This is a genomic window from Actinocrispum sp. NPDC049592, from assembly GCF_040675465.1.
Lineage (GTDB): Bacteria > Actinomycetota > Actinomycetes > Mycobacteriales > Pseudonocardiaceae > Kibdelosporangium.
In genome coordinates this window covers 56,438-113,837 of the sequence record NZ_JBFAPA010000021.1, presented here as the reverse complement: position 1 = coordinate 113,837, position 57,400 = coordinate 56,438, and the positions used below count along the sequence as shown (strand labels likewise).

50 protein-coding genes (2 of these 50 cut by a window edge) are annotated in these 57,400 nt (G+C 69.6%); 32 read left to right on the top strand and 18 right to left on the bottom strand.

From position 1 onward, the window contains the following. Nucleotides 1-322, bottom strand: partial view of a YciI family protein gene (locus AB0J95_RS40750; RefSeq protein WP_364770398.1) — the 5' portion only. Its footprint begins 2 nt before the window's first position; 322 of the gene's 324 nt are visible here — the first part of the coding sequence; it begins with the start codon at nucleotides 320-322; only part of the stop codon is in view: it crosses the left edge, with 1 base visible at nucleotide 1. 150 nt (nucleotides 323-472) lie between these two features. Between AB0J95_RS40750 and AB0J95_RS40745 the strand changes: the two genes are divergently transcribed. From AB0J95_RS40745 to AB0J95_RS40730, 4 genes are all read left to right on the top strand, one after another. Further along, nucleotides 473-1,171, top strand: a complete 699-nt coding sequence (locus AB0J95_RS40745) for a DUF998 domain-containing protein (RefSeq protein WP_364770396.1) — start codon at nucleotides 473-475, stop codon at nucleotides 1,169-1,171. 67 nt (nucleotides 1,172-1,238) lie between these two features. Next, entirely contained in the window at nucleotides 1,239-1,838 is a 600-nt protein-coding gene (locus tag AB0J95_RS40740) for a MarC family protein (protein ID WP_364770694.1), read from the top strand. Nucleotides 1,839-1,848: 10 nt separating this feature from the next. Then, nucleotides 1,849-2,682 (top strand): PD-(D/E)XK nuclease family protein, encoded by an 834-nt coding sequence (locus AB0J95_RS40735; RefSeq protein WP_364770395.1) that lies wholly within the window; start codon nucleotides 1,849-1,851, stop codon nucleotides 2,680-2,682. Nucleotides 2,683-3,740: 1,058 nt separating this feature from the next. After that, entirely contained in the window at nucleotides 3,741-4,130 is a 390-nt protein-coding gene (locus AB0J95_RS40730) for a hypothetical protein (RefSeq protein ID WP_364770393.1), read from the top strand. Here AB0J95_RS40730 and AB0J95_RS40725 read toward each other — a convergent pair. The 3 genes from AB0J95_RS40725 to AB0J95_RS40715 are packed head-to-tail and all read right to left on the bottom strand — an operon-like array spanning nucleotide 4,127 to nucleotide 8,062. Then, nucleotides 4,127-4,993, bottom strand: a complete 867-nt coding sequence (locus AB0J95_RS40725; protein WP_364770391.1) for an alpha/beta hydrolase — start codon at nucleotides 4,991-4,993, stop codon at nucleotides 4,127-4,129. The two genes, AB0J95_RS40730 and AB0J95_RS40725, sit on opposite strands and share 4 nt — an antisense overlap. Beyond that, complete coding sequence (locus tag AB0J95_RS40720; RefSeq protein ID WP_364770389.1) at nucleotides 4,990-6,378, bottom strand: hypothetical protein; 1,389 nt, start codon at nucleotides 6,376-6,378, stop codon at nucleotides 4,990-4,992. The genes AB0J95_RS40725 and AB0J95_RS40720 overlap by 4 nt, the downstream gene beginning before the upstream one ends. A gap of 43 nt (nucleotides 6,379-6,421) precedes the next feature. Then, nucleotides 6,422-8,062, bottom strand: coding sequence for a DEAD/DEAH box helicase (locus AB0J95_RS40715; protein ID WP_364770387.1), 1,641 nt, complete (start codon nucleotides 8,060-8,062; stop codon nucleotides 6,422-6,424). Nucleotides 8,063-8,323: 261 nt separating this feature from the next. Here AB0J95_RS40715 and AB0J95_RS40710 point away from each other — a divergent pair, with 261 nt between their 5' ends. Next, nucleotides 8,324-8,995, top strand: a complete 672-nt coding sequence (locus AB0J95_RS40710) for a ferritin-like fold-containing protein (protein WP_364770385.1) — start codon at nucleotides 8,324-8,326, stop codon at nucleotides 8,993-8,995. Between the two features lie 41 nt (nucleotides 8,996-9,036). After that, nucleotides 9,037-9,267, top strand: coding sequence for a DUF3107 domain-containing protein (locus tag AB0J95_RS40705; RefSeq protein ID WP_364770384.1), 231 nt, complete (start codon nucleotides 9,037-9,039; stop codon nucleotides 9,265-9,267). A 58-nt stretch (nucleotides 9,268-9,325) separates the two neighbouring features. On the opposite strand, the gene AB0J95_RS40700 is transcribed toward AB0J95_RS40705, so the two are convergent. Next, the gene (locus AB0J95_RS40700) at nucleotides 9,326-9,625 is read right to left on the bottom strand and encodes a DUF4873 domain-containing protein (protein ID WP_364770693.1); all 300 of its coding nucleotides are present in this window, start codon (nucleotides 9,623-9,625) and stop codon (nucleotides 9,326-9,328) included. Between the two features lie 2 nt (nucleotides 9,626-9,627). Continuing rightward, the gene (locus tag AB0J95_RS40695) at nucleotides 9,628-10,320 is read right to left on the bottom strand and encodes a TetR/AcrR family transcriptional regulator (RefSeq protein ID WP_364770382.1); all 693 of its coding nucleotides are present in this window, start codon (nucleotides 10,318-10,320) and stop codon (nucleotides 9,628-9,630) included. 59 nt (nucleotides 10,321-10,379) lie between these two features. On the opposite strand from AB0J95_RS40695, the gene AB0J95_RS40690 reads away from it, so the two are divergent. From AB0J95_RS40690 to AB0J95_RS40680, 3 genes are read left to right on the top strand one after another with little or no spacing between them, the layout of a single operon-like run. Then, nucleotides 10,380-11,276 (top strand): diiron oxygenase, encoded by an 897-nt coding sequence (locus tag AB0J95_RS40690; RefSeq protein WP_364770380.1) that lies wholly within the window; start codon nucleotides 10,380-10,382, stop codon nucleotides 11,274-11,276. Between the two features lie 53 nt (nucleotides 11,277-11,329). Then, complete coding sequence (locus AB0J95_RS40685; protein WP_364770378.1) at nucleotides 11,330-12,121, top strand: hypothetical protein; 792 nt, start codon at nucleotides 11,330-11,332, stop codon at nucleotides 12,119-12,121. Beyond that, nucleotides 12,121-13,305, top strand: a complete 1,185-nt coding sequence (locus AB0J95_RS40680; RefSeq protein WP_364770376.1) for a hypothetical protein — start codon at nucleotides 12,121-12,123, stop codon at nucleotides 13,303-13,305. The genes AB0J95_RS40685 and AB0J95_RS40680 overlap by 1 nt, the downstream gene beginning before the upstream one ends. A gap of 42 nt (nucleotides 13,306-13,347) precedes the next feature. Here the strand turns inward: AB0J95_RS40680 and AB0J95_RS40675 are convergent, their stop codons facing one another. After that, entirely contained in the window at nucleotides 13,348-13,974 is a 627-nt protein-coding gene (locus AB0J95_RS40675; RefSeq protein WP_364770374.1) for a TetR/AcrR family transcriptional regulator, read from the bottom strand. Nucleotides 13,975-14,094: 120 nt separating this feature from the next. Here AB0J95_RS40675 and AB0J95_RS40670 point away from each other — a divergent pair, with 120 nt between their 5' ends. From AB0J95_RS40670 to AB0J95_RS40615, 12 genes are all read left to right on the top strand, one after another. Continuing rightward, nucleotides 14,095-15,069, top strand: coding sequence for an alpha/beta hydrolase (locus AB0J95_RS40670; protein WP_364770372.1), 975 nt, complete (start codon nucleotides 14,095-14,097; stop codon nucleotides 15,067-15,069). An 84-nt stretch (nucleotides 15,070-15,153) separates the two neighbouring features. Then, the gene (locus AB0J95_RS40665) at nucleotides 15,154-16,233 is read left to right on the top strand and encodes a DUF3152 domain-containing protein (protein ID WP_364770370.1); all 1,080 of its coding nucleotides are present in this window, start codon (nucleotides 15,154-15,156) and stop codon (nucleotides 16,231-16,233) included. A gap of 83 nt (nucleotides 16,234-16,316) precedes the next feature. Next, nucleotides 16,317-17,498, top strand: a complete 1,182-nt coding sequence (gene moeZ, locus AB0J95_RS40660) for an adenylyltransferase/sulfurtransferase MoeZ (RefSeq protein ID WP_364770368.1) — start codon at nucleotides 16,317-16,319, stop codon at nucleotides 17,496-17,498. 177 nt (nucleotides 17,499-17,675) lie between these two features. Continuing rightward, complete coding sequence (locus AB0J95_RS40655; protein WP_364770367.1) at nucleotides 17,676-18,470, top strand: TIGR02569 family protein; 795 nt, start codon at nucleotides 17,676-17,678, stop codon at nucleotides 18,468-18,470. Nucleotides 18,471-18,614: 144 nt separating this feature from the next. Then, nucleotides 18,615-20,588: a molybdopterin oxidoreductase family protein gene (locus tag AB0J95_RS40650; protein WP_364770691.1), complete on the top strand. Its 1,974-nt coding sequence runs from the start codon at nucleotides 18,615-18,617 to the stop codon at nucleotides 20,586-20,588. Continuing rightward, entirely contained in the window at nucleotides 20,582-21,997 is a 1,416-nt protein-coding gene (locus AB0J95_RS40645; RefSeq protein ID WP_364770689.1) for an FAD-dependent oxidoreductase, read from the top strand. Before AB0J95_RS40650 ends, AB0J95_RS40645 begins: the two co-directional genes overlap by 7 nt. Before the next feature lie 17 nt (nucleotides 21,998-22,014). Next, nucleotides 22,015-23,370 carry a nitrate/nitrite transporter gene (locus tag AB0J95_RS40640; protein WP_364770365.1) on the top strand — a complete coding sequence of 452 codons (1,356 nt, stop codon included), beginning with the start codon at nucleotides 22,015-22,017 and terminating at the stop codon, nucleotides 23,368-23,370. 95 nt (nucleotides 23,371-23,465) lie between these two features. Beyond that, nucleotides 23,466-25,952 (top strand): nitrite reductase large subunit NirB, encoded by a 2,487-nt coding sequence (gene nirB, locus AB0J95_RS40635; RefSeq protein ID WP_364770363.1) that lies wholly within the window; start codon nucleotides 23,466-23,468, stop codon nucleotides 25,950-25,952. Continuing rightward, nucleotides 25,949-26,269 carry a nitrite reductase small subunit NirD gene (gene nirD, locus AB0J95_RS40630; protein WP_364770361.1) on the top strand — a complete coding sequence of 107 codons (321 nt, stop codon included), beginning with the start codon at nucleotides 25,949-25,951 and terminating at the stop codon, nucleotides 26,267-26,269. Before nirB ends, nirD begins: the two co-directional genes overlap by 4 nt. Beyond that, nucleotides 26,266-27,402, top strand: a complete 1,137-nt coding sequence (locus tag AB0J95_RS40625; RefSeq protein WP_364770359.1) for a uroporphyrinogen-III synthase — start codon at nucleotides 26,266-26,268, stop codon at nucleotides 27,400-27,402. The genes nirD and AB0J95_RS40625 overlap by 4 nt, the downstream gene beginning before the upstream one ends. Next, nucleotides 27,399-28,043: a CbiX/SirB N-terminal domain-containing protein gene (locus AB0J95_RS40620; protein ID WP_364770357.1), complete on the top strand. Its 645-nt coding sequence runs from the start codon at nucleotides 27,399-27,401 to the stop codon at nucleotides 28,041-28,043. The genes AB0J95_RS40625 and AB0J95_RS40620 overlap by 4 nt, the downstream gene beginning before the upstream one ends. A gap of 72 nt (nucleotides 28,044-28,115) precedes the next feature. Then, nucleotides 28,116-29,084 carry a hypothetical protein gene (locus tag AB0J95_RS40615; RefSeq protein ID WP_364770355.1) on the top strand — a complete coding sequence of 323 codons (969 nt, stop codon included), beginning with the start codon at nucleotides 28,116-28,118 and terminating at the stop codon, nucleotides 29,082-29,084. On the opposite strand, the gene AB0J95_RS40610 is transcribed toward AB0J95_RS40615, so the two are convergent. Genes AB0J95_RS40610 through AB0J95_RS40600 form a run of 3 tightly spaced genes read right to left on the bottom strand, consistent with a single transcriptional unit; the run spans nucleotide 29,081 to nucleotide 30,838 of the window. Beyond that, nucleotides 29,081-29,410 carry an MGMT family protein gene (locus AB0J95_RS40610; RefSeq protein WP_364770353.1) on the bottom strand — a complete coding sequence of 110 codons (330 nt, stop codon included), beginning with the start codon at nucleotides 29,408-29,410 and terminating at the stop codon, nucleotides 29,081-29,083. The two genes, AB0J95_RS40615 and AB0J95_RS40610, sit on opposite strands and share 4 nt — an antisense overlap. Beyond that, nucleotides 29,410-30,060: a response regulator transcription factor gene (locus AB0J95_RS40605; protein WP_364770351.1), complete on the bottom strand. Its 651-nt coding sequence runs from the start codon at nucleotides 30,058-30,060 to the stop codon at nucleotides 29,410-29,412. The genes AB0J95_RS40610 and AB0J95_RS40605 overlap by 1 nt, the downstream gene beginning before the upstream one ends. Before the next feature lie 10 nt (nucleotides 30,061-30,070). Next, a complete protein-coding gene (locus tag AB0J95_RS40600; protein WP_364770350.1) occupies nucleotides 30,071-30,838 on the bottom strand; it encodes an alpha/beta hydrolase in 768 nt (255 codons plus the stop codon). A gap of 574 nt (nucleotides 30,839-31,412) precedes the next feature. On the opposite strand from AB0J95_RS40600, the gene AB0J95_RS40595 reads away from it, so the two are divergent. The 3 genes from AB0J95_RS40595 (at nucleotide 31,413) to AB0J95_RS40585 (ending at nucleotide 40,185) form a co-directional block, all read left to right on the top strand. Then, nucleotides 31,413-32,228, top strand: a complete 816-nt coding sequence (locus tag AB0J95_RS40595) for an alpha/beta hydrolase (protein WP_364770348.1) — start codon at nucleotides 31,413-31,415, stop codon at nucleotides 32,226-32,228. Between the two features lie 332 nt (nucleotides 32,229-32,560). Continuing rightward, a complete protein-coding gene (locus AB0J95_RS40590; protein WP_364770687.1) occupies nucleotides 32,561-35,689 on the top strand; it encodes an ATP-dependent DNA helicase in 3,129 nt (1,042 codons plus the stop codon). Nucleotides 35,690-36,951: 1,262 nt separating this feature from the next. Next, nucleotides 36,952-40,185: an ATP-dependent DNA helicase gene (locus tag AB0J95_RS40585; RefSeq protein WP_364770346.1), complete on the top strand. Its 3,234-nt coding sequence runs from the start codon at nucleotides 36,952-36,954 to the stop codon at nucleotides 40,183-40,185. Here AB0J95_RS40585 and AB0J95_RS40580 read toward each other — a convergent pair. After that, nucleotides 40,182-40,547: a hypothetical protein gene (locus AB0J95_RS40580; RefSeq protein WP_364770344.1), complete on the bottom strand. Its 366-nt coding sequence runs from the start codon at nucleotides 40,545-40,547 to the stop codon at nucleotides 40,182-40,184. The two genes, AB0J95_RS40585 and AB0J95_RS40580, sit on opposite strands and share 4 nt — an antisense overlap. A gap of 95 nt (nucleotides 40,548-40,642) precedes the next feature. Here AB0J95_RS40580 and AB0J95_RS40575 point away from each other — a divergent pair, with 95 nt between their 5' ends. The 3 genes from AB0J95_RS40575 to AB0J95_RS40565 are packed head-to-tail and all read left to right on the top strand — an operon-like array spanning nucleotide 40,643 to nucleotide 43,795. After that, nucleotides 40,643-41,710 (top strand): potassium channel family protein, encoded by a 1,068-nt coding sequence (locus tag AB0J95_RS40575; protein ID WP_364770342.1) that lies wholly within the window; start codon nucleotides 40,643-40,645, stop codon nucleotides 41,708-41,710. Nucleotides 41,711-41,742: 32 nt separating this feature from the next. Beyond that, entirely contained in the window at nucleotides 41,743-42,960 is a 1,218-nt protein-coding gene (locus tag AB0J95_RS40570) for a hypothetical protein (RefSeq protein WP_364770341.1), read from the top strand. Between the two features lie 25 nt (nucleotides 42,961-42,985). Then, entirely contained in the window at nucleotides 42,986-43,795 is an 810-nt protein-coding gene (locus AB0J95_RS40565) for an alpha/beta hydrolase (RefSeq protein ID WP_364770340.1), read from the top strand. Here the strand turns inward: AB0J95_RS40565 and AB0J95_RS40560 are convergent. Further along, nucleotides 43,792-44,511, bottom strand: a complete 720-nt coding sequence (locus AB0J95_RS40560) for a neutral zinc metallopeptidase (protein ID WP_364770339.1) — start codon at nucleotides 44,509-44,511, stop codon at nucleotides 43,792-43,794. The genes AB0J95_RS40565 and AB0J95_RS40560 overlap by 4 nt on opposite strands. Further along, nucleotides 44,495-45,004: a hypothetical protein gene (locus AB0J95_RS40555; RefSeq protein WP_364770337.1), complete on the bottom strand. Its 510-nt coding sequence runs from the start codon at nucleotides 45,002-45,004 to the stop codon at nucleotides 44,495-44,497. The genes AB0J95_RS40560 and AB0J95_RS40555 overlap by 17 nt, the downstream gene beginning before the upstream one ends. Before the next feature lie 27 nt (nucleotides 45,005-45,031). On the opposite strand from AB0J95_RS40555, the gene AB0J95_RS40550 reads away from it, so the two are divergent. From AB0J95_RS40550 to nudC, 4 genes are read left to right on the top strand one after another with little or no spacing between them, the layout of a single operon-like run. Further along, complete coding sequence (locus tag AB0J95_RS40550; RefSeq protein WP_364770335.1) at nucleotides 45,032-46,627, top strand: DUF2207 domain-containing protein; 1,596 nt, start codon at nucleotides 45,032-45,034, stop codon at nucleotides 46,625-46,627. 9 nt (nucleotides 46,628-46,636) lie between these two features. Continuing rightward, complete coding sequence (locus tag AB0J95_RS40545) at nucleotides 46,637-47,920, top strand: pitrilysin family protein (RefSeq protein ID WP_364770333.1); 1,284 nt, start codon at nucleotides 46,637-46,639, stop codon at nucleotides 47,918-47,920. Beyond that, nucleotides 47,917-49,284 (top strand): pitrilysin family protein, encoded by a 1,368-nt coding sequence (locus AB0J95_RS40540; protein ID WP_364770331.1) that lies wholly within the window; start codon nucleotides 47,917-47,919, stop codon nucleotides 49,282-49,284. Before AB0J95_RS40545 ends, AB0J95_RS40540 begins: the two co-directional genes overlap by 4 nt. After that, nucleotides 49,281-50,240, top strand: coding sequence for an NAD(+) diphosphatase (nudC, locus tag AB0J95_RS40535; RefSeq protein WP_364770329.1), 960 nt, complete (start codon nucleotides 49,281-49,283; stop codon nucleotides 50,238-50,240). Before AB0J95_RS40540 ends, nudC begins: the two co-directional genes overlap by 4 nt. Before the next feature lie 43 nt (nucleotides 50,241-50,283). Here nudC and AB0J95_RS40530 read toward each other — a convergent pair whose 3' ends face one another. After that, on the bottom strand, nucleotides 50,284-50,670 hold the full coding sequence (locus AB0J95_RS40530; protein WP_364770327.1) for a TIGR03668 family PPOX class F420-dependent oxidoreductase: 387 nt from the start codon (nucleotides 50,668-50,670) through the stop codon (nucleotides 50,284-50,286). Then, complete coding sequence (locus tag AB0J95_RS40525; protein ID WP_364770685.1) at nucleotides 50,651-51,121, bottom strand: gluconokinase; 471 nt, start codon at nucleotides 51,119-51,121, stop codon at nucleotides 50,651-50,653. Before AB0J95_RS40525 ends, AB0J95_RS40530 begins: the two co-directional genes overlap by 20 nt. Nucleotides 51,122-51,170: 49 nt before the next feature. Here AB0J95_RS40525 and AB0J95_RS40520 point away from each other — a divergent pair, with 49 nt between their 5' ends. After that, nucleotides 51,171-51,365, top strand: coding sequence for a hypothetical protein (locus AB0J95_RS40520; protein WP_364770325.1), 195 nt, complete (start codon nucleotides 51,171-51,173; stop codon nucleotides 51,363-51,365). Nucleotides 51,366-51,419: 54 nt separating this feature from the next. Here the strand turns inward: AB0J95_RS40520 and AB0J95_RS40515 are convergent, their stop codons facing one another. The 3 genes in view from AB0J95_RS40515 to AB0J95_RS40505 are tightly spaced (each overlapping or abutting the next) and all read right to left on the bottom strand, a layout consistent with a single transcriptional unit that may run on beyond the window. Continuing rightward, nucleotides 51,420-55,514 carry a TIGR02680 family protein gene (locus AB0J95_RS40515; protein WP_364770323.1) on the bottom strand — a complete coding sequence of 1,365 codons (4,095 nt, stop codon included), beginning with the start codon at nucleotides 55,512-55,514 and terminating at the stop codon, nucleotides 51,420-51,422. Beyond that, nucleotides 55,511-56,746, bottom strand: coding sequence for a TIGR02678 family protein (locus tag AB0J95_RS40510; protein WP_364770321.1), 1,236 nt, complete (start codon nucleotides 56,744-56,746; stop codon nucleotides 55,511-55,513). The genes AB0J95_RS40515 and AB0J95_RS40510 overlap by 4 nt, the downstream gene beginning before the upstream one ends. Continuing rightward, nucleotides 56,743-57,400, bottom strand: the 3' portion of a protein-coding gene (locus AB0J95_RS40505) for a DUF2397 domain-containing protein (protein ID WP_364770319.1). Its footprint extends 899 nt past the window's final position; 658 of the gene's 1,557 nt are visible here — the last part of the coding sequence; its start codon lies off the right edge, out of view; the stop codon is at nucleotides 56,743-56,745. Before AB0J95_RS40505 ends, AB0J95_RS40510 begins: the two co-directional genes overlap by 4 nt.

The window sequence follows — 57,400 nt, the reverse complement described above, 5'->3', positions numbered from 1 at the left end:
AGGGCCCGAACACCTGCTGGATCACGCTCTTGCCGTCACCGACGATCCGCCGGAACCGCCGGCCCAGCTCGATCGCCTCCTCCTTCGAGCGGACCTCGACCAGGGCGAACCCGGCCACGGCCTCCTTGGCCTCGGCGAACGGGCCGTCCGTGACGGTGATCTCGTCGCCCGAAGAGGTGATCTCGATGCCGTTCGGGTCGAGACCGCCGGTGGCCAGCAGCACCCCCGCGGTGGTCATCTCCTCGATGAACTTGCCCATCTCGACGTACAGGTTGTCGTCCGGCGCGTAGTCGCTGGCCATCGACATCATCAGGTAGCGCATCGCTGTCTCCTCTGGTTCCCGGTCTGGGTGGTTGCGCCAACGCGTCGAACAAGCCGATGTGACAGGGAACGCATCCATTCCCTGTCAGATTACCCGGACGACGTGATGGCGAGAACCGAATCCACGCAGAACCCCAGAAGGGCAGAGACCATGACCGCCATCGCCAACACCCCCAGCACCGCTCCCACCAGCACCTCCCGCTCCGCTGCCCCGGCCGCCACCGACAGCGCCGCTGCTCCCACCACCACCCGCCCGGCGGCTTCCGGCGCGGCGGGGCGCACCTGGCCCGCGACCCGTGCCCTCCTTGCCTGCGGCGCGGTCGCTTCGCCGCTGTGGGCGGCTGTTTCCCTTGCCCAGGCCGCCGTCCGGCCCGGGTTCGACCTCACCCAGCAGCCGCTGAGCGCGTTGAGCATCGGCCCGTCCGGGTGGATCCAGGTCCTGAACTTCGTGGTCGCCGGGGTGCTCACGATCCTCGGTTCCGTGGGGTTGCGGCGGGCGATCGGCGGGTGGGCGCCGCGGCTGCTGGCGGTCAACGGCGCCGGGATGGTCGCGGCCGGGTTCTTCGTGATGGACCCGTTCGGCGCGCCGCTGACGTGGCACAGCTACGGCCACATGGCCGCCGGGACGATCTCGTTCGGCACCCTGATCGCCGCCTGCTACGTGCTGGGCCGCCGGTACCGCAAGGCCGGTGACCGGCGGAAGGCCGTCGCCTCGCGGGTGGCCGGGACGGCGTTGCTGGTGGGCGACCTCTATGCGATGAGCGGCAGCCCCGCGGGTTCGCTGGCGCTGGCCGCCGGCGCGATCGCCGCGATGCTGTGGGTGTCGTTTGTCGCAGCTGAGCACCGCTGAAGTGCGTCCCACGGGTCTGTCCTGTTTGGATGGGCCCGTGGCGCTCACCGACTTGTTCGACCCGCGGATGTTCACCGCGACGACCATCACCCTGGTGGTGATCATGGACCCGCCGGGCACCATCCCGGTGTTCCTCAGCCTGGTCGGGCGCAAACCGAGACTGGCACGGGCGAGGGCGGCACGACAGGCCGTCCTCGTCTCGCTCGCTGTCATCACCCTGTTCGCCGTTGGCGGGCAAGCGATCTTGGCCTACCTGCACATCGGAATCCCGGCGCTGCAAGGCGCGGGCGGGTTGTTGTTGCTGCTCATCGCGTTGGACCTGCTGACCGGGCGGGGGACGACCGAGCCCGAGGTGGTCGAGGACGTCAACGTCGCCTTGGTGCCGCTGGGAACCCCGTTGCTGGCCGGACCTGGTGCGATCGCGGCCACCATCGTGTTCGTCCGTCAGGCGGACGGCCGTACTGGAGCCTATGTGGCTTTGGGTGCGGCCATTCTGGCTGTGCACTTCCTGTTGTGGATCTGCCTGCGGTTCAGTGGTGTGGTCATCCGCTTGATCAAGGAGTCCGGGATCGTCCTGCTCGCCAAGATCGCTGGTCTGTTGCTCGCGGCGATAGCCGTGCAGCTGCTGGCGGACTCGGTGCGCGGCTTTGTCGGTGGGTCCGGGTAACTTGGTGTTCGTGCAAGGGCAGCTTGGCTTCGACAGCATGCCGAAGAAGCTTGTGCGGGTGACCCCGTCCAAGCTCGCGACGTGGGCGGACTGCCCGCGCCGCTATCGGATGACGTACGTGGACCGCCCGACGCTCCCGCGTGGCGGCGCGTATGCCCACAGCACCCTGGGTGCCGTGGTGCACAACGCGTTGCGCGCGTTCTTCGACTTACCGCTGGCGAAGCGCACCCCCGAGGCGGGGGCGGCGCTCGTGACCACGCACTGGAAGGACGACGGGTTCGCCGACGCCGAGCAGGCCGCCGTCTTCCGTTCGCGCGCCCAGGGCTGGGTCTCGGACTACCTCGCGTCCACCGACGTGTCCATCGACCCGGTCGGCCTGGAGCGCTGGGTGTCCGCGCCCGCGGGCACGATCGTGGCCGAGGGCCGGGTCGACCGCATCGACGACCGCGACGGCGAGCTGGTCATCGTCGACTACAAGACCGGCCGCTCGGTGCTGACCACCGACGACGCGCGCGGTTCGCAGGCGCTGGCGATGTACTGCATCGCGACCACCCGCACGTTGCGCCGCGCGTGCCGCAAGGTCGAGCTGCACCACCTGCCGTCCGGCACCGTCGCGGAGTGGGAGCACACCGACGAGTCCCTCGCCCGCCACCAGGCGCGTGCCGAGGAGGCCGCCGACGAGCTCCAGCTGGCCACCGACACGTTCCAGGCCGGCGGGGACCCCGAGGTGCTGTTCCCACCCCAGGTCGGCCGGCAGTGCGCGTGGTGCGACTTCCGCCGTCACTGCCCCGAAGGCCAGGCCGCCGGCCCACCCATCACCCCCTGGGGGTTGCTTCCGCAGTGAGGCCACCCCACGACCCCCACCACCACCCCGACGAGTTCGCCACCACCGAACTCCCACCCACCCCCGCGCCCACACCCCCGGAAACCACCCCGCTCGCCAAGGCCGCCGGTGAGCCACCTGTTGCGCCGCAAGCAAAAGGCGGCTGGCCTTCGGCTGAAGCCGCTGAAGGCGGCGGGCGCTCGAGTGCGGGGCGGGAGCGGCCGGAATCGAGGGCTGCCCGGCCCGCAGCTGATGGCGACAAGCGGTGGGGTGCTGGGCGGGAGGCGAGAGCTGCCCGGCCCTCAGTCGAGCGTGCCGGTGCCGACGGGGGAGACCGCTCGGATGCCGGACGAGAGCCAATGGCTGCCCGGCCTTCGGCGGCGCGGATCTCTGCTGAGGGCAGGACCGTGGACCTGCCTGGCCGGGGTTCCGGGGGCGCGGCGGGTGCTGGTGAGGCGGCGACTATAGGTCTGCCGGGGCAGGCAGGTGGTCGTGGGCGCGCGGCTGCTGACGCTGGCCGGACGGATCGGGACACTGCCGAGGGGCCTGAGCGGCGAGGTGCTGAGACGGAAGCCAGGGGCGCCTGGCCTTCGGCGGAGCCGGTCGCTGCTGATGAGGGCGAGCGGTCAAGTGCTGAGCGGAGGGCGAGAGGTGCCCGGCCTTCGGCAGCCCGTGCCTCCGCTGAGGGCAGGACGGTGGGTCTCCCTGGCCGGGTTGCTGGGGGTGCGGATCGGGGTGCGGCGGGTTCTGGTGAGGCGGCGACCGTAGGTCTGCCGGGGCAGGCGGGTGGTGGGCGCGCGGCTGCTGAGGCTGGCGGGGTGGATCGCGACGGCTCGGAGCGGCGAGATGCCGAAAGGGGCGCTCGGCGGTCGGCGGCGCGGATCTCTGCTGAGGGCAAGACTGTGAGCCTGCCTGGGCGCGGTTCCAGCGGCAGCGATCGGGACGCGGCGGGTTCCGCTCAGGGGACGACCGTGAGTCTGCCTGGACAGGCGGGTGGGCGTGCGGCGGCGGAGGCTGATCGGGCTGCGGGAGGCGCTGCGGAGGGTGCAACGGTGAATTTGCCTGAGGGTGGGCAGAGGGTGGCCTGGCCCGCGGCGGACAAGCAGCCTTTTGCCGGTGCGCAGCCGGGCGCCGACAACTCGGCGACCGTTCCCTTCCCCGAGCACAAGTCGGCGAGCGCTGCTCCGGAACCTCCCAAGCGGTCAGGGTTCTGGCGTGAGCTGGCCGGGGCGATGGCCGCGGGGGTGGTGATCCTCGCGGCGGTTGTGCTTGTGCTGGAAGTGATTTCGTGGTCGCGCGGGGTGCCCGGGCTGGGCGTTGTGGTGCTTGTCGGGCATGTGGTGGGGGCGGGGCTGGCTGTTTTCGCCCAGCGGCAGGTCGACCGGCGCACGGGGAGGGGTGCGTTGGTGGCTGGGCTGGGCGTCGGGGCTGTGGTTGTTGGGCTGCTGGTGTTGTTCTGGTGGACCTAAAGCCAGCTTCGCCAGGTGGGCAACAGGACGCTGAGCAGCGCCTGGGGGTTCTCGGTCGGGGGTGAGTGGCGGGCGTCGGGGATGACCGCGAAGTCGGCGTCGAGGCGTTCGGCCATGTCGCGTTGCGTGGAAACCGGCCAGGCGTCGTCCTCGGCACCGCACGCGACCAGGCAAGGCGCGCCAAGCGTCTCCAACCGGCGGCCCAGCGGCTCGACGAGATCCGGTTCGGACCGCAACCCCATCGCCATCCCCACCAAGGACTCCTGGCTGGTCAACCGGAACCGGTCCCGGTAGAAGTCCTTCAACGCGTCGGGCTGCGCCGCCCACACCGGGTTCTGCCGCTCCATCAGGTCCCGCATCTGCACCAACGCGGGCAGCCCGTGGGTCTGCAGCACCTGCTCGGCCAGGTCGAGCATCTGCCGCCGAGGCCCGGCCGGCAGCTCACTCGGCCCGGAACTCAACAAAGTCAGCCCCCGAACCGGAGCACCGGCGAGCACAGCAGCCCGCGAAACCAAGCCACCGTAAGAATGCCCAAGCAGCACAACAGGTCGGCCATCCGCGGCCAGCTTGCCGATCAGCTCGGACACCACAGCACCCAGCGGCGTCGGCAGATACGCGTCGGGATCCGGCGGCCCGCCCGCCCCGAACTGGCCGGGCAGGTCAATGGCGATCGGCTCCAGACCGGCGTCCGCGATGGGGTCCAGCAGTGGCGCGAAGTCCTCTTTGGACCCCGTGTAACCCGGTACCAGCAGGATGATCGGAGCATCAGCCGACGCCGGGCACCGCAACGCGGGCACCGAGCCGTACCGGCCGGTCAGCTCGACGCGCGTCGCCCGGCAGGGGGTGAGCTGGTACAGGTTCATCGCAGTGCCACCAAGGTCGAGCCGCGCTGTTCCAGGAGGATCGGGCCGACCACCGCGGACTGCACCGGCCCGGTGTAACCCTGGCGGTTCACCGGCGCGGTCGCCACCCGGGCACCGGTGTTCTGGTCGATCACCGCGATCGCGTCCTTGACCGGCACCAGCAGGTACCCGGCCATCACCGCGCCCGGCCCGAGCGTGTCGTCGACCGTCCACATCGGATGCAGATCCGTCAGTGACAGCGCGATCGTCTTGCTGCCGGTGAACCAGAACAGCGCGGCGGTGCCCTTGGTGGACCACACCGCCTCGCCCGGCGGGTCGCCCTTGAAGTCCGTGTCCGGTACCGAGACCGGGTAGGAGGCGACCGGTTTGCCGGTGGCGTCGAACACCTCGATCCGCGACGGGTTCGGCTCGGCGACCGCGACGTACTTCGGGCAGGTGTCCCCGCAGTCCGTGCGCGGCTCGGTGACCGCGAGAATGCGGGAACCGGTGGTGCCCAACGGAATGCTGAAGTCGACCTGTGGGCTGTCGCTGTCCTTCGCGGTCGGCTTGTAGACCGACAGCCGGTCGTTGTCGAACACCGTCGGGTCCGTCTTGGACGGGCACCGCTCGATCACACCGATCCGCCCGGACGCCACCGCGACGGACCCGTAGTTGCAGTCCGGCCGCGGCTGCTTGCCGGGGTTCACCGGGTCCGGGACGCTGCCGTACTCCATGGTGAGCACCATGTCGCTGCGCCACGTGTTGATCAGCCGCTTGCCGGTCGCGGTCATGTGCGTGCCGTCGAACAACAGCCGCGTGCCCAGCTCGGCGTCGCCGTTGCGCTGGCGGTCGCGCTCGCCGCTGCCGCTCTTCAGCGTGGTGACCTCGCTGCAGTTCCCGTCCTTGTAGCGAGCGCCGTCCGGAAGGTCCGTCTCGGTCCGCCGGTACACGGCGACGGCATCCTGCCACCCGGTCGAAACCGTGCACAACGGGATGTTCCGGGCATAACGCCACCGCTGCTCACCGGTCAGCGCGTCGCGGCCGATGACCTCGTTGCCGTTGCCGGTCACGACCGTCCCACCGGCGACGACGGGCACTGGCGTGGCCCCGCTCTCCGCCCGCCAAGTCTCACCGAACGTCGGCGGCAGCGTGGCCGGTTCCGCGGGCACCTCGACGATGCCGTCGGGTGCGGTCTGCGAGGTGGTCGCCGCGATGTCGCTGGACGTGCCGATCAGCACGCCCCCGGCCACGACGACCACGACCAGCACGACGACCGCGATGAAGTCCCGAGGCCGGTGGAACGACGTCCTCGGGCCCCGGCGGGGCTCCTCGGGCACCGGTCCGTCGAGAACGTCCTCCGACGGCGACGGTGGCGCGTCCGGCTCGTGCCCGTCCGACTCCGGCACGCCGTTCCTCCTAGCTCGCGGTACCTCAGTGCCTCAAACGTACTCAGGAGCCGTCGGCGGTGTCCGGCGATACCTCGACCCCACTGCGGCGCCGACGGCGGCGACGCGGCCCATCGGCCGTGTCGGACGCCTTGTCCTCGGCGGGTGCCGCGGCGGCGGTAGCAGTGGCCGGAGCCTCCTCGGGAGCCGTGCCGGTCACCTCGACGCCCGCACGACGGCGGCGCCGCGCGCGAGTCCGGCGGGGCCGCTCCTCGTCGTCCGACGGCGGCGCCTCGACGGTCGCGGGCTTGGACGACCCCGACGACGTGCGCTTGCGCGCCCCGCCAGCGCGGCGGCGGCGCTTGTTGCGCCCGCCGGACAGGTCCTCCTCCGGCTCGGCGTCCAGGCCGGCGCGGGTGCGCTGCTCCTCCGGCAGCCCGCCGGTCGAGTCCGCCGGGATGCCCAGGTCGGCGAACAGGTGATCGGACGTCGAGTACGTCTCCACCGGCTCGGGTTTGCCCAGGTTGAGGGCATCGCTGATGGACTTCCAGCGGTACTCCTCGTCCCAGTCGACGAGCGTGATCGCGACGCCTTCACGGCCCGCGCGGCCGGTGCGGCCGATCCGGTGCACGTAGGTCTTCTCGTCCTCCGGGCACTGGAAGTTGATCACGTGCGTGACGTCGTCGATGTCGATGCCACGGGCCGCCACGTCGGTGGCCACCAGCACGTCCACCTTGCCGGAGCGGAACGCGCGCAGCGCCTGCTCACGGGCGCCCTGACCCAGATCGCCGTGCACCGCGGCGGCGGCGAACCCGCGCTCGGTCAGCTCGTCGGAGATCTTCTGCGCGGTGCGCTTGGTCCGGGCGAAGATCATCGACAGGCCACGGCCCTCGGACTGCAACGCGCGGGCGATGATCTCGATCTTGTCCAGCGAGTGCGCCCGGTAGACGAACTGCTTGGTGCGCTCGTGGATGGCGCCGACGTCGTTCTCCTCGGCGCGGATGTGCGTCGGCTGGCGCAGGAACGTGCGGGCCAGGGTGATGATCGGGCCCGGCATGGTCGCCGAGAACAGCATGGTCTGCCGCTGCTCGGGCACCATGCCGAGGATCCGCTCGATGTCGGGCAGGAAGCCCAGGTCGAGCATCTCGTCGGCCTCGTCCAGCACCAGGCCGCGGACCTTGCCGAGCACCAGGTGGCGCTGCTCGGCCAGGTCGAGCAGGCGGCCCGGGGTGCCCACGACGATGTCCACGCCCTTGCGCAACGCGGAGATCTGCTGCTCGTACGGGCGGCCGCCGTAGATCGCCAGGATCCGCACGCCAAGGTGCTTGCCCGCGTCGGTGAGGTCGTGGGTGACCTGGAGACAAAGCTCACGTGTGGGCACCACCACGAGGACCTGCGGGGTGCCGTCACCCGGGGTCTGCACGCGGTGCAGCAGCGGCACGCCGAACCCGAGGGTCTTGCCGGTGCCGGTGCGCGCCTGGCCGATGATGTCCTCGCCGGCCATGGCCAGTGGCAACGTGAGTTCCTGGATCGCGAAGGTGCGCTCGATGCCGGCCGCCGTCAGCGCCCTGACGATCTCCTCCTTGACGCCGAACTCGGCGAAGGTGGGGGAGTCGCCGCGGACCGGCGCGCCGGCCTTCAGCGGGTGGGACGTGTCCAGATCGGGGACCCCGGCCTCGCTGTGCTCCAGCGCTACTGGGTCCAAAGTGTTCGGTTGATTGTGGTCGCTTTCCGTCAAGCTCAGGGTGATCGCCTCTCTCTAGACCAGTGCGCACTGCCCCTGGTACAGGGCCGCTCGACCGCTGCCTTGGTGGGCGCGGGAGGGCCGCGAGCGTGCACACACCCTCCACGTGACCGGCCGTTTCGGACGTGCCGTCACGTCTCTTGCAGTGTCGCCTCACAGCGCTAGGTACGCCGGGCGTCACGCCGAGTCTACCTGGGGTGTAGTACAGATACGCTCACCGCCATGAGCGAGGCTGAATCGGTGGCGGAGCCGGTCGTGCTGAGGGACGGGGTCGTCGACCTGCTGGGCGTGCTGGCCTACGGCGAGCTGTCGGCGTTCGACCGGCTGGCGGAGGACGCGCGCGGGGCCCCCACGCTGGCCGGGCGCGCCGCACTGTCGGAGATGGCCGCGGCGGAGATCGGGCATTTCGCCAAGATCGAGCGGTACCTGCTCGCGCACGGGATCGCGCCGCAGGACGCGATGGACCCGTTCGTCCGGCACTTCGAGGCGTTCCACGCCTCCACCCCGCCGCGCAGCTGGCACGAGTCGATCGTGAAGGCCTACGTGTTCGACGGGCTCGCGGCGGACCTCTACAGCCAGCTCGCTCACTGGCTGGACGAGTCGACCAAGCAGCTGGTGCTCGATGTGCTCGCCGACACGGGGCACTCGGCGTTCGCTGAGCGCGAAGTCAAGACCGCCTGCGAGGCCGACCGCGTGCTGCGCGACCGGCTCACGCTGTGGGCACGCAGGCTGCTCGGCGAAGGATTGACGCAGGCCCAGTACATCGTGGCCGAACGCGACGGCCTCACCGAGCTGATCCTGACCGGCTCGGGCGACCTCGCCGGAATCGCGGCGCTGTTCCGGCGGTTGCAACAGGCGCACGGCAAACGGATGACAGCCCTCGGACTCGGATAGTGTTCAACCGGTAACGAGCGCATTTTCGTGTGGAGGTCAGCGTGGAGGTCAAGATCGGCGTGGTGGACAGCCCCAGGGAGCTGACCATCACGAGCAACCTGACGCCGGACGAGGTCGAGGCGTTGGTGGCCGACGCGTTGAAGAACCCCTCGGGCCAGCTGACGCTGGTGGACGACAAGGGCCGCCGCTACATCGTCCCGGCCGGCCGCGTCGCCTACGTGGAGATCGGCACCGCCGACACCCGCAAGGTCGGGTTCTCAGTCAAGTCCTGACACCCAACGGTGTGAAAGCCGTGCGAACCCCGGTTCGCACGGCTTCTTTCACCTGTCTTCAGGCCTGAGTGTCCAGGGTGAAGGGTGGGCGGCTGGTACCGGTGATCCGGTAGCGGTTCCAGGGGTCTGGGTCGGACAGTTCGCCGGTGGCCTCGCCCTGGGGTGTGGTGAGGTGCGCGGGGGATTTCTTGCCCGCGAGGAGGTCGGTCAGTTCCTGGTGGGGGGCTACGCGGCCGTACCAGTGGTAGTAGCCGTCGATGGGCTGGAAGTGGCCGCGAAGGGACACGTCCACCGTGAGGGACGCGTCGCCGATCGTCAGGGTCGCGGGGCCGGTGTAGCCCTCTTCGCCTTCGTCCATGGTCACTGCACCCTCCTCAGCTGGACCACTTTGTTCACTTCGAACGGTTTGTCCGGGGATATCTGCAGGCCGTGCTGGCGCAGGAACCCGTCGATCGCCGCCCAGATGATCGTGGTGAGGTACTCCACGATCGCGTCGCGGCTCATCGACCGGCGCTCCAGCCACCACTCGCCGGTGGTCTGCACCATGCCCACGATCGAGTACGCCCACGGTTCGGCCGCGCCCGAGTCGAGACCGAGTGTGCGCATGTAGTCGCCCAACAGGCTGGTGAGGGCCGCCGCGATCATCTCTTTGTCGTCGCGGACCGGGTCGGCGTCGACCGGACGGTCACCGAACGAGCGGCGGGCCAGCAGCCGGTACAGGTTCGGGTAGTCCTCGATCACGCTGAAGAACGCGTCCAGCGACTTGCGGATCCGCGGGACCGGCGCCTCCTCGTTGTTGATCGCCGGGATCAGCCGCTCGAACAGGATCTCGGTGCCGCGCTGGCCCAGGGCAACGAACAGGTCGGCCTTGTCGGTGAAATGCCGGTACAGCACCGGTTTGGTCACCCCGGCGGCCTGTGCGACGTCCTCCATCGCCAGGTCGGGCCCGTGCTGGTCGAGCACCCGCAACGCGGCCTCGACGAACTCGGCCCGCCGCGCCGCCCGGTGCTCACGCCACCGCTCGCGCCGCGCGTCCTTGACACCTTCGCCCATGGCGGAGCATGCTACCAGAAGTAACTGTTACTTCGGGTTACACATGGAGGAGGCGTTCCATGAGCCGCGCACTGAAGAGTGCAGACCGCGAGAAGACGGCCGAACGGCTGCTGAACTCCTCGGCGGACAAGTTCTACGACCCCGAGGTGGACATCGACTGGAACGCGCCGCTGGCCGAGGGGCTGCCCTACACGCCGGAACACCGGATCTCCTTGTACGGCACCGAACTCTGGGACCGGATGACGCCGGAACAACGCATCGAGCTCGGCAAGCACGAGGTCGCCTCGGTGGCCAGCAACGGCATCTGGTTCGAGGTGCTGCTGATGCAGATGCTGCTCAAGGAGGTCTACAGGACCGACCCGACCTCCCGGCACGCCCAGTACGCGCTGACCGAGATCGCCGACGAGTGCCGGCACTCGACGATGTTCGCGCGGGCCATCGAGAAGGTCGGCGTGCCCGCGTACGGGCCGCCGAAGATCCTGCACCGGCTCGGCCGGATGCTGCCGGTGATCGGCTACGGGCCCGCTCTGTACGGGTCGATCCTGGTCGCCGAGGAGATCCTGGACCGCATCCAGCGCGAGTCCATGGCCGACCCCCAGGTCCAGCCGCTGGTCCGGATGGTCAACCGGATCCACGTGCTCGAGGAGGCCCGGCACGTCACCTTCGCCCGCGAGGAGGTCGTGCGCGGTATGGCCAAGTTGCGCAAATGGGAGCTGCCCTACCAGCGGCTGCTGATCGCGCTGGTGTCGTACGCGATCACCCGCAGCCTGATCAACCCGCGGGTCTACTCGGCGGTCGGGCTCGACCGGGCCGAGGCGATGCGCGCGGCCGCGGGCAACCCGCACTTCCACGAAACGCTGAAATGGTCCGGCGAGCGGATCATGAAGTTCCTCGGCGAGGCCGGGCTGGTTGGCGCGCCGGGAATGCGGTGGTGGAAGGCCGCTCACCTTATCTAGAACCGGCCATTCGGCAGACGTGAACCGGAACATTCCTTCGGTACCGTGAGCCGGTGATCGACTGGCTCACGGCGTGGCTCTCGCCCATTCAGGCGGTCCTGCGGCGCCGGGGCTATGACCGGTCCTATATCGGCGGCAGCAGCGCGCGGGAGATCCTGGACCACATCTTCTTCGCGGCCGGGATCTCCCTGCGCGACCTGGACCTCTATGTCGTCAGACACGGCCAGGCGATGCCCAAGGATATCGGTGTTCTCTGTGCCGATCTGCAGAGCCACGGCGAAAGCGGACCGCTCCGGGAAAAGCGCCGCGCCAATCCAGCCCTGCCCGCCCCGGCCTGCTACGACTACCTGGCTGGGTACGGCGTGCATCTGCGCACAGCGAACAGGCCGATCCTGAGCCTGAGCGTCCTGCACCACCCGGCCGACCTGAAGCTGAACGGCCTGTTCGACATGGACGCCATTTTCCTGGTCGTCCCGAACGACAAACCGTTCGCGTGGTACGCACACGAGGTGCGCCGGAACATTACGCAGCTGGTGCTCGATCCGTACGGAGGTTATCGGGCCTGGCGTACGCACCGGCCGGAGATTGTGCACTGGGCCGAGGTGGAACGCTGTTACGCGCGAAACGCGTTCCGGATCGTGCGCAGTCTCGCCAAAGCCGGCACGCTCAAAGTGCCGGAAAACCTCGTCATCGAATACCGGCGCCGCCGCCCGGCGGAAATAGTCGTCGACGATCCGGCCGAACTGAAACGCGATTTCCGCAAAGTCCTCGCCGACCGCTACTGGGCCGAGGAACTCGCCATGGTCACCGAGCTGACCGACTTCGACTACGGCGAGCTGGCGTAGTGCGGTTCAGCAACCCCGGAGAGGCCGCCGCCCGCCTCGCGCCCCTGCTCGACCGCCCGGTCGCACCGACCCGCACCGACCTCGCGCCGGGCCTCGTCTTCCAGGCGGAACCCTTGCATGCCAACGGAACCTTCACCAACTCCTATCGTCTGAGCTGGCGCGGACCCGCCCGCGCGAGAATCTTCGTGACCGAACCACCGGTCAGCGCAAGGGAATTCGCCCAACGCCACGGAAACACCGCCACCACCACCGCCGGGTTCTTCTTCCTGGCCGACCGCTGCCGGTTCCGCCCGAGGGTGCTGAGCCTGAACCTGGCCATCCAGGACGGCCGCGTGCTCAGCCTGCCGGTGGCCGACCAGGACGCCCTGATCAGCCAGAACGGCGTCCTGACCGTCGTCAACGTGCCCGCGGCCGGCGAACTCAGCCTGGACAAGAACCCCTTGACCTGGGCCGGATCGAGAACAACGACCGAAGCCGGCTGTTACGCCTACGGCAACGCGAACGCCGTGATCCGGCACGAAGCCGACGAACAGACCGGCAAGATCCGCGTCTTCCAGGAGGAGTCCCGGTTCACCCCGGAAACCCGGCCCGGCTGGTCCGACCTGGGCTTCCGGAACAACGAAGCCGTCGCCAAAGCGGACAACGGCAGGCTCGACATCTTCGAGTACGACCTCGTCCTGCGCTGTCCACAACGGATCGCGCGAGTCGGCGCCCGCCTGGAAGTGCACACGATCGGCGGTCTGATCCCGCGGAAGTCCTTACAGGGAGCCATCTCGGTCGGCCCGGCACTGTCCTGCCCGGACGTCTACAAGCATCCGTTGAACGAGGACAGATCCCTCGGCAGCTTCCCGTTGCTCAGAGAACGGCCCTCGACCCGGCTCGTGTTCGCCGAGACCGCGGACGGTTGGCAGCACCTGTGCCTGTTCGACGGACGCCCCGGCAGCCCGACGTTTCCGGGCCTCACCCTCGGCGAGACGATCGCGATGGTGCACAAGCTGGGCACGGTCACCAACGGGTGTTTGCTCGACTCCGGGCACACGAGCAAACTCAACGTCCGCCTGGGAAACACCCTGCGCAGCTTCGGCAACCGGCATTACCTGCGCTGGCCAGGTCCCCACGAAGCGCACTACACCTGGACCCCCGACCTGGGGCGGCCGGCGGCGAGCCTGATCGCGCTGGACTAGCGGCCGGACTTGGCTGTGCCATCGAGTGGCGGCGATCCGTTGCTACGGGTGCTGCAGCGGGTAGCCACCACCGATGCCGCGCCAGGCCAGTGTCGAGATCAGCTTGACGGCCTCGGACTTGTCGATCTGCCGGCCACCGGCCAGCCACGACTGCGCGGTGACCTGGCTGGCGCCGACGAGACCGACCGCGAGCAGCCGGGCACGCTCCACGTCCAGGCCCGCGTCCGCGGTGATGGTCGCGGTGATCGCGTCCACACAGGTCGTCGTGGCGCGCTCGATGGTCTCCTGAACGACCGGTTCGCCGCGAATGTCCGACTGGAACACCAGCCGGAACGCCTCGCCCTCGCTGTCGACGAAGTCGAAGTACGCGCCCACCGCCGCCTGCACCCGCTGCTTGTTGTCCGTTGTGGACTCCATCGCTCCGGTGACCCGGCTGATCAGCTCGTCGGCGTGCGTCTGCAGCAGCGCCATGTAGAGCTCGAGCTTCGATGGGAAGTGCTGGTACAGCACGGGTTTGCTGACACCCGCCCGCTCGGCGATCTCGTCCATGGCCGCGGCGTGGTAGCCGTTGGCCGCGAAAACGTCCTGGGCGGCGGCGAGCAGTTGGGCGCGCCTGGCCGTACGGGGGAGGCGCGCTCCCTTGCCAGGTTGCTGCATCGTCTCCGACATTCCGCCTCCACCGTCCTGGTGCTCCGACCCCAGACCTTACTCGCCGGTACGGCCGCGTGACTGGATGGATTCCGTCCGTTTCATCAACTCCCTCTCAGATTCGCCATGCACACTGATTTCATGAGCCTGACAAGTGAGCGCGCGCCGCTGACCCTGGTCCCGTTCTCGGACGCGCCTCGCCCGGCGCTCGACCTGACGATCCCGCCCTGGCCGGGGGAGTACGTCGACACCGATGGGGTTCGGTTGCACATCCGCAGGACACCGGGCCCGGCGCAGGACACCGCGGTGTTCGTGCACGGCCTCGGCGGGTCCTCGCTGAACTGGACCGACCTGGCCGCCCAGCTGTCCGGGCACGCCTCCGGCGTGGCCATCGACCTGCCCGGCGCCGGGTACACCGAGCCGCCCAAGGGCTACGTGTTCGACCTGAACACGCACGCCGACGTGACCGCCGGATTCATCCGGGGCATGGGCCGGCCGGTGCACCTGTTCGGCAACTCGATGGGCGGCGCGGTCTCGATGATCGTGGCCGCCAAGTACCCGGAGCTGGTCCGCACGCTCACGCTCGTCTCGCCCGCGGTCCCCGACCTGCGGCCGTTCCCGACGCGGATGTCCGACCCGCGCATCCCGTTCGCGATGATGCCGTTCGTGGGTCCCCGGTTCCGCCGCCAGCTGGCCGCGCTCACCCCGATGCAGCGGGCCGAGCAGCTGGTCCGGCTCTGTTTTGCCGACCCGGCGATGATCCCGCCGCACCGGATGGACGAGACCGCGGCCGAGTTCGAGGCCCGCGCCAAGATCGCCTGGGCCGGCCAGGCGCTGATGATGACCACGCTCGCGCTGTTCCGCGCCTGGCTGGTGCCGCCGTCCCGGTCGCTGTGGCGGATCGTGCCGCAGATCACCGCGCCGACCCTCGTGGTGTGGGGCGCGCAGGACAAGTTGGTCACTGTGCGTAAGGCACCTAGGACCGCTCGGCTGCTTCCCCAGGGCCGTTTGCTCGTGTTGCCGCGCACCGGGCACGTCGCCCAGATCGAACGTCCGGAGACCGTTGCCCGCGCCGTGCTGGGCATGTGGGAGGCGGTCGCGGCCGGTCGTTGGTGAGTCCCAGGCGCGTTGTCAAGGCGTTTGGTGAGTCGCGCGGTCGTTACCGGAGAGTGATGTGGCAATCTTTAGCCTGTGAGCCGGATGACGTCAGGAGGACCCGCCACGCCGCCGCCCAAGTCACGCTCTGCTGCATCGCGTGCGGCGAACAAGGGTCCCCAAGGGCGTCGCGACGGCGATGAGCGGTACAAACGCGGGTCGCGGCGCACGAGCGGCGAGCCGTTGGCGGCCGCGTGGCACCCGGAGGACGAGGCCCCGGAGTCCGTGCGGGTCCGTCCGGTGCGCCGGCGCGGCATCCTGTCCGTGTACGGCTGGCGGCTGTACGCGATCCCGGTCCTGCTGGTCATCACCGCCCTCGTGGTGTGGGACACGTCCAAGAAACCGGCTCCTGACGTGCAGAACGCCAGCTCCCCGCAGAACGCCGTGGTGAGTGAGGGCGGCCCGGCGAACGGCGGCATCCCGGAGGCGACCGAGAAGGCCGCGGTCCCACCGGACCTGAAGGTCGCCACGGCCGAGCTGCCGAACGGCCTGAACTTCACCCAGGCCGGGTCCGGCAACTTCCGCGTGATCCCCGGCGACGGCCCGAAGGTCGGCCAGGGCACCCAGCGGACCTACAAGTACACGATCGAGATCGAGGAAGGCATCACCGCGGCCGAGGTCGGCGGCGGTGACGACGCGTTCGCCGGCCTGGTCGACAACGTGCTCAGCAACGCCTCGCAGGGCTGGATCAGCGACCCCCGGATCGCCGTGCAGCGCGTCTCGGCCAACCCGGACATGCGGATCTCGCTGACCACCCCGCAGACCACGCACAAGCTGTGCGGCCTGAACATCCCGTACGAGTCGTCCTGCAGGCTGGCCGGCAAGGACGGCCGCGTGGTGATCAACCTGGCCCGGTGGGTGCGTGGCGCGGTGGCGTTCGCCGGCGACATGACGACCTACCGGATCTACGCCATCAACCATGAGGTTGGTCACGCGTTCGGCAACGGCCACCAGGCCTGCGGGACCGACGGCGCGCTGGCCCCGGTGATGATGCAGCAGACCTTCGGCGTGTCGAACGACTTGGTGGCCAAGCTGAACGACGCCGTTCCCGGCAGCCGTGACCCGGTCAAACCGGATGGCAAGGTCTGCCGGGTCAACGCCTGGCCCAACCCTCAGGGCAAGTAGCAACCCCTCCCACATCGTGGGCTTCTGGGATGAAGTCGCGCCTTTTCGGTGTTGGATTTCAGGTAACCGCTGAGGAGGATTCGATGCCAGGTAGTTCGCTGCCACCGCTGGTGGAACCGGCCGCGGAGCTGACCAAGGACGAGGTCGCCCGCTACAGCCGGCACCTGATCATCCCTGACGTGGGCGTGGACGGGCAGAAACGCCTGAAGAACGCGAAGGTCCTGGTGGTCGGCGCGGGCGGGCTGGGCAGCCCGGCCCTGCTGTACCTGGCCGCCGCGGGCGTGGGGACCCTCGGGATCGTCGACTTCGACGTGGTCGACGAGTCCAACCTGCAGCGCCAGGTCATCCACGGCGTGTCCGACGTGGGCAAGCCGAAGGCCGTGTCGGCCAAGGGGTCGATCGCCGAGATCAACCCGCTGGTGCGGGTGGTGCTGCACGAGACGCACCTGAACTCGGAGAACGCGCTCGACATCTTCCGGGACTACGACCTGATCCTGGACGGCACCGACAACTTCGCCACCCGGTACCTGGTCAACGACGCCGCCGTGCTGCTGGGCAAGCCGTACGTGTGGGGCTCGATCTTCCGGTTCGAGGGCCAGGTCAGCGTGTTCTGGGAGGACGCGCCGAACGGCCAGGGCCTCAACTACCGCGACCTCTACCCGGAGCCGCCGCCTCCCGGCATGGTCCCGTCCTGCGCCGAGGGCGGCGTGCTGGGCGTGCTGTGCGCGTCCATCGGGTCGATCATGGTCACTGAGGCGATCAAGCTGCTGACCGGCATCGGCGAGCCGCTGCTGGGCCGGCTGATGGTGTACGACGCGCTGGAGATGTCCTACCGGACCATCAAGATCCGCAAGGACCCGGAGTCGCCGAAGATCACCGAGCTGATCGACTACGACGCGTTCTGCGGGGTCGTCTCCGATGACGCGCAGCAGGCCGCGGCGGGCAACACGATCACCCCGCGTGAGCTGAAGGAGAAGTTCGACCGGGGCGACACGTTCGCGCTGATCGACGTCCGCGAACCGCACGAGTACGAGATCGTGAAGATCCCCGGCTCGATCCTGATACCCAAGGACCGGATCCTGTCCGGCGAGGCGCTCGCCGAACTGCCGCAGGACAAGCCGATCGTGCTGCACTGCAAGTCCGGCGCCCGCTCCGCGGAAGCCCTTGCCGCACTGCACAAAGCCGGCTTCGCCGACGCCGTGCACGTGGGCAGCGGCGTCCTCGGCTGGGCCCGCGACGTCGACCCCAGCCTCCCCACCTACTAACCCGCGTGTCCCCCGTGCGCCGCCCCCGTGTCCCCCGTTCGTCGCCCCCGAAATCCCCATTCCAGGGAGATTTCGGGGTCCGCGAACGTGGGACACGGGGTCCGTGAATGGGGGACATGCGCGTGAGTGCGTGGCGGGGCGCGGGTTTCGGGGGTGGACGCGGTAGCGTGCCTGGCGATGGGTACTCCGCAACCGCCTCCGCCACACGTCCGCGCCGCCTTCGGGGCGCGGGACCTGGCGCCTGAACTCATCGACGCCGGTCCGTTGTGGCGCTGCGGTGAGGTGGCGTTCAAGCCGGCGAACAGCCCAGCTGAGGCGGCCTGGGTCGCCAAGACGCTGGGTGAGCTGACCGTGCCGGGGCTGCGGATCGGGCGGCCGATGAGATCCACCGACGGCCGCTGGGTGGTCGGCGGGTGGGCCGCCTACCGGTACATCGAGGGCCACGCCGAGCCGCGGCACGACGAGGTCATCTCCGTCTCGCTGACGTTGCACGAGGCGCTCAAAGGCCTGCCCCGGCCGAGGTTCATCGACGCACGCCAGGACCTGTTCGCGGTCGCCGACCGGATCTCCTCGGGCGAACTGGACATGCCGCTCGCCGAGGACCGCGGCGGCAAGCTCTACGACGACCTGGTGGCCAAGCGGAAGTCGACGAACTTGGCCAGGCAGGTCGTGCACGGGGACCTGTTCGGCAACGTGCTGTTCGCCGGGGACGCCGAACCCGGGCTGATCGACTTCCGGCCGTACTGGCGCCCGCCGGAGTGGGCCGCGGCCGTCGTCGTGGTCGACGCGCTGGCGTGGGGCGGCGCGGACGAGGGCATCATCGGGCGCTGGTCGCACCTGACCGAGTGGCCGCAGATCATGGTTCAGGCCGTGCTGTTCCGGCTCGCCGTGCACGCTCTGCACCCAAAGTCCACCGCAGAGTCACTGAGGGGCCTGGAACGGGTCGCCACCTCGGTGGACCAGCTGCTTTAGCACCCTCACTGGCTTTCGCGTCCCGGCGAGCGGGCAATGTCCCACGTTCGCAACATGAGCGCATGAGCAGGTAACACTCGATCCATAGCGTTCACACCCGTGACGGTCGAGACGCACTGCCCCTACTGCGCCCTGCAGTGTGGAATGACGCTGACCGGGGCCGAGGTCCAGCCGCGCGAGTTCCCCACCAACCGGGGCGGACTGTGCCAGAAGGGCTGGACCTCGGGACAGCTGTTGTCCACACCACACCGCCTCACCTCGCCGCTGCTGCACGGCAAGGAAGTGAGCTGGGACACAGCTTTGGACTTCGTCGCCGCGCGGATCGCCGATATTCAGCAGGTTCACGGCCGCGACGGGATGGCGGTCTTCGGTGGCGGCGGGCTGACCAACGAGAAGGCTTACGCGCTGGGGAAGTTCGCCCGGATCGCGTTGCGCACCTCGCAGATCGACTACAACGGCCGGTTCTGCATGTCTTCGGCCGCCGCGGCCGGGAACAAGGCATTCGGGATCGACCGGGGCATGCCGTTCCCCGTCACGGATCTGGACGACGCGGACGCGATTCTCCTTGTCGGGGCGAACCCCGCGGAGACCATGCCGCCGTTCATGCAGCACCTGCGCGGAAGTCTGATCGTCGTCGACCCGCGCCGGACCGCGACCGCCGAGAAGGCGATGCTGCACCTGCGTCCCGCCCCGGGCACGGACCTGGCCCTGGCGCTGGGAATCCTGCACGCGGTGGTCTCGGATGGCCTGCTGGACCAGGACTACATCGACGCCCGGACGACCGGGTTCGCCTCGGCGTGGCGGGTAGCCGCTTCGTGGTGGCCTGAGCGGGTCGAGCGCGTGACTGGGGTCGCGGCGACCGATATCCACGCGGTGGCGCGGATTCTGGCCCGGTCGCGCAACGCCTATATCCTCACGGCTAGGGGGACCGAACAGCACGCGTCTGGGACGGACACGGTCAGTGCGTGGATCAACTTGGCCCTGGCGTTGGGTCTTCCTGGTCGTGCGGGCAGCGGGTGGGGGTGCCTGACCGGTCAGGGCAACGGTCAGGGCGGCCGGGAACACGGGCAGAAGGCCGATCAGCTGCCCGGCTACCGGAAGATCGACGATCCCGTTGCGCGGGCTCATGTTGCCGGTGTCTGGGGCGTGGATCCCGCGGAGTTGCCGGGTGCTGGACGGTCGGCTTACGAACTCCTTGACGCGCTGGGGACTTCCGACGGGCCGCGCGGGTTGCTGGTGTTCGGCAGCAACCCGGTTGTGTCGGCGCCGCGGGCAGCGCATGTGACAGAACGCTTGAAGTCGCTGGACCTGCTTGTGGTGGCGGACTTCGTGCTGAACGAGACCTCGGCGTTGGCCGATGTCGTGCTGCCGGTGACGCAGTGGGCCGAGGAGGAAGGCACGCTGACCAACCTGGAGGGCCGGATCCTGCACCGCCGTCCCGCCCTCCGGGCCCCGGCGGGAGTTCGCAGTGATCTCGAGGTGCTGCAGCAGCTTGCGATCCGGCTGGGGCTGCCCAAGGCCGCTTTCCCCACGGACGCTTCGGATGTGTTCGATGAGCTGGGCCGGGCCTCGGCCGGCGGGCTCGCCGACTACTCCGGGATCAGCTACTCGCGGTTGCGTGACGGGGAGGCCTTGCACTGGCCGGTTCCGGCGGCGGATCACCCTGGCACGCCTCGGATGTTCCTCACCGAGTTCGCTCATTCCGATGGCCGGGCGCGGTTCGTGCCGGTCGATCACGTCGGTCCCGCGGAGGACGTGGATGACGAGTTTCCGTTGCGGGCCACGACCGGGCGGGTACTCGTGCACTACCAGTCCGGGGCGCAGACGCGGTTGATCGACGAGCTGGTCCGCGTGTCGCCGGAGTCCTTTGTGGAGGTTCACCCGGACACGGCTTCCCGTGCTGGGCTGGCCGATGGTGAATACGCTCGCGTGTCGTCGAAGCGGGGCTCGGTGCGGGCGCGGGTCCGGTGTGTGTCGTCGATGCGGCCGGACGTGGTGTTCCTGCCGTTCCATTTCCCTGGTGTCAACAGCTTGACCAATCCGGCGCTCGATCCGGCCAGCCGGATGCCCGAGTTCAAGGTCTGTGCCGTCCGGCTCGATGCTTGGGGGGAATCGTGAGATCTGTTGTCATCGCGGGCTACGGCATGGCCGGGGCCCGCCTGGCCGAGGAGATCCGGCGGCGCGACCCGTCCGGTGAACGGGTCAATGTGACCATCCTGGGCGAGGAACCACACCTTGCCTACAACCGCGTGCTGCTGTCAGGCGTTGTCGCGGGGACCATGCGGCCGGAGAACGTGACCCTGCACGGACCCGAATGGGAGGACCGGGTCCGGCTCGGCGTGAGCGTCGTCTCCGTCGATCGCGGTGCCCGCAAGGTGTCGCTGTCCGATGGGACGGCGATCGCCTACGACGCCTTGGTTCTGGCGACGGGAAGCCGGGCATGGCTGCCGCCGGTGGAAGGGCTCACCGCTGACTCGCCTGGGGTTGTGGCATTCCGGACCATGGACGACTGCGCGAAGATCCTCGACTCGGCGTCGCCCGGGGCACCGGTGGCCGTGCTCGGCGGTGGGTTGCTGGGGATCGAGGCGGCTCGCGGGCTTGCCGGGCGCGGCTGTCAGGTGACCGTGGTGCATCCGGTCGGACACCTGATGGAACGTCAGCTGGATGCCGCCGGTGGGGCGGTGCTGGCGCGGTGCCTGTCCACTTTGGGCATTGAGTTCCGGTTGAACGCCAGGGTCTCAGGGTATGTGCCGGGGGATGGGCTGAAGCTTGAGGACGGCTTGGTTCCGGCGGATCTGGTTGTGGTCGCCGCCGGTGTGAAGCCGGAGACCTCACTGGCCGTCGAGGCGGGCCTGACCGTCGACCGGGGGATCGTGGTCGACGACTGCCTGCGGACCTCGGATCCTCGCGTGTACGCGATCGGGGACTGCGCCCAGCACCCGGGAACCGTGTCCGGACTCGTGCAGTCGGCATGGGAACAGGCCGAGGTGCTCGCGGACCTGTTGACCGGCAACGACGTCGCCGCGCGTTACCACGGAACCCCTGTAGTGACCAGGCTCAAGGCGCGCGATGTCGATGTCGCAGCGCTGGGGGACGTACACGTGGACGTGGACGCCGAGGACGCGGAAGTGTTGTGCCTTCAGGATCCCATGCGCGGCCGGTACGCGAAGCTGGTCGTCCGGGAGGATCGGGTCGCGGGGGCGATCCTGATCGGGGCGCCGGACGCCGCCGCGACCATTACACAGCTTTACGACGGCCGGATTCCCGTGCCGTCGGACCGGTTGGCCGTGTTGCTGGGGCGGGCATTGCCGTCCGAGGCAACGGTTGCGGGCAGCCCGGCCGAGTTGCCTGCGACCGCGTTGGTGTGCCGGTGCAACTCGGTCAGCAAGGGACAACTGGTCTCCGCCTGGCGGGCGGGTGCGACCAGCGTTACGGACTTGGCGTCGGCGACGAGGGCGACGACCGGGTGTGGCAGCTGCCGCGAAGCGGTGTGCGGAATTGCCGAATGGTTGTCGACGACCACCTGAAAATCGGAGGACCCCTGATGACGACAGCAACCCGGCGCCGTGGGCGGTGGATCGAGGACTGGGAGCCCGAGAACGAGGAGTTCTGGGCCAACGGTGGCAGGAAGATCGCCAACCGCAACCTGTGGTTCTCCATCTTCGCCGAACACCTCGGCTTCTCGATCTGGACACTGTGGTCGGTCATGGTGCTGTTCATGGGGCCGCAGTACGGGTTGTCCGCCGCCGACAAGTTCCTGCTGGTCTCGACGCCGACGCTGGTCGGCGGGCTGATCCGCATCCCGTACACGTTCGCGCCCGCCCGGTTCGGCGGTCGCAACTGGACGGTCTTCTCGGCCGGACTCCTTCTGGTGCCGACGATCCTGGCCGCGGTCGTGATGCACCCGGGGACTTCGCTGGGCACGTTCATGCTCGTCGCGGCCCTCGGTGGGGTCGGTGGCGGGAACTTCGCGTCCTCCATGGCGAACATCAACGCCTTCTTCCCGGAACGCAGCAAGGGCTGGGCGCTCGGGTTGAACGCCGGTGGCGGGAACCTTGGCGTGGCGGCTATCCAGCTCATCGGCCTGCTGGTGATCAGCACCGCCGGGGCCAACGCACCTCGGATCGTGCTGTACATCTACATCCCGTTGCTGATCGTCGCGGGTGTCTGCGCGTTGCTGTTCATGGACAACCTCACTTCGATGAGCGGTGACTCCAAGGCGATGCGCGAGGTCATCAAGGACCGCCAGTCCTGGGTGATGTCGTTCCTGTACATCGGCACGTTCGGGTCGTTCATCGGCTACAGCTTCGCGTTCGGCCTGGTGCTGCAGAACCAGTTCGGCCGCACGCCTTTGCAGGCCGCCTCGCTGACGTTCCTGGGTCCGCTGGTGGGTTCGTTCATCCGTCCCGTCGGTGGCTGGCTGGCCGACCGGATCGGCGGGGCGAAGGTGACACTGTGGACGTTCCTCGCGCTGGCGATCGGGACCGCTGTGACGATCCTGGCCTCGAACGTGAAATCGCTGCCGCTGTTCGTGGCCGGGTTCATCTCGCTGTTCGTGTTCTCCGGGCTGGGCAACGGGTCCACCTACAAGATGATCCCGGCGATCTTCCGGGCCAAGGCCCAGTCCGCGATCGAGGCAGGCGCCGAGGAGAAAGGCGCGCTGTTGCAGGCGCGGCGGCTTTCCGGGGCACTCATCGGCCTGGCCGGGGCGATCGGTGCCCTGGGCGGGCTTTTCATCAACCTGGCGTTCCGTGAGTCCTTCCTCACAGCCAAGACCGGCATCCCCGCGTTCGTCGCGTTCCTGGTCTTCTACGGGGTGTGTTTCGTTGTCACCTGGGCGGTCTACCTGCGCAAACCCGCCGAGGTGCGGGCCGGGGAGGCGGCGCTGGCAAGCGTCTGACCTGCGGTGAGAGGTTGCTTTAACGCGGCCGAAACCTGGCTGATCCGGGCGTGACACGGCTGCGCCCCAGCATGGGAACCATGAGGGAGGGCGTTATGACGCGGACAGTGGTCGTGGTCGGCTACGGGATGGTCGGTCACCGCCTGGTTCAGGCACTGTGCGAGCGGGACATCGCCGGGCAGTGGCGGATCGTCGTGCTGGCCGAGGAGGAACGGCACGCCTACGACCGGGTGGCCCTGTCCTCCTATGTGGACACCTGGGACGCGGCAGACCTGACGTTGCCGCACCTGGAGGTCGACCTCAGGCTGGGCGACCCGGCCGTGGCGATCGACCGCTCGGGCCGGACGGTCACCTGCAAGTCCGGCGAGGTCCTGCGGTACGACGCTTTGGTGCTCGCGACCGGTTCGTACCCGTTCGTGCCACCGATTCCGGGCAAGGACCTGCCGGGTTGCTATGTCTACCGGACGATTGACGACCTGGACCAGATCCGGGACGCCGTCCAGAAGGCGAACCGGCCCGGCCGCAAGGCCGGAATGGTGCTGGGCGGCGGTTTGCTCGGCCTGGAGGCGGCCAACGCCCTGCGTGGTATGGGCGTCTCACCGCACGTGGTCGAGATGGCGCCCCGGCTGATGCCGATCCAGGTCGACGAAGGCGGCGCCGGCCTGCTGAAGAATCTGGTGCAGAAGCTGGACCTGACCGTCCACACTGGAGCGTCGGCGTCGGTGATCGAACGGGACGGTGACCGGCTGATCGCCAAGCTCACCAACGGTGTGGAGCTCGACCTCGACGTGGTCGTGTTCTCCGCCGGGATCCGGCCTCGGGACCAGTTGGCCCGCGAGATGGATCTCGAGGTCGGCGCGCGTGGCGGTGTGGTCGTCGACGAAGCCTGCCGGACCTCGGACGAGGCTGTGTATGCGATCGGTGAGTGCGCCTGCATCGACGGCATGGTTTATGGCCTGGTAGCGCCCGGTTACGCGATGGCCGAGGTCGTCGCGGACCGGCTTCTCGGTGGTGCGGCGACCTTCCCGGGCGCGGACACGTCCACCAAGCTGAAGCTGTTGGGCGTGGACGTGGCCAGCTTCGGTGATGCACACGCGGCTACCGAAGGCGCGCTGGAGGTCGTGTTCAACGACGCCGTTGCCGGGACGTACGCGAAGGTTGTCGTCTCCGATGACGCGAAGACGTTGCTGGGCGGCATCTTGGTAGGTGACGCGAGCCAGTACACTCTGCTGCGCCCGATGGTCGGCCGCCAGCTGTCCGCCGATCCGGCCTCGCTCATCGCTCCTGCGGGCGGTGGGGTCGAGCTGGGCGCGTTGCCCGATGATGCTCAGGTTTGTTCGTGTCACGCGGTGACCAAGGCCGCGATCAATGCGGCGATCACCGAGGGTTGCACGGATGTTCCGGCCCTCAAGACATGCACGAAGGCCGGGACCGGATGCGGTTCGTGCATCCCAATGCTCAAGACCCTGCTGTCCGAAGCCGGTGTGGAGCAGTCGAAGGCACTCTGCGAGCACTTCACGCAGAGCCGGGCCGAGGTGTTCGAGATCATCCGGGCCAGTGGCATCCGGACATTCAGCGCGTTGATCGCCAAGTACGGCACGGGTGACGGCTGTGACATCTGCAAGCCCGCCGTGGCCTCTATCCTCGCCTCGCTGGGCAATGGGCACGTGCTGGACGGCGAGCAGGCTTCGTTGCAGGACACCAACGACCACTTCCTGGCGAACCTGCAGCGCAACGGCACATACTCGGTGGTACCGCGCATTCCTGGCGGCGAGATCACGCCCGAGAAGCTGATGGTCATCGCCGAGGTGGCCCGCGACTTCGGGCTGTACACGAAGATCACCGGTGGTCAGCGGATCGACTTGTTCGGTGCCACCGTGGACCAGCTGCCGTTGATCTGGCGGCGGTTGGTGGATGCGGGTATGGAGTCCGGGCACGCCTATGGGAAGGCCTTGCGCACGGTCAAATCGTGCGTCGGAACTACCTGGTGTCGTTATGGCGTGCAGGATTCCGTCGCGTTGGCGATCCAGTTGGAGCTGCGCTACCGTGGGCTTCGGTCGCCGCACAAACTCAAGTCCGCGGTGTCCGGGTGTGCGCGCGAATGCGCGGAGGCCCGCAGCAAGGACTTCGGCGTGATCGCGACCGAGCACGGCTGGAACCTTTACGTGGGCGGCAATGGCGGGTTCAAGCCCCGGCACGCCGACCTGCTCGTGTCCGATGTGGACACCGAGACGCTGGTGCGGCTGATCGACCGGTTCCTGATGTTCTACATCCGGACCGCGGACCGGCTGCAGCGCACGGCCGGCTGGATCGAGGCGATGGAGGGCGGCCTGGACCACCTGCGTGACGTGATCGTCCACGACAGCCTGGGCATCTGCGCGGACCTGGAGGCGGCGATGGAGCGGCACGTCGGGTCCTATGCGGACGAATGGCGTGGCGTGCTGGAGGACCCGGACAAGCTGGCCCGGTTCAGTTCCTTCGTGAACGCGCCGGGCACGCCCGACCCGACGATCTCCTTCCGCGAGGAGCGGGGCCAGCGGGTCCCGGTCCAGCTCGGCATCCCGGAGGTGGCGACCCGATGACCGTTGTGTGCCCGTTGGACCGGCTGCTGCCGTATCGAGGCGTCGCCGCTCTACTGCCGGGTGGTGTGCAGGTGGCCTTGTTCCGCACCGGTGACGGCAACGTCTACGCACTGTCCAATATAGACCCGTACTCGCGGGCCGCCGTGTTGTCCCGTGGGATCGTGGGAGATCGCGGTGGGGTGCCCGTGGCGGTGTCACCGATGCACAAGAACGCCTTCGACCTGCGCACCGGCGTGTGCGTCGACGACCCGGACGTGTCGGTCGAGGTGTTCCCGGTGCGGGTGGACGCCGGCATGGTCCTGGTAGGAGTGCCGTGACCTTGTCGCTCGACGTGGAAGTGCCGCCACTGGCTGGGTTCACAGTCGGGGTGACGGCCGCGCGCCGCGCGGACGAACTGTCGGCATTGCTGGAACGTAAGGGCGCCACCGTGTTGCACGGCCCGGCGATCCGGATCGTGCCGTTGCCCGACGACACCGATCTCCGACAGGCGACTTCTGACCTCATTGGACAGCAGGTCGACTTCGCCGTGGTCACAACGGCCATCGGCTTCCGCGGCTGGGTCGAGGCCGCCGAGGGCTGGGGGATGGGCGAGGACCTGCTGGCCGTGCTTGGCAAAGCCCGGGTGTTCGCGCGTGGTCCCAAGGCGAAGGGTGCCGTTCGGGCGGCCGGGCTCGTGGAGAGCTGGTCGCCTGCCTCGGAAAGCAACTCCGAGGTGCTCGACCACCTGTTGGCGATCGGGGTCTCCGGGCGGCGGGTGGTCGTTCAGCAGCACGGCGAACCGTTGCCGGACTTCGTGTCGGCGTTGCGGGCCGCGGGGGCGGAGGTTGTGGAGGTCTCCGTGTACCGGTGGACCTCTCCGGTGGATCTCGCTCCCCTGGAACGGTTGATCGACGCGGTGCTGGCCGGTGGTGTCGACGCGTTGACGTTCACCAGCGCTCCTGCCGCCGCTAGCGTTCTTGCCACTGCTCGCCGGATGGACCGCTACGACGCTTTGCTGGAAGCGCTGCGGGGGCCTGTTCTTTGCGTCTGTGTCGGGTCGATCACCGCTGGACCGCTTGTCGCCGTTGGCATTCCTGTCGTGCAGCCGGAGCGGTCCCGGATCGGGGCCTTGGCTCGGACTGTCGCGGTCGAGCTTCCCGCGCGGGCCCGGCAGGTGCGGGTGGGGGGCTGCCGGTTGGAGATCCGCGGTCAGGCTGTTGTCGTGGACGGGGTTCTGCGCGGCGTTTCGCCCGCGCCGATGGCCGTTCTCCGTGCCCTGACCGAGGATCCGGGTCGGGTGTTGTCCCGGCCTGACTTGATTGGCGTGCTGCGAAGGCATTCCGGCCGTGACGGCAGCGTCGATGCACACGCCGTCGAGACCGCCATTGGCCGGTTGCGTTCCGCCCTGGGCGATCCCTCCTTGGTCCAGACCGTTGTCAAGCGCGGCTACCGATTGGCGATTCCAGTATGACCCTTGTTCTCGCCGCCCACGGCACTCGCGATCCCCAAGGCAGCGCGGTGATCTACGCGCTCGCCGACAAGATCCGCGCGGTGGTGCCGGACGATGTCGTGGTCGCGTTCGCAGATGTCCGCTCGCCCGGCATCGCCGATGTTCTGTCCACTTTAGACGAGCCAGCCGTCGTGGTCCCCGCTTTCCTCGCTTCGGGCTACCACGTCCGCGTCGACATCCCGACGCAGATCCTCCAGTCCGGCCACACCCAGACGACGTTGACCCGCCCGTTCGGCCCATCGCCGTTGCTCGTCGAAGCCATGCACCAGCGCCTCCTCGAGGCCGGCTGGCAGGGCCAGCCGATCGTCATGGCAGCGGCCGGATCATCAGACCCCCAAGCACTTTCCGACACCCACACGGCCGCCCACCTCCTGTCCCGGCTCACCTCGACCCCGGTCCGCGTCGGCTACATCACCGCCACCCCCCGCGTCGCCGAAATCGTGCGCCCCGGCGACTTCATCGCCTCCTGGCTGCTCGCCCCCGGCCTGTTCCACCAAGCCCTGCGCAAAACCGGCCTCCCCGTATCCGCACCCATTGGCGCACACGAGAACGCGGTCACCCTCCTCGCTCACCGTCACGAACTGGTAACTGTGAACATGTAACAGCGGCCCAGCACCCCTCGATGCTCGTGGGTGATCACGCCAGCACGGCGTGTGTGGGGGTAGGGGGTGGATGTGACCAAGTCTGTCCGTCGTGCGCTGCTCAGCGCCATGCTGGCGGTGGGTTTCCTGGCTCCGGCAGCCGAAGCGCAAGCGGCCCAATGCACCTGGCAGCGCACCGAGCTGCCGGTGCCCAGCCCGTACCGGGACGCGAGTGTCTCCGGAGTGGCCGGCGACTACATCGCCGGTATCGCCAACAGCATGGCGGGATCCAAGTTGGCGTTGTGGCACAAGGGGCAAGCCACGTTGCTGTCCTGGCCCGCCAGCACTGACAACGCCGGCTTCCGGATCGTCGACGTGAACCGCTCCGGGACAGTTCTGGTGCAGAGGTCGACGATCGGGAATGGCAATGAGGCGTATGTCGTCAAAGCCGATGGCACCAGCAAGGTTCTGGGGCATCCCACCGGCCAGGATCCGAACGTCTACGGTATGAACGACAGCGGTGACGTCGTGGGTTACCTGTGGGCCAACGGTTCCACTACGAACGTCGTGTGGCCTGCCTGGGACTACACGCGTTACCGCGTGCTCAAGCCGGCCGCGAGCCCGATAGGCATCGACAACGCCGGCACGGTCGTGTTCTCGAACGGCGAGGTGCAGGGGCCGCCCGGGTTCACATGGAAGGTGCAAGTCCCCGCTGGTGTCACCGAAGTGATGGTCCGCGCCTTCGAGAACAACCGGATCCTGGGCGAGTACTGGCAGAACAACCAGTGGCATGGCGTGGTGTGGAGGGTCAACGGCTCGGTCGACTACGACCTCGATCTCGGCCAGGCCATGACGTTCTCGGTCAACCGGCTCGGCACGGTCGTCGGCGCCGGTCCGTCGTTCGAGATCCGCCTGTGGCGCAACGGGGTGGTGGACCCGAACGTGCCTGCCCCATCGCCAAGCGTCGGTCCGGGAAGGGTGTTCGTGGACAACAACGACGTGATCTACAGCGCCTACTACGACGGCGACTCACAGTTCGCCGGGCAATGGCGTTGTAGCTAGTCGAAAAGGCTCGGTGGGCCGGGGTCTTGCGCGGGTTGCGCCTCGGCCCACCGGTAGGTCTTCATGTCGATCCTGTTGCCGTCGGCCAGCACCCCCTCCGCGCGCAGCAGTTCCAGCTGCTCGTGCTGAAGGTGCGGCGCGGGGGTGCCGTCGGCGCGCAGAACCCGGTGCCACGGCAGGTCATGACCGTCCTCGGCGAGGATCCGGCCGACCAGCCTGGGGGAGGGGGCGCCCGCCATCGCCGCGATATCGCCATAGCTGACAACGCTTCCGGCCGGGACCGCGGCGATCAGCTCCCGGACGCGTTCGTGGATCTGCTCGTCCATCACTTGGTGTCATTCAGGTAGGCCAGCACGGCGAGGACGCGGCGGTTGTCGTCCTCGGACGGTGGCAGCTGGAGTTTGCTGAAGATGTTGTTGGTGTGCTTGCTGACCGCCTTCTCGGTGACGAACAGCCGGCCCGCGATCGCCGCGTTCGACCGGCCTTCCGCCATCAGGCCGAGCACTTCGCGTTCTCGAGGAGTCAGCGAGCCGACGGGCTCGTCACGTTCCCGCCGCGCCAGCAGCTGCGAGATCACCTCAGGGTCCATCGCCGTCCCGCCCGCCGCGACCCGCCGGACCGCGTCGACGAACTGACCCACATCCGACACCCGGTCCTTGAGCAGATATCCAACGCCGCCGCGCTTGTCCGACAGCAACTCCCGCGCGTAGAGCTGTTCGACATACTGCGACAGCACCAACACCGGCAGCCCCGGAACCTGTTCGCGGGCGGAGATCGCCGCACGCAGCCCCTCGTCGGTGAACGTCGGCGGCATCCGGACATCCACCACGGCGACATCCGGCTTGTGCGTCACCAGCGCGTGCAGCAACGCCGGCCCGCTGTCCACGGCTTCGACCACCTCGAAGTCGTGCGCGGTCAGCAACCTGATCAGACCGTCCCGCAGCAACGCGAGATCCTCACCCAGAACAACCCGCACCCGCCGAACCCTACCGGCCGACGAAGTCCGCGATGAGGTCAGCGGTCTCGACCGGACGTTCGTAGTACATCATCGGGCCACAGTCGAGTTCGACGATGTCGACCTGCTTCTGCATGGTCACCCTGCACGCCTGGAGGAACTGGGTGCGCACGTTCCCCGAACGAGCCGCGGTGACCACGAGCGTGGGTGTGTCCGGCGGCGGAAGCTGCGCGGCACGGCACATCTCACTCCACGCCGTCGTGGTCGCCGCGTAGCTGTAGCGGGGCATCCACCGGCCGCTGGTCTGGTAGAAGTTCGTCTCCAGCTCCTCGGCCACATCTCGCAGGCTGACCTCCGGCCACTGCCCGCGCAGCCACTCACCGGCCTGCTCGATCGTGTTGAACACCTGCGGCCACGGCGGCATCCGGTTCAACGCGTCCTGCGGCTCCAGCCCGATCGCCGGATCAAGCAGCACCAACCGGGTGATCCGCTGCGGCGCCAGCCGCGCCAGGTGAATCGCCGCCGCGGCCCCGAAACCATGCCCCACCACCGCGAGCCCGCTGACCTTCTGACTGTCCAGTACGGACAGCAGATCGGCCGCGTGCTGCTCCAACGTCCACGGCGGCAGGTTCGTCGACTCGCCATGCCCCCGCAGATCCGGCGCGACGAGCTTGAGCCCCAGCAGAAACTCCTCCGCCAGCCGCTTCCACCGCCCCCCATGCCCACCAACCCCGTGCACGGCGAGCACCGGCCGCCCATCCCCGGGCCCGAACGCACGCACATGCACAGCAGGAGTCACCCACCCATGATCTCATCCCACATTTCGACCCCGGGCGATCCACGCATATCGCCCGGAAGGGCCTGGCTCCGCCGAGGAACCGCCCCAGGGCCTCGGCGCAACCGGCTTGGTGGGAGGCTCGATTTTGTGTGGGGGCGGTGCACACACGCTCGTTCACGGGGCAGGGCGCCAACCCTGACCGCGGTTTTCGTCCTGCCTGCGCGCCGCAGGGGTCCCCGCACCAAATCGAGCCTCCCACCAAGCAGAACAACCCCACCCCCGGCACGCCGCCGCCATCCCACCGCCGCCATCCCACCGCAGCGCCACCCCAACCCTCACCTCCTCCCTATCCCACCGCCGTCCTATCCCGCCGCAGTCCCATCAGGCCTCCTCCGCATCGCCGCCCCCTCCTCACTGCCCTCCCACCCCCTCCCCATCGCCGTGCCACCCCTCAGCACGCCGATTGGCCCAGCGCCGCAGCCCTTCCACAGGCCTCCCAGCACCCCGGTGTCTCCCTCATCACCCCTCACCCCACCACCTTGACACAATCTAAGACGACCGGTCATATTTATCCCACCCGAGAAAGGACCCCGAGATGAGCAAGATCAAGACGCGGTTCAAGACCATCGACGGCCTCTCCGTCCGCTACGCCGAATCCGACGGCCCCCGATCAGTCGAAGCCCTGCTGACCAGTCCCTGGCCGGAAAGCCTCTACGCCTTCGACGCCGTGTGGGATCACCTCGCCGGACACGCCCACCTGGTCGCGATAGACCTGCCCGGCTTCGGCCACTCCGAGTTGCGCCAGGACCTGCTGACCCCACAGGCGATGGGCGAGTTCTACGTGCGCGTCGCCGACGAGTTCGGTCTCACGAAGCCGCACGTAGTCGCACCCGATGTGGGGACGAGCGCGTCACTCTTCGCAGCCGCACGTCACCCGGAAAGGTTCAGCAGTGTCGTCATCGGCAGCGGCGCGGCCGCCGTCCCGATCAACGTCGAGGGCGTGCTCAGCGACTGGGTGCACGCCACCGATCTGGCGCCGTACCGGGCGTTGGGCCCCAAGGATGTCGTGACGGTCGCGATGGACGCCATCGAGGGCTACGAACTGCCCGACGAGGTCCGTCAGGACTACCTCGCCGCCTACCAGGGCGAGCGGTTCGCCGACCAGATCCCGTATGTCCAGGCGTACCACCAGGATCTGCCCGTCCTCGGCGAACTGCTGCCCGGTATCCGGACCCCGGTCGGGATCATCGCCGGCCGCAAGGACCCGGTCGTCCCGGTGGCCAACGCCGAGTTCCTGGACGAGCGCCTGCCCAACAGCAAGCTGTACGTCATCGACGTGGGCCACTTCGTCTGGGAAGAAGACGCCGCCGGATACGCCCGCTCGGTCCTCGACCTGTGGCAGGCCAGCTGACATCCGTACCGGACGAGGGCGGACGACGCGCCGAACCTGCTGCATTCGGTGTGTCCATTCGCGACTACGCAGCACCTTCGCCGCGCACCCGCCGTCGGCGTGCCAGGCCCGGATGATCGAGGCGTTGCCAGTGGCGCCCGCGCGGGTCGGTTTGTCCGAAACGGACTGCGCGGTGGTACCGGCCGGCGGGCCGCGATCTGACCGGCTGGAGATCAACACCGCAGGTCAGGGGGTGTCTGCGCGGAACTGTCGGTGCCTCATGATTCCATCTGGGTGTGGTGACGAGGTCCGCGCCGCTCCTAGTACGGGCTCCGCTTCACCCTCGAGCGACCCTGAGCTGGGACGACGCGGCGGCCCGGCTGCTCGAGGGGGGTGGCGGGTTTCGTCGTGTCCTCGGTGGGCCGGGGACGGGCAAGACGACGCTGCTCGGCCAGATCGCGGCGGCCAGGATCGCGGGCGGGGCCGATCCGGAGCAGGTCATGGTCCTCACGGCGAACCGGAAGGCGGCGGCGAGCCTGCGGACGTCCATCACCACGCTGCTCACCGACGGCGGGCTGCGGACGGTCCGGGAACCGTTGGTGCGCACGGTCCATTCGTACGCGTACGCCGTGCTGCGGCTGCAGGCGTCGCTGCACGGTGAACCAGGGCCTCGGCTGCTGTCCGGCCCGGAGCAGGACGCGGTCGTGCGCGACCTGCTCGAAGGTGACCTGGACAAGGGCGCTCCGGACTGGCCGACGCGGTTGCGGCCCGCGCTGGCGATCCCGGGGTTCGCGGACGAGCTTCGGGACCTGCTGCTGCGCGCGGCCGAGCGTGGCCTGGGCCCGGACGAGCTGGCCGAGCTGGGCCGGATCCACCGGCGCGACGAATGGGTGGCGGCGGGCGTCTTCGGACGGCAGTACGAAGAGGTCACCATGCTCGCGGGCGCGGCGGACACCGGTGTGGCGCAGGCGAGCGGGCCCGCGCTGGACGCCGCCGAACTGGTCGACAGCGCGCTGGTGGCGTTCGAGACCGACGAGGACCTGCTGGCCGCGGAGCAGGCGCGGGTGCGGTACCTGCTGGTCGACGACACACAGCACCTGGATCCGTTGCAGTACCAGCTGATCAAGGTGCTCGGCGAGAGCGCGGCGGAGTTCGTCATCGCCGGCGACCCGGACCAGACGATCTTCTCGTTCCGTGGCGCGGATCCGCGGCTGCTGCTGGATACGGACCCGGGCAACGAGAACACGATCGTGCTCGGCACCGGGCACCGGATGGCGCCGCAGATCCGGGAGGCGGTCGGGCGGCTCGCCGAGCGGTTGTCCGGCTCGGCGACGCAACGGTGGTTCACCAACAGCGAACAGGTTCCGGACGACGGGAACGTGTTGGTGCGCCTGCACCCGTCCTCGGCCGCGGAGGCGAACTGGGTCGCCGACCAGCTCAGACGGGCGCACCTGATCGACGGCGTGCCGTGGTCGGAGATGGCCGTGGTCGCGCGCTCGGCGACGCGCTCGTTCGCCGTGCTGCACAGGGCATTGGCCGCGGCCGGGGTGCCGGTCGCGATCCCGGCTGACGAGCTGCCGTTGGCGCAACAGCCTGCGGTGCGGCCTTTCCTGGCCTTGCTGCGGTGCGCTTCGGTGCGAGAAGCGTTGGACGCCAACATGGCTGCGCTCCTGCTGTCGTCGCCGTTGGGCGGGGCGGACCCGATGGCGTTGCGGCGCCTGCGAAGAGGGCTGCGGCGGCTGGAGCTGGCCGCGGGTGGCGACCGGTCCAGCGACGAGCTGCTGGTCGAGGCGTTGGACCTGCACGACAAGCTGGTCGCGTTGGAGGACGACGAGGCCGCGCCGCTGCGGCGGGTGGCCGGGCTGCTGGCGGATGCGCGCAAGGCGATCGCGTCCGGCGCGGGCATCGAGCAGGTGCTGTGGGGTCTGTGGCAGGGCAGTGGGCTGGAACGGCGGTGGGTCGCGCAGGCGGAACGCGGCGGAACCGCTGGGGCGCAAGCGGACCGCGACCTCGACGCGATCGTCGCGTTGTTCCACGCGGCGGCCAAGTACGCCGACCGGCTGCCCGGTTCTGGTGTCGCCCGGTTCGCGGACTACCTTGCGGCGCAACAGATCGCGGGCGACAGCCTGGCTGCGCAGGCGCCCATCGGCGAGGCGGTCGAGCTGCTCACCGCGCACGCCGCTGCCGGTCGTGAGTGGACGGTCGTGGCCGTGCCCGGAGTGCAGGAAGGGGCTTGGCCGGACCTGCGGCTGCGGGGGTCGCTGCTGGGCGTCGAGCAGATGGTGGACGTGCTCGCCGGCGTGTACCCGGACGAGAACGTCTCCGCGCACGCGCCGATCCTGGCCGAGGAACGGCGGTTGTTCATGGTCGCGGCGTCGCGGGCGCGGTGGCGGCTGTTCGTGAGCGCGATCCGCGGTGAGGAGGAGCAGCCTTCGCGGTTCCTGGCCGAGCTGTCCGCGTTCGAGGACGAGGAGCTGCCGTTCGTCGCGATGTCCTCGCAGCGGTCGCTCGTGCTCGCGGACCTGGTCGGGGAGCTGCGGCGAGTGGTGTGCGACGGTGAGGAGCCCGCGCCACGCCGTCGGCGGGCGGCTCAACAGCTTGCGCGGCTGGCCGATGCCGGGGTTCCGGGGGCGGATCCGGACTCCTGGTACGGGTTGCCGGAGTTGTCGAGTGTTTCGCCGTTGCGGGAGAAGACCGAGGCCGTCCGAGTCTCACCGTCTACTGTGGACGTTCTGTCGCGGTGTCCGTTGCGGTGGGTGGTCGAACGGCACGGCGGGCAGGACCCGGTCGAGTTGCACGTGGTCACCGGGACCTTGGTGCACGCGTTGGCGCAGGCCGCCGCGGAGGGCGCGGACGAGCGTCAGCTGCGGGCTCAGCTCGATGAGGCGTGGAAGTCGGTGGACGCGGGCGCGCCGTGGTATTCGCGGCGGGAACAGCAGCGGGTACACGCGATGCTCGACACGTTCCTGGCCTGGCTGACCGGCAGCCGCTCGCACCTCAGCCAGGTCGCCATCGAGCACGAGGTCGTCGTCGACCTGCCGCCCGAGGAGGACGGTCCGCCGATCCGGCTGCGCGGCCGGGTCGACCGGCTGGAGGCCGACACCGAGGGACACCCGGTCGTGGTCGACATCAAGAGCGGCAAATCCCCGGTCAGCAAAGAGGATGCCGCCGCCCACCCCCAGCTCGCCGTCTACCAGCTGGCCGCGGCCTACGGCGCCTTCGTCAAACTCGGCCTCGACACCCACAGCGGCGGCGCCCGCCTCGTCTTCGTCGCCAAAAAAGACAAACGCACCGGCGCGGCGGAACGCGTCCAGCCCCCCATCGAGGGGGAAGCTGTAGACGAATGGCTGACCGTCGTGCGCAAGGCAGCCGCCGACAGCATCGGCCCCGACTACGACGCTCGCGAGAACCCGGACTGCCCCCGCTGCCCCGCCAAGACCACCTGCCCGATCCACCCCGCAGGCAGGCAGGTGACGGAGTGACAGATGCGCCCCACTTACCCGTCGCGCGGCGGTTGACACCGCATGCCACACCCCGCGCCGCCCACCCCGGCGACCGATAGCTCCCGGCCGCCAGCCCAAACACGCCCAACCCCACCCCGCCGGGTGCCGATTCCGGGCGCCGCCCGGGTGGTTGGGGTGGCGATGCCGGGCGGCGCCGCCCCACACATCGGGGTAGCGATTCCGGGCACAACTGATCGCCTCGCCGTCGGCAGAGGGACCGCGTCGGGCGCGACCGGCCCCCATCGCCGTAGCTCCGGCCTCCTCCGCTGTGGCTCCGGCCCCCTTCGCCGGGGCTCCGGCCGACTTCAGCGCGGCAGCTGCCTGCGGTGGGGAGGTGTGGGCTCAAGGCCCGGTGGGCGCAGGTTCGGCAGTCCGCTCAGCTGCGGTTACCTGAGCCGTGGTTGCTCCTGCGGCCGGGTTGACCACGGCTGGTTGCCCGGCCCGCACGCTTGGACGGGAAGTTCTCGCGCGAACGCGGACTGTCAATTCGGCTGGCGCACCAGGACCGGGGCGCCCGGGCGCTGCCGGTGTGGCCATCGCCGGTCATCCGGAAGGGACACTTGGGCCGAGGATTTCAGGTGGGCTGGGTATGGCCATTGCCAGTCACCCGGATGGAGCATGCGGGCTCAGGGTTTGGTATGTGCTGGGCGCAGCCATCGCCGGTCGTATGGATGGGGCAGGTGGGCTGAGGGTTTGGGATGTGTGGCGTGTGGCCATTGCTGGTGGTCTGGATGGGGCACTGCGGCCGAGGGATCCAGGTGGGCTGGGTATGGCCATTGCCGGTCATCCGGATCGAGCATATGGGTTCGAGGTTGGGAATGGGCTGGGTGTGGTTGTTGCCGCTCCTCCGGATGGGGCACGCGGGCTGAGGGTTTCGGGTGTGCTCGGTGGGGACGCGGCTGGGTGTCGGGCCGGGGGATCTGGGCGGAGACTTCGGGTGCGGCCGCGACCGGCCTGTCGGGCGAAGGCCAGGTGCGTGGCCGAGTCCGGGGTGGCCAGTCACCCTCGGCTGGCGAGGGCCTGAGGGCTGGTGGGCGCGGGTTTGGTGGTTCGCTCGGTGTTGGTTACCTGGGCGGCGGAGGTGGGCGCGGGTGGCTGCCCGGCTGGGGCACATCGGGTGTGGGGCGGCTCGGTGGGTGTGGGGCGTGGAGTGCTTGTGGGGTGGGGTTGGGGGAGGTCACAGGGGGTGTGGGTGGCTTTGAGTTGTTTCCGGGGCTGGATCCGTATGAGATGGCTCCGACATGAGTGTGATGAGCCCGAGGCAGCTGGCCCTGGCGCTGGGGTTGCCGCCGCCGACCGACGAGCAGGCGACCGTGATCGCGGCGCCGGCGGAGCCCGCCCTGGTGGTGGCCGGGGCGGGGGCCGGCAAGACCGAGACGATGGCCGGGCGGGTCGTGTGGTTGGTGGCCAACGGGTTTGTGGTGCCGGAGCGGGTTCTTGGGCTGACGTTCACGCGGAAGGCGGCCCGGCAGCTCGCCGATCGGGTGCGGGCGAGGTTGCGGCGGTTGGTGGGGTCGGGTGTTCTCGACCGGCTGGATCCCAGTGGGGAACGCAAGGCCGCGGTCATCACCGGTGAACCGACGATCCTGACCTACCACGCGTACGCGGGGCGGTTGGTCGGCGAGCATGGGTTGCGGCTGCCGGTCGAGCCCGCGTCGAGGATCCTGACCGAGACCAGCGCCTGGCAGCTCGCGCACCGCCTGGTGTCGACGTGGACGCAGGACCTGGACACCGACCGGGTCCCGGCGACGATCACCCGCTACCTGCTCGACCTCGCCGGTGAGCTGGGCGAACACCTTGTGGATGTGGACAAGCTGGCCGAGCACACCGAGGCGCTCTGCCAGCTGATCGAGAACGCGCCCCGAGGCCCCCGGCAGGCCGCGGAACCGTCCCAGAAACTCAAGGAGATCATCGTCGCGCAACGGTTCCGCGTGGCCCTGCTGCCGATGGTGAAGGCCTACGCGGACCGCAAACGCCGGGACGGCGTGCTGGACTTCGCCGATCAGATGGCGATGGCCGCGCGCCTGGCCCGCGACCACCCGGAGGTCATGCAGGGCGAACGCCAGCGCTACGGCGCGGTCCTGCTCGACGAGTACCAGGACACCGGGCACGCCCAGCGCGTACTGCTGCGGTCGTTGTTCGGGCGGGAAAACCCCATGACTGTCACCGCTGTGGGTGACCCGGCGCAGGCCATCTACGGCTGGCGCGGCGCCTCGGCGGCCAACCTGCCGCGGTTCACCACGGACTTCCCCAAGGAAGGCCTGCAGCCCGCGACCAAGTACGGCCTGCTCACCAGCTTCCGCAACCCACCCGAAGTCCTCGAACTGGCCAACGCGATCTCCGCGCCGCTGCGGGCAAGCGGCCTGGAGGTCGACGAACTGCGCGCGAAAGAAGAGGCACAGCCCGGGGACGTGCACTGCGCGTTGCTCTATGACATCCAGGCCGAGCTCGAGTGGATGGCGGACGCGGTGGCCAGCCGGTGGCTGTCCGCGGTGGAGAACAACGGAAAGCCGCCCACCGCAGCGGTTCTGGTGCGGCGGCGGTCCGACATGGCCGACATCGCCACCGCGCTGCGTGCCAAGGGCCTGCCGGTGGAGGTCGTCGGTCTGGGCGGCCTGCTCGACGAACCCGAAGTCCGCGACCTGGTCAGCACGCTGCGAGTGCTGGTCGACCCGCTCGCCGGAACGGCCGCGACCCGCCTGCTGACCGGCTCCCGGTGGCGCGTCTCCGCGGCGGACCTGGCCGCATTGTGGCGCAGGGCAACGGAACTGGCCGGCCTGCATGCCTCCGACATCACGGATCCCTTGCTGGGCGCGGTTCCCGGCGAGCGCGCCGAACAAGCCGGCCTGGTGGACGCGCTCGACGACCCCGGCGACCCGAAGCGCTACTCCACCGACGGCTACAACCGCATCCGCGCCCTCGGCGGCGAGCTGACCCAGCTCCGGCGCCGCCTTGACCAGTCGCTGCCCGAGCTGGTCGCGGATGTGGAACGCACGATGCAGCTGGACATCGAGGCGTCCGCGCGCCCCGGGCCGATCGCGCGCGTACACCTCGACGCGTTCGCCGACGTCGTCTCCGACTACGCCGCGCACAGCCCGCAGGCCCAGCTGATGTCGTTCCTGGACTACCTGACCGCGGCCGAAGACGCCGAGGACGGCCTGGAACCCGGCGAGGTCGAAGTCGCCGAGGACCGCGTCCAGGTGCTCACCGTGCACTCCGCGAAGGGCCTGGAGTGGCAGGTCGTCGCGGTCCCGCACGTGGTCAACGACGTGTTCCCGACCCGGCGCCGCGGCTCGAGCTGGCTGCGATCGGTCACCGAACTGCCCGCGGCCCTGCGCGGTGACGCCCAGGACCTGCCCGACCTGCGGGTCTCCGCGGACATGAACCGCAAGGAGGTCGAGGAGGCGCTCGCCGAGCACTCCGAGGGCTTCGGCGAACGTGCGCTCACCGAGGAACGCCGCCTGTTCTACGTGGCGCTCACCCGGTCCGAGCACACCCTGCTGGTCTCCGGCCACTGGTGGGGCCGGACCGGCGCGAAACCCAAGGGCCCGTCGGATTTCCTCGCCGAACTGCCCGAAGTGGACAAGTCCATTGTGGACACATGGGCGCCGGCGCCGGCGGAGGACGAGGAGAACCCGATCGCGAACAGCGCCCGGGTCGCGCGCTGGCCGGTCGACCCGCTGGGCAAGCGCCGCCAGGACGTCCTCGACGGCGCCGACCAGGTCAAGGCCGAGATGGCCCGGCTGCGGCGCGGCAAGCCCAGCCCGCAGGACCAGATGCTGCTGCCGCTGGAAGAGGAGGATCCGGACGGCTGGATCCGCGACACCGACGTGCTGCTGGCCGAACGTGCTGCGGCGCATGGGAAACGCGAGAAAGTCGCGCTGCCGCCGCAACTCTCGGTGAGTCAGCTGGTCGAACTGGCCGCCGACCCGGAGGCGTTGGCCCGCAGGCTGCGCCGCCCGCTGCCGTTCCCGCCGAACCCGGTGGCACGTCGGGGAACCGCGTTCCACGCCTGGCTGGAACGCCGGTTCGGCTCGGGACGGCTGCTGGACCTCGACGAGCTCCCGGGCGCGGCCGACGACGGCGCCAAGATCGACGACGAGCTGGACGCGTTGCAGGCGGCGTTCCTGGCCAGCTCGTGGGCGGACCGCATGCCGCACGAGGTCGAGGTGCCGTTCACGTTCGATGTGGACGGAATGTCCGTCCGTGGCCGGATGGACGCGGTGTACTCCGATTCGGACGGTGGCTGGACGGTCGTCGACTGGAAGACCGGCCGCGTCCCGGACGACGACCATCTGCCCGCGTTGTCCGTGCAGCTGGCCGCGTACCGCCTTGCGTGGGCGCAACTTTCCGGCGTCACCGTTGAGAACGTGCGGGCGGCGTTCCACTATGTACGCGAAGATTTCACCTTGCGGCCAGCGGATCTGCTCGACGCCGACGGGTTGCGGGCTTTGGTCCGGTCCGTTCCGGATTAGGCGTTGTCGCGGACCCGCAGCGCCCACGCCACGAGCGGCCACTGCAACGGCAACCGGGCGTACGCGATCAGCCGCTGGGGCAATGGTTTGCGCCGGTAGTCGATGGCCATTTTCACGTTGCCCGGGAACACCGCCACGAACAGCAGGGCCGCGAGCAGCCCGCCGAACCTGCGGGTCTTCGGGATCGTGAGCAGCAGCGCCACGCCCAGTTCGCCCACCCCGGACACGTGTGTCCACATGCGCGCCGAGCCGGGCAGCTCCCGCGGAATCAGCCGGTCGTAGGGCTTGGGCACGAGGAAGTGCAAGGTACCGGAGGTGCCGAGGAGCAGAGCCAGGGCGATGGCGCGCCGGGATTCGGTCATGACCCAGACCCTACTCATCGGTAGCCCATGTACACACCGCGACGATCCAGGCTCCCGCTAGTCTGCGCGCGACGGCGAAGGACTGGGGAGCGACCATGATCAGGCGGCACCACGCGTCCGACCGGCTCACCGACCGGCCGGACCACTCGCTCGTCGGCGTCATCCGGATCCCGGAGAACCGCACCAGCCCGATCACGGCGATCGTCCGCCGGGTGGTGCTCGCGGTTCTGCTGCTCGCCGCCGCCGTCGTGATCGTCTACGCGGACCGCGGGGGTTACCGGGACGCCAACGGCGATGGAGTGTCGTTTCTGGACGCCGTCTACTACGCGACGGTGTCGCTCTCCACGACCGGGTACGGCGACATCACCCCGTTCAGCGACTCCGCGCGGCTGGTCAACATTTTGGTGATCACGCCGTTGCGCATCCTGTTCCTGATCGTCCTGGTCGGCACCACCCTCGCGGTGCTCACCGAACGGTCCCGGCAGGCATTCAAGATCCAACGTTGGAGGACGAAGGTGCGCGACCACGTGGTCGTCGTCGGGTTCGGCACGAAGGGCCGCTCCGCGGTGAGCGCCGTGCTGACCGAGGGCGTGAAGCCGGGCCAGATCGTCATCGTGGACACCGACCAGAACGCGTTGGAGTCGGCGTCCGCGCTCGGCCTGGTCACCGTGCACGGGTCGGGTACGCGCAACGACGTGCTGCGGGTCGCCGGGGTCGACCGGGCGCGCGCGGTGGTCGTCGCGGCGAACCGGGACGACTCGGCCGTGCTGATCACGCTGACCGCCCGTGAGCTGGCGCCCAAGGTCAAGATCGTCTCGGCGGTGCGCGAGGCGGAGAACGTGCACCTGCTGCGCCAGTCCGGCGCGGACACCGTGGTGGTGTCCAGCGAGACCGCCGGGCGGATGCTCGGCATGGCCACCCACGCACCGGCGGTCGTGGAGATGATCGAGGACCTGACCACCCCCGAGACCGGCCTCGCGATCGCCGAACGGGACGTCGAACCGGGCGAGATCGGCGGTTCGCCGCGGCACCTCCCGGACATCGTCCTTGGCGTGGTCCGCAACGAACGGCTCTACCGGGTGGACGCCGAGGAGGCGGACGCGATCGAGCCCGGCGACCGCCTGCTGTACGTCCGGAAGGTCACTCCACCAGGGGAGCAGTGACGCCCAGCCACGGCTTCTGACACGATCGGTGGGTGGAGGTGCGCCCGAACGCGGTTCGGCTGGGCATTGTCGTCGTACTCGGAGTGGTGTTCACCCTGACGCTCTGGCTGGTGGCGCCCGGGTTGTTCGGCCTGTCCGAGGCTCCGGCGACCACCCAGGTCAGCGCCACCGTGACCAAGGGCGCCGGGTGCGGGGCATCGGACGGGGAGATCGTCACCTTCAAGCAGGACGGCCAGGAGCACCAGGCCAAGTTCGACGCGTGCGGGCACCGCGACGGCGAACCGGTGTCGGTGAGCGTCCCGGCCGGTGACCTCGGGCCGGACCTGGTCGTGCACGCCGCCGAGGCGGCCACCGGCGACAACGGCTTCAACCGCGCGCTGGCGTTCTTACTCTTCCTGGCCAGCAGCCTGGCCGGCGGCGCGTTCATCCACCTCTGGCTCAACGTCATCCCGCGCAGTCCCACACCCGCCCGCCCCGCGTCCCGCATCCTCCCGGGCATCCCCACCCTCTCGAGCATCCTCAACCGCCGAACCAAAAAACAGCCCGATGCCCACCCCAGCCCTCCCGATCCCTCCCTGACGGACATCCCGTCGCTCGCGGCCCTCTCACTCCCGGACATCGAGCCGGTCGCGCCGCCCACCTCAGTCGGCGGCACTGCCACGGGAGTCCTGCCCGTCGCCCCCAGCACGGTGATCCATTCAGCCGGATCGGGGGAGGAGGCCACGAGCAAAGTCCTGCCGGTCGCCGAACCGTCGTGGACGGCGACCAGTGCAGCGATCCACCCGGTGTCGGACGCGTCCCGCACCGCGATCACCCCAGTGACGGAGGCCCCCGGTGGGGCGGGCTCCGATGCTTCCCGCACGGCGATCACGCCGGTGTCGGATGCCTCCCGGACGGGAGGCCCCGATGCCTTCCGGACTGCGATCACCCCGGTGTCGGGCGCCTCCGGTGGGGCGGGCTCCGATGCTTCCCGCACGGCGATCACGCCGGTGTCGAGAGCCTCCCGGGTGACAGGCTCCGACCTCTCCAAGACGGCGATCACTCCGGTGGCCGAGTCGTGGGGCGACGGGTCTCGGGCGGCGGTTCCGGCCGGTTCCGATGCGTCTCGGACGGCGATCACTCCGGTGGCCGACGGCTCCCGAGTGGGGGGCTCTGATGCGTCGCGGACTGAGATCCATCCGGTGGCGCGGCCGGTGTCCGAGCTGTCCAGTACCGAGATCCACCCAGTGCGGCCGTTGCGTGACGAATGATCGATCGCCGCGCGAGGATGGTGGCATGCGACTGGAATTCGAGACGTTCGGGGACTCGCGGGACCCCGCGCTGGTGCTGATCATGGGGCTGGGTGCGCAGCTGATCGACTGGCAGGTGGAGTTCTGCGAGGGGCTCGTCGCGGAGGGGTTCCACGTGGTCCGGTTCGACAACCGGGATGTGGGGTTGTCCGACGGCTCGGAGGCGCCGTATGTGTTGGCGGACATGGCGGCCGACACTGTGGGGTTGCTGGACCGGTTGGGGATCGAGCGGGCGCATGTCGTCGGGGTGTCGATGGGCGGGATGATCGCGCAGCAGCTCGTGATCGACCATCCGGGGCGCGTTCTGTCGCTGTGCTCGATCATGTCGACCACCGGGGACCGGTCGGTCGGCCGGGGCACGCCCGAGGCCTTGGCCGCGCTCACCCGCCCGGCGGCCACCAGCCGCGAGCAGTTCATCGAGGGCGCGGTCCGGGCCGCCGGAATCACCGGCTCGCCCGGGTTCGAGACCCCGGTGGCCGAACTGGAGGAGCGCGCGGCCCGGAAGTACGACCGCGCCTACCGGCCCGAAGGCACGCAACGCCAGCTGCAGGCGGTCCTTGCCTCGCCCGACCGCACTGAAGGCCTGCGCAATGTCACCGTGCCCGCGCTCGTCATCCACGGCGAGGACGACCCGCTCGTCGGAGTCAGCGGCGGCCGCGCGACCGCCGAAGCCATCCCCGGCGCCGAACTGATGGTCATCCCCGGCATGGGCCACGACCTCCCGCGCGCACTCTGGCCCCACGTCATCGAAGCCATCACCGCGAACGCCCGCCGGGAAACGTCCAAAGTGGACTAGCTGACGCTGTTCGGCGGCGCCAGGTAGGTGTTGCACTGGAAGGTGCGGTTCTTGGTGTAGCCCTGTTCCTGCCAGGCGCCGAAGTTCTTCTTCTGGCCGTGGTCGCGGCGGCCGTCCTTCGCGTTCTCGTCGCCGCGGTCATAGCCGTCCTTGAGCATCTCGCGGACGATGTTGTCGTCGATGGACCCCTTGCCGTTCCACGCCCCGGCGAACCACATCCCGCCGAAGCACTGCGCCTGCAGCTCAACCCGGCGCGAGATCTCCAAGCCCTGCGCGGAATCCGGCCCCGCGTCGTACTCCGCTTGATGTGCCGCGCGCAGGGACCCGCTCAACGCCTGGATGTGGTGGCCGAACTCGTGCGCGAACAGGGCCAGGTAGCTGCCCGGGTGTGCACCGACGTACTCGGTGTGCAGGCCGGCGAAGGGGATGTACAACGTGGAGTCGCTGGAACAGTAGAACGCGGGCGCGTCGGCGTCGGTGACCGTGCCGCACGCACTGCTCCAGTTCTTGCCCGACGGGAACGCCAGATTCGGCCGTGCGTAAGGCAAGTTGGCGCGCTGCAGCACCGGAACCCACTCGGCCTCGAAACACGGTAGCGCCGCGGTGAAGAAAGCCTTGGCCGACGCGGGATCACTCTTCCACCGCGGCAGGTTGCAGGTGTACGTGTTGGTCCCGTTCTGACCGGCGAACAACGGGTTGTCACTGGTCCGGTACACCGGTTGCGGGCCACGAGGAGTCGTCTGAGTAGTTGTCGTTGTCCGCGACGAGGACGACGAAGATGACGTGCTGCTGCTGGTGGTTGTAGTGGTCGTCGTCGTGGTCGTGCTGGTAGACGACGAGGTTGTGAACGGTGCGGAAGCCGGTGGTGTGTAGCTGGTGTAGCCGGAGTCGGCGACGCTCGTGCTGTGCTTTTTGCTTGTCAGCGCAAGATAAGCGATCAAACCGCCGACGAGGGCCAGCACGCTCACCAGACTGACGGTCACGATCACACCGGTGCGCTGCTTCGGACGGCGCGGCGGCGGGACCGGATGCCACGCGGGCAACGCGGGCGGCGGCATCGTCATGTTCGGTGGCGGTGGCAGGTACGGCATCGCCACCGGCGGGGGTGCGACCGGCCGCGGCGGCGGGTAACCAGGCGGCATCGGACCTGGTCCGTACGGCGGTCGAGTCATTGTTCTCCCCCAATTTCTCCAGACGGTCGGTGAGCATAGGGCCACTCCGCTATCGTCCGCAGGCGTGTTGACGAATTGGGGGGTGGCGGCCTCGACCCTGGCCGCCTTCGTCGGTCTGGCCGTGCAACCACCGTCCATTCCGGTCATTCCAGTGCCCAGTGGCGGTCCCGCGCAGCCACCGTCCTCTTCGGAACAGTCCGAGCCGGACATCGGCGCGCCGAACTTCCCGAGCCGCACCCAGGTGCAGCTCAAGGTCGAGCGCGACGGCGTGCTGTCGGTGACCGAGACCATCACGGTCCGGCGCGGCGGCAGCCTGAACCGCAAGTCGCCCTTGCGGATCCAGTCTGGTGACAACCGCGACCGCGTGTTCGTCATCCGCAACGCCAAGCTGGTCGGCAACGGCTCGGTCGAGGCGAACGAGGACGAGTTCAGCGTGCGGCTCGGCGAGGGCAAGTCGATCCTGACCTATCAGGTCGACGGCACCGTGGCCGACGTCGGCGACCTGCAGGAGGTCCGCTGGCAGATCGCGGCCGGGTGGGACGCGCGGATGGGCTTGCTGCGCGCCAGTTTCATCGCGCCCGAGCCCGCGGCGTCGGTGTCCTGCCTGAGCGGCCCGTTCGGTTCGGACCAGCCGTGTGCACACGCGCAGACCGAACCCAGTGGCGTGACCAGAGTGGACCTGCAGGACCTCAACGCGGGCGACCGGGTCGACCTTGCCGTCAAGATTCCGTCCGGCACCGTTGCGGCCAACGCGAAGTTCGCCGCCCCCAAGACCGTCGCGGGCGCGTTCTCGCTGACCCCGTTCTCCGGCTTCGGCTTGCTCGCGCTGGCCGTGCTGTTGCTCGCCGGTGGCGCGCTGCTGTGGTCCGCCCGCCGCCGCGACGCCAAAGCCGCGACGGCCAATGTTGGCCAAGTCGACGTGCTGATCCGGCAGAACGACGGCGTCGCGTTCGCTTCACCCGATGGTGTACTCCCCGGTCAGGTCGGCACGGTGATCGACGAGAGCGTGGACGCGGTCGACGTGACGGCGACTGTGCTCGATCTGGCGGTCCGCAACTACCTGTGGATCGAGGAGACGCAGGGCGACTGGCGGATCGTCCAGCGCAACCCCGCCGACGCCGCGCTCACGTCCTACGAACGGGCGGTGTACGCGGCGTTCGCCACCGACGCGGTCAGCACACTTTCGCCTGACATGAAGGCCATCAAGAAGGCGATTCGTGGTGACGCCGTGCAACGTGGCTGGTTCAAGTCACGGTCTGTCTGGCTTTTCACCGGATTGGGTGTGGCTGTCGCAGGTGCGGGGCTGACCGTGGCCCTCGCCCTCACGGTCGGTAACGCCCTCCTCGGCCTGGCCGTCGTCATCCTCGGGCTCGCGCTCGCCCTGGGCTCCCGGCTGCTGCCCGCCCGCACCAAACGGGGCGGGGTGCTGGTCGCCCAGATCCAGGGACTGCTGCGGTACCTGCGCGAGACCGACCCGGCGAGCATCCCGGACCAGGACCGTGACCTGGTGTTCTCCCGCTCACTGCCGTACGCCGTGGCGCTCGGCGAGGCGCCGCGCTGGCTCCAGGCGTTCGGTCCCGCCGGCGATCTCCACTGGTTCAGCGGTGGGCGAAACCTGCAAGGGTTCATCGCGGCGATGGACGCGGCGGCGGCCAAGTAGGCTCGTCCTATGGCTGCACCCGACCTGCACACGTTCACCCTTCCGAACGGTTTGCGTGTGGTGCTCGCGCCCGACACCACATCGCCGGTGGTCGGCGTCAGCGTGCACTACGACGTGGGCTTCCGATCCGAACCGGAGGGGCGCACCGGTTTCGCCCATCTGTTCGAGCACCTGATGTTCCAGGGCAGTGAGAGCCTGGAGAAGCTGGCGCACTTCCGGCACGTGCAGTCCTCGGGCGGCACGTTCAACGGGTCGACCCACCCGGACTACACCGACTACTTCGAGGTCCTGCCGTCCGCCGCCTTGGAGCGGGCGCTGTTCCTCGAGGCGGACCGGATGCGCGCGCCCAAGCTGACCCAGGAGAACCTCAACAACCAGATCGACGTGGTGAAGGAGGAGATCCGGCTCAACGTGCTGAACCGGCCGTACGGCGGGTTCCCGTGGATCTACCTGCCGCCGGTCCTCTACACGACGTTCCCGAACGCGCACAACGGCTACGGCGACTTCACCGACCTGGAGAACGCCAGCCTCTCCGACTGCGCCCAGTTCTTCGACACGTACTACGCGCCCGGCAACGCGGTGCTCACCGTCGCGGGCGACTTCGTCGTCGACGAGGCCCGTGCGCTGGTCGAGAAGCACTTCGGCGACGTGCCCGCGCGCGTCACGCCGCAGCGCCCGTCGTTCGCCGAGCCCCGCCCGCAGGGCGAGCAGCGCGGCGAGCACCTCGACCCGCACGCCCCGCTGCCCGCGTTCGCCGTCGGCTACCGGATGCCCGACCCGATCGGCGAGCTGGACGGCTACCTGGCGCACCTCGTGCTGGCCGGTGTGCTGACCGACGGCGACGGGTCCCGCCTGCAGCAGCGCCTGGTGCACAAGGACGCCCTGGTCACCGACATCAACGCGGGCGCCGGGCTGTTCGGCCCGTTCGAGGCCCGCGACCCGGACACGTTCAGCATCACCGCGATGCACTCGCCCGAGGTCACCACCGACCGCGTGCTGTCCGTCCTGGACGAGGAGCTGGAGCTGCTGGCCAGCACCCCGCCGTCCGAGCAGGAGCTCGCCAAGGTGACCGCCCGCTGGGTGGCCAGCCTGCACAAGGAGCACGACCGGGTGGTCAGCCGCACGCTGGCGCTCGGCTCGTTCCAGCTGCTCTACGGCGACCCCGCCCTGATCTACCAGCTACCCGATCGAATCGCGGGCGTGACACCCGAGGACGTGGCCGGCGCGGCCAAGCTGCTGCGCCCGGACTCGCGCGCGGTGCTGCAGGTCAAGCCCGCCGGAGGTGCCCAGTGACCGCTTCGTTCCGGACCGCCGACGAGATCGGCCGCACGTCTGTGGGTCCGCGCCCGCTGCCGCCGCTCGGTGTGCAGCGGGCCGCCACCGGTTTGTCCACAGTGGACAGCAAATTGTCCAACGGCCTGCAGGTGATCGTGGTTCGCCAGCCGGCCGTGCCCATGGTCGAGCTGCGCGCGCGGATCCCGTTCGCGGGCACCGACCCGATGCACGCCGCCCGCGCCGAGGTGCTGGCGTCGACCCTGCTGTCCGGCACGAGCCGCCGTGACCGGATCGCGGTGGACACCGACCTGGCGCTGGTCGGCGGCGAGCTGGACGCCTCGGTCGACCCGGAGCGGCTGAGCATCGCGGGCAGCGCGTTGGCCACCGGCCTGGACACGCTGCTCGACGTGCTGGCCGACGCCCTGACCGGCGCGACCTACGCGGACGACGAGGTGCGGCGCGAGCAGGAGCGGCTGGCCGAGCGGATCGCCATGGCGCGCTCGCAGCCCAGCGTGATCGCCCGCCAGGCGCTGCAGAAGCACCGCTACGGCGACCACCCCGCGGTGCGGGAGATGCCCGAGGCCGAGGACGTCGCCCGCGTGACGCCCGAGGAGGTGCGGGCGCTGCACCAGGCCTCGATGCTGCCGCGTGGGTCCGTGCTCGTGCTGGTCGGCGACATCGACCTCGACCAGGCGGTCGCGCAGCTGGAGAGCGCGCTGGGCGGCTGGACCGGGGCCGGGCAGGCCGTCGAACTTCCTTCGCTGCCAGCGGTTTCCGGTGGCGACCTGGTGTTCGTGCCGCGGGCCGGTGCGGTGCAGTCGCAGCTGCGGCTGACCGCCGAGGCGATCAAGCGGACCGACGCCCAGTACCCGGCGCTGCAGCTGGCGAACCTGGCGTTCGGCGGGTTCTTCTCCTCGCGGCTGGTCGAGAACATCCGTGAGGACAAGGGATACACCTACCACGCACGGTCCTTCCTCGAGTTCACGCCGGACGGCGCCACGCTGCTGGTGGACACCGACTGCGCGAGCGACGTCACCGCGAACACGCTGCTGGAGATCCGCTACGAGCTGGCCCGGATCGTGCTGTCGCCGCCGTCCGAGACCGAAGTGGACACCGTCCGGCAGTACGCCATCGGCCAGCTGCTGACCGCCACCGCCTCCCAGTCCGGCCTGGCCTCCCAGCTCGCCGCCCTTGCCACGCAAGGACTCGGCGTCGACTGGCTGGTCGCGCACCCGGTCCGGCTGCAGGAGGTCACCTCCGCCGAGATCGCCGAGGCGGCGCTGGCCTTCTTCGCGCCGGAGCGGTGGACCGGGGTGATCGTCGGCGACCCGGCCCAGCTGCCGAGACTCAACGTGCTGGGTGGCGTGGTGGAACAGCAGTGAGGCCGTTCGAACTCGACGCCCTCCCGCTGCTGTCCCGGTCCACTGTGGTCCGGGAGGAGAACCTGCGGGAGGACGTCGAGCGGCAGCTCGAACTGTGGCAGGACGGCCGGGTCATCGTGCTCGACCCGGACGGCCGCACCCCCATCGGTGAGCAGGGAACCCTGCTGGCGCACCGGGATGCGAAGACGTTCGGCTCCGAACCGCCGCCCGAGGCGCTGCTGCTCGGCGAGGACGGCGGGCACGGCTGGTGGGCGATCCCGGTCGACTACGAGGTGGACCGCGGCGGGCTGGACTGGCGGTCGTGGCAGGTGATCCCGTCGCTGGAGGGCGAGCAGTGGCTCGACCTGCGGATGGCCGGGTCGTTCCTGGAAGCGTCCTGCGCCGGCCTGTTCACCACCGCGGTGGCGTTGACGAGCTGGCACAAGCGGGCCCGGTTCTGCGCGAACTGCGGGTCGCCGGTGCTGCGGGTGAAGGCCGGGTGGGCCACGCAGTGCACGGGGTGCGGCCGTGAGGAGTACCCGCGGACCGACCCGGCGGTGATCTGCCTGGTGCACGACCGGCCCACGGCCTCGCGGGTTCTGCTTGCGCGGCAACCGATCTGGCCCAAGGGCCGGTACTCGGTGCTGGCCGGGTTCGTGGAGGCCGGCGAGTCGCTGGAGGCGTGTGTCGCGCGGGAGATCGCCGAGGAGGTCGGTGTGACCGTGGACGACATCCGGTACCTCGGCAGCCAGCCATGGCCGTTCCCGCGGTCGTTGATGCTGGGGTTCGCCGCCTCGGCCGACCCCGAGCAGCAGATCCGGTTGCAGGACGGGGAGATCGAGGAGGCCCGGTGGGTCGACCGGGCCGAGGTGAAGATCGCCCTGGCCGCCGAGGCCGCCGGTGAGGACCACTGGCTCGGGCTGCCCGGCCCGACCTCCATCGCCCGCCGCATGCTCGAATCCTGGACCGCCGCCTGACCTGCTCGTGAGTGGTCGGACTGGCTCTGACCAGTCCAACCACTCACGACGCGGACCAGCCGGTGAGGGTCTCGATCGCGATGCGGATGAACGGGCCCTCGGGTGGGTTTTGCTGGTACTGCGGGTATTTCGCGACCAGTTCGGGGGATGGGGTCTCGCTGATCGTCGCTGTTCCGTCGGCTCGGACCCACCACAGCTGGGTCCAGTCGTCGTTGTACTCGTCGACCAGGACCGAGACATGGGGATCGGTCTCGATGTTCCTGAGGCGCTTGAGGTTCCGGGTGGTCTTGGGTTTGTGGTCGACCGCGATGACGATGGTGTCCTCGTGCAGGACGAACGTGACGGGCACGATGTGCGGGCCCATCGTGGCGAGGCGGGCGACGCGGGCCTGAGCGAACCGGGTGTGGGCGTCAGCTGTGCTGAGTCGCACGGTAGGCGGCTTCGGTGAGGGCTTCCGGGGTCGCGTCGACGTTGAGGACCACGCCGGGCTCGTCGGCGTCGAGGGGTTCGAGGTCGGCGAGCTGGGACGCCAGCAGAGCGGGCGGCATGAAGTGGCCCTGGCGGGCGGCCAGCCGGGCCGCGATCACCTCCTGCACACCGCTGAGGTGCACGAAGAACACCGGTCCACCGGTGCGCAGCAGGTCACGGTAGGAGCGCTTCAGGGCCGAACAGGTCACCACACCGCCGTCGGGGTGCTCACGGATCCAGTCGGCGATCGCCCGCAGCCACGGCCACCTGTCCTCGTCGGTGAGCGGGTGACCTGCGGACATCTTGGCGATGTTGGCCGGCGGGTGGAACTCGTCGGCCTCCGCGTAGGGCACCCCGAGCCGGTCGGCGAGGTTCCTGCCGACGGTCGTCTTGCCGGATCCCGACACGCCCATCACCACAATGACCACGGTTACACCCTACGAGTTGCGGGAACCTTGGTGCATGTCGCAGCGGCGTGTTGGCAGCAAGCGGATGGTCACGATCGTCATAACGGTGATCTGCCTGGTACTGGCGATCTTCGCGACGATCGCGTGGATGCAGGACCCCGGCTACGGGGTCGTAGCGGTGGCGTTATGGGTCATCACGCTCATCGCCGTGGTGGCCGACCGGCGGCGGGCCCGCGACCGGCAGCCGTAGAGAACAGAAAACGCCGCACCCGGTCGGGCTACCCGGCCGGGTGCACACGCATGTCTAGGGGTCGATGCGGTCCATGGCGGCGCCGTCCCAGGTCGTCTGGGTACAGGCGACTCCACGGCCGTTGCGGGGGCGCAGGACGTCGTAGATGTGCATACGCGGGATCTTGTCCGAGACACCCCAGCCGCTGGGCCAGGTGATCACCCAGTCCATGTCGAGGTCGACGAGCAGGCCCAGCATGCGGGCGATGGTCGGGTCGTCGAGGCGTTCGAAGGCCTCGTCGAGCAGGACCAGGCGCAGCGGGGCGAAGTCGTCGGACGAGCTGCTCACGGCGTCGTAGAACGCTGCCGCAGCGGCGAACAACGTCACGTACGACACCAGGCGGGTCTCACCGGAGGACAGCTGGCGCAGGCGGCGGACGCGCTGGTTGCCGTCCGGGCCGGTGTCGGCCACGCGCACGGTGAACGCATGCCATGAGCGGTAGTCCAGCGCGCGCGACAGGATCTCGGCGTAGCCGCTGGAGTGGGTGTCCCGTTCGGCCTCGATCCGCTCGGTGAACACCCGGCGCAGGGTCGCGTCCTGGGCGGAAGTCCGTTCCCCGTAAGGCATCCGGACCAGCGACAGGGCCTGGCGGGTCTCGTCGTCCAGTGCCGCGGAGGGCTTCCACTCCAGCTGGACGTGCACGCCCTGGCTGGACTGGGCCTGGCTGAGCACCTCGTTCATCCGCTTGGCCAGGTCCTCGGCCACCGCGATCTGCCCGCGCAACCACTCGGCCAGGTCGCGGATCAGGTAGTCCGCGAAGATCCGCTGGTACTGCTCGTCCAGGAAACCGCGCTGCTCAGCCAGTTTCTCGGACACCTGCTTGGCGGCCAACGCGACCGGCCGCCCGCCTTCCTCACCGGCGACGCTCACGGTCAACAGGCCCGCGTGCTCGTCGGCGGCGATGTCGTAACCACCGGCCAACGCGGACTGCAGGTCCTGGAGCTTGGTGATGACCGCGGTCTCGCTGGCGTTCTTGCGATCCGACGCCTCGGCCAGCGCCGCGCGGACCGAGTCCAGATCGGACTCTTCGAGGTCGGGCAGGGCGGCGGACAAAGCCCCCGGAGCGGTGACGACGGCCTCGAACCCCCGCAGCGCGGCGGACTGCGCCTCCTCGGCGCCGGTCAGCTGCTCGGTCGCGTTGCCGAGCAAGGCATCCAGCTTGGCCGCCTGTTCGCGCAGCTCGGTGATCTGCTCGCGGACGTCCTTGAGCGAACCGCGCATGCGCTTGCGGGACGACTCCAGCTCGGCCAGCCGGGCCGCGATCTCCTTGGCCTCACCGCCGACCGCGCCGGTCAGCTCGGACAACGTCCCGGCCTGGGCGGCGTACTCGGCGCAGCGCTGGTCCGCCTCGGCCTCCGCCGTGGTGCGGTCCTCGACGGCCGAGTTGTACCGGTGGAACGCGTCGACGAGGTCTTCGACCGTGCCCTTGCACCGCTGCCGCAACGCTTCGGCGAGACGTTCCGCGGCGCCCTGGGCCTCGGCGGCGGACTGCTGGGCCTGGCGCAGGTCGTCGGACCGAGGGGACAGACCCGCGTCTCCGGCCTGGCGCAACAGGTCCGCGGTCGTGGCCTGCCAGCGCGCCTGCATCTGGTCGTGCTCTTCGCGCAGCTGCTGGGCGTGCTTGTTGGCGCGCTCGGTCGCCTCCTGCTCGGCCCGCATCCGGGTGTGCTTGGCGATCAGCTCCTCGTCGCCGGGGAACTTCTCCAGGTGCCGTTCCCACTCGGCGACGACGTCGTTCGCGGTCCGCTGCTGTTCCTCGGCGGCGGCCAGCTCCTCGCGCAGCGCGGACAGTTCCTCTTCCAGCTCACCGATCCGGCGCTGCCGGGCGGCGGCGCGCGCACCTGCGCCGACGTACTCCGCAGCGGGCTTGAGCCAGGTCCCGTGCAACGCTCCCGCGCGCCAGGCGCCGTCCCGGCCCAGCGTCATCGGGGCATCCGACGAGTCGAGGCCGATGCTGTGCAGCAACGCGTCCACCCGGGACGCGTCCACCGGGCTGCCCGGAACCTCAACCGCCACAAGGACATCCGCGAGCGAGGCGCCCGGCACCGCGGCTCCCGGGCTGGCGAGCACGTCGGCCAGCGCCGGAACCGAGCCATCCGGCGTGACCAGCGCGTTCAGCAGCCGGCTGGCCTCCAGGGCGGACTCGATCCCGGCCCGCTCGGCGTCGGACAGGTCCTTGCGGAAGTCCACGAGCTGGTAGAAAGCCGCGCCAGCACTGGCATCCCGGCCTGCCGGGGTCTCCGGCGTGGGCTCCTTGCCCGCGCGGAGACCGGCCAGTTCGGCGTCGCGCTGGCTGATGGCCTCACGGGTCTCGGTGCGCCGCAGGGACGCGGTGTGCGCGGTCTCGCGGGCGACCTGGACCAGGGGAGCGGTCCACTGCCGGGCCGCGGTGGCCAGCGCGCGGGCCTCGGCCGGGTTCGCGGAGATGTCCTCAATGGACGGCATCGGGAGCTCGCGTTCCGGCGCCGCATCCCGCAACGGACCGGCCTTGCGCCAGGTGGCGACCTGCTCGAGCCAGACGTCGGACTCGGTGATCAGCTCCTGGTTGGCCTGGTTGCGCCGGCCGGACGCCTCGGTCGCCTCCAGCTGCGCGGCCCGCGCGGACGACCGCAGCGTCTCGACCCGCTGCTCCTGTTTCTCCTGCTCAACGGCCTGCTGGTGCAATGCCAACGTCAACGCGCTGCGGCTGCGGGCCTCTTTGGCGGCACGCCCGGCGCGTTCCGCGGCCTCGGTCAGCGACTGCAGCAGGTCGTCGGCGGCGACCGGTGGCGGAACTTTGCGTTCGATCGGCAGCGGCTCGGCCTCGGGATCGGGCTTTGCGCGGACCCGCTCGGTGATCGTCTCGCCGTCGCTTTCCGCCCAGCGCGGCAAAGTCGGGCACAGCGAGGTGTCCAGCCCGGCCGCCTGCAAGGCCGTCCGCAGTGACTCACCGAACTCACCGGCGGAGTCGAGGTCCTGCGACAGGCGGCGCAGCAACCGGACCACGCCGTCGACCGTGGCGTCCTCGGCGGTGCGCTGCTTGCTCGCCACGTCCAAGGCGGCCGAGGCGGCCGAACGCGCCGCGGCGACGAGCTTTTCGCGGCTCTGCAGGTCCTGCAGGTCGCGGAACGCGGGCAGCTCCTTGAGCGCGCCGATGGTCTCCTCGGCCTGCTGCTCGCCCGCCTCGATCTCGGCCTCGGACCGCTCCGCGTCGGCGCGCTCGGTCCGGGCCTTCTCCAAGTCCTTGGTCAGCTTGGCGGTCTGCGCGCCGAGCCGGCGAACCGTGTCCTCGCTGCCCTTCAACCGGTCCGCGGCAGACCGGATCCCGCCCAGCGCGTAGTCCGAGTACGTGCGCAGGAACGTCCGCAGCGCCTTGTCCGCGGTGCCCAGCCGGGTGATGTTCTCCCGGATCGACTCCAGGTCGTCGAACGAGGTCGCCAGCTGCTCGATCATCGCGGAGTCCAAGGGCGGCAACGCATCCGAGAGGATCTGCTCCAGCTGCCCCTCAAGCACCTTCAGGCCGACGTCCGGGTTGCGCAGGGTCCGCTGCAGGTGCAGCAGGTCGCCATACCGCCCGGCCGGCACGCCATAGACCGTCTCCGCGATCTTGGCGCGGAACGCCTGTTCCTCCAGCACGCAGTCCGCGCCGAGCACCTCACGCAGCTGCGCGGCGCCCAGCGGAACGCGGTCCGCGCCGACGAGCTGGAAGTCGTGGCCGACGCGTTCGGGCGTGATGAACCGCCAGGAATCGGAGATCTGCTGGGAAGTCTTGGACGCCTTCACGCCGAGACCGCAGGTGAGGTGGTGCCCGTCGCGCTGCAGCTCGATCCAGGCGTAGCCGATCCGGTTCGGGCCACCGTCGTAGTCGTCCAGCATCAGCCGCCGGATCGACACCGTGTCGAACCCCTTGGAGCCCAGCTGCCGCAGGTCGCCGTCCAGGCACAGCGGCAGCAGCAGCTCGAGCGTGCGCGACTTGCCGGAACCGTTGGTGCCCTGGAAGATCGCGCGCCCGCCGGAGAAGTCGAAGGTCTGCTCGGCGTACTGCCAGACGTTGACGATCCCGCCCCGGTGCAACCGCCAGCGTCCGGTGGGGGCGCGATCCCCCGCAGGGGATCGGAATGTGGCGGTCATGCGCCTGCCTCCTCGTCGAACAACGACCACCCTGGCACCTCGGGTTGTGCGGGCACCTCGGCCACTTCGCGCTCCGGGTCGCCGTCCGGCTCGGGCCACCACCGGGCCGCGGCCGGCGACAGCCACCACTGGTCGCCATCGGGCACCGCGAGTCCCATGTGGACGAACAGGGCCAGCACCTCCGCGACGATTCCGTCGATGTCCTCGCCCGCCTGCCGCGACCAGGCCGCCGGGTAGTCGGCGACGAGCCGCTCGCAGACCTCGCGGACGCGGCCGGGGCTCACCGGCCGTCGTCCCGCACTGTCCACTGTGGACTCTTCCGGTGTCTCACCGGCGTCCTGGGCGAGCAGGTCGGGCAGCGCGAGCAACCCGATCCTCGCGACTGTACTGGTACCCGGGAACATCACATCGGACAGGTACTCCTCCGGATCGGCCGCCAGGATGCCCTCCAGCCGGGTCTCGGTGAACAGCCCGAAACACCGCTCCAGCAGGTAGGACTCGCGCCGCTGGTTGCGCAGCAGCCACTCCCGCTCGTCCTCGGCCAGCTCCGCGTAGAGCACCACCGGGCTCTCGACGAGTTTGCGCCGCACCAGGAAGTCCACCCGGCGTGGCGCGGTCCGCGCGGCCAGGGTGACCAGCGCCGATGCGTCCTCGGCCTCGGCCACCGGACCGGACAGCAGCTGGCCCAGCAGGTCGGTCTCGATTGTGATCAACGCCTCGGCCGGGGCGTCCTGCGATGCGGACGACACCGTGCCCTCGGTCTCGGTGAGCACGCCCAGTGCGACCAGATGCCGTAGTGCCGCGGTGAGCGCGCGCCGGTCGGCGATCGTGTCGATCACCTCGATGCCCGCCTCGACCGCCGCGGACCGGACGTCCGAAACCAGCCGGGACAACAGAACCTGACGCCCGGTGCCGGTCAGCGCGGCCATCGTCAGCGCGAGATAGGCGTAGCCGCGCGGGGAGAGCTCGGGCACGCCGCGGGTGGAATCCTTGCCCGGCCCGGCTTTGTAGAGCCGCGCGAACTTCCGCTCGACCACCAGCCGGTAGCCCAGCAGGGCGGTGAACAACTCACCCAGCACCACACGATGCCGGTATACCAACGGAAGCAGCTCGCCGTCCGGCCCGCCGATGCGCAGCAACGGGCGCCGCAGCAACGTCCGGGCACACCGGACCACGTTGGCCGCGTCGATGTCCGCCAGCCCGTCGAGCGGGTCGGCCATGTTCAGCCTCATGTCCCGCCTCCGGACAACACGAGCGTGGAATCGCGCAGTGTCAACGTTCCGCCGGTCGACCGGACCTGGGTGGTGACGCCCTCGGCGTACTCGATGCGCACGGTCAGCCCGCGCACCTGGTCCTCGGCCGCGCCGGAGTCCTTGGCGCCGTCCCGTTGCGCCATCGCCATGGTCAGCAGCTCGCACAACACACCGAGCGCCCCCGCCGACAGCGTGACCTCGCTCAGGTTCGGCGCGGCTGCGGCGAGTTCGGCCACATCGGCCGCACGTAGCTCGTCGGCCTGCCGCGCTTCGGCCAGTAGCGACTGCTCGGTGATCGGGTCGTCCATGATCCGCGAGGTCCGGCCACGCGCGCCCCGGTCACTGCGGCTGCGCACGCTCACCGTCACATCGCAGACCGGGCCCTCGCTCCACGGCGTGCGTTCGTCGTCCGAGTCGTGCTCGGGCGCGGGCAGCAGGTGCCGCGACGAGTACATCCCGAACGCGGCCGCGTACAGCTCGGCGCCGTCCTGCGCGGTGCCGTCGTCGAACCACTTGGCCAGCTTGAGCAACTCCGCCCGGCGCCCGGGCAGCAGCCCACCGCCCGCGGTCGCGCGCTTCACGCTGGCCAGCAAAGAACCAATCGCCCTCGCGGTGGCCTCACGCAGCACCGTG

Coding starts and splice junctions, on each gene's coding strand:
- AB0J95_RS40745 (WP_364770396.1), top strand. CDS start 473: ATGACCGCCATCGCCAACACCCCCAGCACCGCTCCCACCAGCACCTCC.
- AB0J95_RS40740 (WP_364770694.1), top strand. CDS start 1,239: ATGTTCACCGCGACGACCATCACCCTGGTGGTGATCATGGACCCGCCG.
- AB0J95_RS40725 (WP_364770391.1), bottom strand. CDS start 4,993: ATGAACCTGTACCAGCTCACCCCCTGCCGGGCGACGCGCGTCGAGCTG.
- AB0J95_RS40710 (WP_364770385.1), top strand. CDS start 8,324: ATGAGCGAGGCTGAATCGGTGGCGGAGCCGGTCGTGCTGAGGGACGGG.
- AB0J95_RS40700 (WP_364770693.1), bottom strand. CDS start 9,625: ATGGACGAAGGCGAAGAGGGCTACACCGGCCCCGCGACCCTGACGATC.
- AB0J95_RS40695 (WP_364770382.1), bottom strand. CDS start 10,320: ATGGGCGAAGGTGTCAAGGACGCGCGGCGCGAGCGGTGGCGTGAGCAC.
- AB0J95_RS40690 (WP_364770380.1), top strand. CDS start 10,380: ATGAGCCGCGCACTGAAGAGTGCAGACCGCGAGAAGACGGCCGAACGG.
- AB0J95_RS40675 (WP_364770374.1), bottom strand. CDS start 13,974: ATGTCGGAGACGATGCAGCAACCTGGCAAGGGAGCGCGCCTCCCCCGT.
- AB0J95_RS40670 (WP_364770372.1), top strand. CDS start 14,095: ATGAGCCTGACAAGTGAGCGCGCGCCGCTGACCCTGGTCCCGTTCTCG.
- AB0J95_RS40665 (WP_364770370.1), top strand. CDS start 15,154: ATGACGTCAGGAGGACCCGCCACGCCGCCGCCCAAGTCACGCTCTGCT.
- moeZ (WP_364770368.1), top strand. CDS start 16,317: ATGCCAGGTAGTTCGCTGCCACCGCTGGTGGAACCGGCCGCGGAGCTG.
- AB0J95_RS40655 (WP_364770367.1), top strand. CDS start 17,676: ATGGGTACTCCGCAACCGCCTCCGCCACACGTCCGCGCCGCCTTCGGG.
- AB0J95_RS40650 (WP_364770691.1), top strand. CDS start 18,615: ATGACGCTGACCGGGGCCGAGGTCCAGCCGCGCGAGTTCCCCACCAAC.
- AB0J95_RS40640 (WP_364770365.1), top strand. CDS start 22,015: ATGACGACAGCAACCCGGCGCCGTGGGCGGTGGATCGAGGACTGGGAG.
- nirB (WP_364770363.1), top strand. CDS start 23,466: ATGACGCGGACAGTGGTCGTGGTCGGCTACGGGATGGTCGGTCACCGC.
- nirD (WP_364770361.1), top strand. CDS start 25,949: ATGACCGTTGTGTGCCCGTTGGACCGGCTGCTGCCGTATCGAGGCGTC.
- AB0J95_RS40620 (WP_364770357.1), top strand. CDS start 27,399: ATGACCCTTGTTCTCGCCGCCCACGGCACTCGCGATCCCCAAGGCAGC.
- AB0J95_RS40610 (WP_364770353.1), bottom strand. CDS start 29,410: ATGGACGAGCAGATCCACGAACGCGTCCGGGAGCTGATCGCCGCGGTC.
- AB0J95_RS40595 (WP_364770348.1), top strand. CDS start 31,413: ATGAGCAAGATCAAGACGCGGTTCAAGACCATCGACGGCCTCTCCGTC.
- AB0J95_RS40585 (WP_364770346.1), top strand. CDS start 36,952: ATGAGTGTGATGAGCCCGAGGCAGCTGGCCCTGGCGCTGGGGTTGCCG.
- AB0J95_RS40580 (WP_364770344.1), bottom strand. CDS start 40,547: ATGACCGAATCCCGGCGCGCCATCGCCCTGGCTCTGCTCCTCGGCACC.
- AB0J95_RS40575 (WP_364770342.1), top strand. CDS start 40,643: ATGATCAGGCGGCACCACGCGTCCGACCGGCTCACCGACCGGCCGGAC.
- AB0J95_RS40565 (WP_364770340.1), top strand. CDS start 42,986: ATGCGACTGGAATTCGAGACGTTCGGGGACTCGCGGGACCCCGCGCTG.
- AB0J95_RS40555 (WP_364770337.1), bottom strand. CDS start 45,004: ATGCTCACCGACCGTCTGGAGAAATTGGGGGAGAACAATGACTCGACC.
- AB0J95_RS40545 (WP_364770333.1), top strand. CDS start 46,637: ATGGCTGCACCCGACCTGCACACGTTCACCCTTCCGAACGGTTTGCGT.
- AB0J95_RS40525 (WP_364770685.1), bottom strand. CDS start 51,121: ATGGGCGTGTCGGGATCCGGCAAGACGACCGTCGGCAGGAACCTCGCC.
- AB0J95_RS40520 (WP_364770325.1), top strand. CDS start 51,171: ATGTCGCAGCGGCGTGTTGGCAGCAAGCGGATGGTCACGATCGTCATA.
- AB0J95_RS40515 (WP_364770323.1), bottom strand. CDS start 55,514: ATGACCGCCACATTCCGATCCCCTGCGGGGGATCGCGCCCCCACCGGA.
- AB0J95_RS40510 (WP_364770321.1), bottom strand. CDS start 56,746: ATGAGGCTGAACATGGCCGACCCGCTCGACGGGCTGGCGGACATCGAC.